Raw genomic sequence first — 57671 nt, 5'->3', positions numbered from 1 at the left:
TTAATAATTGACCGTCTAAATAGACTTCAACTTGCTTAACTTGACCATCGGTATCACTGGCCTCGGCCAAAATGGCAACGCTGTCATTTTCGTTCAGCAAATTGCCATTCGCAGGGCTTAATAAAGTCACCTTAGGCGCTTCGTTAACTGGCAAATCTGTTTGACAACTTCCTAACTTAGTCCACTCTTGCCACTGACCAGAGCGAAGCTTTGGTTCGGCTTTGTTCCACCAGTTAGACTCATAAGCTACTTTGTCTTGCTGAGCTTTCATGCCTGTAGTGTAAGCTTTGCCAGCTTCCCACTGAGGGATATTTGTACAATCAACACTGGCAAAAGCTGGGGTGCTGAGTATCGCTAAAACCAATGCTGAAGGTTTAAAACCTGTTCGCATTAAATTCAAATCCTTCATAACTTGTTCCTGATTAAATTTATTGTATTTTTTTAACTAAATTAACTTATAAGTTACAGATGTACCCGTTAACGGATCGAAATCAGTCTAGAACATAAATTTAAAATTACAAAGTTTTAACATTGCGACATTTTCACGCTCAAGAAATAAACAGCAGTAGAGTTAAAACTGAACAAAAAGCGTTCAAATATGAAGGTTATATGAATATTTCTATATTTTACAAAGGCATATACTAAAGTCGAATAAATAGAAATGCGGATTTACCATAATCAGAGACGCTTTAATTTGAATAAAAAACTTTACAGAATACAGTCATCAGACCAGCTTGATGTTATTTACTAGTCATCACAAAAGCTATATTTTTCATAACCTTAAATTCCATTAAAAAATTTAGAAAAGAAAAAGCGGAGAACTAAGTGCTTTCGCATAAAAAACCAAATGTTAAAAGTAGAACTTTAACACAAAAACCAAACTACCAAACATATGTGAACAGCCTTGAATTAGGAATCCCTCCAAAATTCACAACAATCGACATTTCAAACGATGCTTAAACGTAAGTTGAGCTTAATTACCTAAATTGATAACATTACTTCAGCAGTAAACTCCTTGTTAAGTAAATGTGTTTACTGCCAAAAATCAATTTAGGGATTTATTCACAGTGACGTGCTCTTCTCCAAATACTTCTTTGAATAAAATCCCGTAAAATATTAAATAAGGATTTTTTGTGAAAAAAACAAACCAAGCAACATTACTCTTAGTTGCATTGTTAGGGTTAACCGCGTGTGGCGGTGGTAATTCTAATGAGACTCAAAACGATGTAAAACAAGATCAAAGCAACACGCAACCACAAAAAAAAGAAATAACGATTGTTGGTAGTGTTGAGAAAGGGCCATTTGTAATAGGGTCAACCGTTACAATTAATATTCTTAATGAAAACGGCGAAAACACCGATTCAACCATTGTAACTAAAACCACTGATGATCTTGGTAACTTTGAATTCAAGGTTCCTGCGGGCTCCATAATTGAAATCTCAGCTTCTGGTTATTATAGAAATGAAATAACGGGAGGCTTATCTGAAGGTGAATTAACTTTAAGAAGTATTTACCAAGCCTCAGAAGTAGAAAAACAAAATGCGAATGTAAATTTACTTACCCATTTAACGAGCAACCGAGTTTTAGAATTAATCAAAGCCGGTGAATCGAGCTTTGAAGAAGCAATTCAGCGAGCTGAACAAGAGTTTACAACAAACTTTAAAAACGTAATCAGCAGCTCAAGCAACGCAAATTTTGCAAGCCTATCTATTTATAAAGATGAAAATGCTGAAGCGAGTGCATATTTATTGGCCCTATCTTCGATGTTTTATCAACATGCTATTAATACCGCAAAAAGCAATCAAACATCAGCAGATGCAGAATTAACAGTAGCTTTGAATGAATTAGAAAGCGATTTTGGTACTGATGGAAAGGTAGATAATCAAGATGTGCTTACAGCAATTAAAGAAACTCAAAAACTAATTGACCCTTCACAAGTACAGCAAAACCTCTTTGATTGGGTAACTGGTAAAGAACAATATGCCGTACCAGATATCAATGAGTTTTTAGATACGGACTTAGATGGTATCGCAAATAATAAAGATAACGATGACGACAACGACGGCATAGCTGACGAAGATGATTCATCTCCACATTTAGCTGACTTTATTGTTGAAGATAAAAACATTTCGGTTTTAGAAGACGAAAGTATTACGCTTGATCTTACAACGAATGCTCCTTTGGGCGATGAAGTAAAAATTATCGCAACTCAAGTAAAAGGACCCACCAATGGTGAACTTTCAGGATACTTCCCTGAGATTACTTACACACCATTCAATGACTTCAATGGACAAGATAAATTTACACTCACTCTTTTCCAAGATGGTATTGAAAGTAAACCTTTTACAATTAACGTAGATATTAAAGCCGTTAATGATGCCCCTACCATAGAAGGTCAGCCTGAAGTAGACATTATAGCCAATAATGAATATTCCTTTTCACCTTCTATCTCAGATATTGAAGACAGTCAATTAACTGTTACTGTTGAGAATTTACCTGAATGGCTTACTCTAGACTCTTCAACAGGAATGCTTCAAGGTACTCCGACAAATGCTCAGGTTGCCACTTATAGTAATATTCAAATGTCTGTCAGTGACGGCACTACGACTAGTCAACTGCCTGCTTTTTCAATTGATGTCCATTATTCAACTCTCGCTGCACCAACCAATCTTCAGCAAACAAGCTCAACGAAAGAAAAGCTCCAAGAAATAAAGTTAAAATGGGAGCAAGTAGATTTTGCTAAAAGCTACACCTTAGAAATTTCTCTGTTTGAAGACTTTAGAACAATCTTACAGACTGAGACGATAGAAACTAACAGTATCACCTTAGAGAAAGAGCCAAATCATTATTATTGGAGAGTAAGTACAGTTAATCCAAATGGTGAGACAGGTTTTAGTAGCGAAATCATGTCACTTCAAGCTGGTGTTTTTACCAAGAAGTTTGGTGGTATTGGCCAAGACAGTTCTAAGAAAACTATTCCTACAAAAGATGGCGGTTTTATAACATTAGCGACAACAGCCTCTAATGACCTATTACCAAATGGACAAGGGGAAGACGATTGGATCTTCAAAGTAGACAGCAACGGAGAAGTTGTATGGCAATACTTCTCTGTAGGGCAAGGAAGAGATAGGCTTAGAGATATTATTTTATTAAATGATGACTCTTTGATCGCTGTAGGCCAAGATTGGGCACAAAATAAAGCGATTGCATTAAAGCTTTCTCCAGAGGGAACCTTAGACTGGGAGATTTATTACCGGCCTGAAGAATACAGCAATAGATTTGATTTTGCTTCAGTTTTAGAGTTAGAAAATACAATTTATGTTTTAAGCCAACTGTGGAAATGTGAAGATAACTTTTGTTCGTGGGATAAAGCATTCATACATACTGTTTCATCTGAAACAGGCGAAGTTACAGCACCAAAACCCATTCCTGAGGTTAGTGGTGTTGTACTTTCACCTAAGACTTTAAAAAAGACCAACGACAATAATCTATTAGTCGCTGGTGATTTAGAGTTAACTGAGTCTGGCTACCAAACAAAAGGGGCATATATCCAAGTTTTAGACTTAGATTTGAATGTAGAGCTATTTTGGAGCAACGAAAATCAATTTGTGATTTCAAGTTTTCATGATGTTGTTGAATTAAATGATGGTAGTTTTGTTGTATTAGGTAATGGTTCATTTGAGCTTAGCGCTGCTGCAATCGCCACCATTGACAGTAAAGGTAATACAATATCTCAAAGAGAATTTACCAATATATTTAACAGTAACCGGAATATTCTTCCAGAAGAATCTGGGCACTTTTGGATCCCAAGTATAAACACAAATAACACATTAACTTCATTCAAATTTGACACTAATTTGAAGCAGATTGAAGAGGTCAACCACCAACTCTCATTTGAAAACTCAATTATTCGTTCTTGGCTAAGAAACTCTGATGGCACAAGTACATTTAATATTTTCACTTGGAGAACAGATAAAGAAATCACGCTAATTAAAAAGTAAGTAAAATGGGCTAACAAGTGATTGTTGGCCCTTAAGAGCTTTAACTGATTAAGCAATTTTATAGGCTATTCGCGTAAAATAACCTGAGAAAGATAATGAAAAACATAAATTACAAACTCCTGTTTCTCACCTGTATTTTTAGCTTAACGGCTTGTGGAGGAGGCAACTCTGAGCATAATAGTGAAAATAAACAACCCATTACCGCTAATTACACTCAATCTACTGACACTTCAAAGGAAGATATTAAAATTTATGGCAGCGTTGAGAAAGGACCCTTTGTTATTGGCTCATCAGTTACCGTTAACGTGCTCAACGAGCAAGGAGAGCATACTGATTCAACAATAGTTACAAATACAAAAGATAATTTTGGTAACTTTAATTTCAAAGTGCCAGCAGATTCAAACCTACAAATTACAGCATCAGGCTACTATAGAAATGAAATTACTGGTGAGTTATCAAAGGGCATAATAACATTAAGAAGCATTTATAAAGCAAATGATGCACAAGAACAAAATGCAAATATCAATATCATCACACATTTAACAAGTAATCGTGTTTTAGAACTGATCAAAAATGGGGAATCTGATTTCGAGAAAGCTATAGAACAGGCCGAACAAGAATTTACGGTTAACTTTAATAAAGTCATTGCAAACACAAATAACGTCGACTTTTCAAAGCTTTCTATTCTCAACTCTAATGATCCATTCTCTAGTGCATATTTACTTACGCTATCATCTATTTTTTACCAGCATGCAATTGATGTCTCAAGTGATAGAAACACTTCTCCAGATGCAGAACTCACCGCAATATTAAACAAACTTGAGCAAGACTTTGGAGCTGACGGAAACATTGACGATAATGAAACATTAGTTAGTCTGAAAGAGAGTCAAAAACAGATTAATCCCACTCAAGTTCAAGAAACTCTGTTAAGTTGGATCGAAGGTAACCTAATAAACTCTGTACCAGACATTAACGAACTTTTAGACAGTGACCTAGATGGACTACCAAATATTAAAGATGATGATGATGACAATGACGGAATTGTTGATGAAAACGATTTAAGCCCTTTTATTTCAGATTTTAATCTTACGGACAAAGATATTTCATTAGAAGAAGATTCTGATATTAATATCTCAATTGAAACAAATAACCCTTTAGGTACAAATAGCCCCATAAGTTTAAGTATTATTACTCAATCTAAATTTGGCAAAGTAAGTGGCGAGTTCCCCAATATTACTTATTCACCTAATGCACACTTCTTTGGCCAAGATAGATTCACAATAAAGTTAATGCAGGGAAATATAATAAGTGAAGAAATTGCATATAATTTAACGATTGTACCTGTTAATGATGCCCCCTTAATTGAAGGAACCCCTTCAAACACTATTACTGCAAATGAATACTATGAATTTAAACCTATAGCTTCTGACCTAGACAATGACACTTTATCATTTGAAGTAAAAAACCTGCCGACTTGGTTAAGCTTAGATCCAAAAAATGGACAGCTTATGGGACAACCTGGAAATGAAGATGCAGGGCTTTACTCTGATATTATTATTTCTGTTTCAGATGGGACTGATACAACTGATCTGTCTGGTTTTTCAATCACAGTAAATAATTCTGTTCTTGATGCACCTAGCCAATTAGATCACACATTAGAATTTACAGATAACACTCTGAAACCCATTACTTTAAACTGGCAAGCAGTTGACTTTGCTCATAGCTACCAAGTTCAAGTAAGTATTGATGAGCGTTTTCAAAGTATTGTTGTGGATGATGTTATTTTATCAGAGTCACAGGACTACAAAATAGAACAAGAGCCTGGAAAATACTTTTGGCGAGTACGAACTATAAACCCTCAATCTGTTACTGGGGCATGGAGTGAAACAAAAGAAATTGAAGCTGGTATTTTCAAACGTACCTTCGGTGATAATAATCACGAGATTGCCACTAAAACGATTGCAACTTCAGATAACGGCTACCTTATTCTTGCGGTAAAAAGTACTGAAAACAAACGATGGATAATCAAAGTAAACCAGTTTGGCGAAGTAGATTGGGAGTTGGAATTAAAGGACAATTATAGCTTTTCATCTCTACGCAATATTTATGAATTGTCTGATGGCACCTTCCTCGCATTAGGCATGGCCTCAGATAAAAACAATGCCTACATATTACATCTAGATAAACAAGGTCAAAAGGTGGGTGAGTTTTTACACGATTTGCCTAAAGATAAACAGGCTGGGTGGTTTGACAGTGTCACAGAAACAAATAATGGTGTATTCGCTGTTCATTTTTATTTCAGTAATTTAACTCAGCAAACAATACACAAATTGAATTTTGAAAATTATTCGGTATCTGATGCAATCAATTTGCCTGAAATTGATTCGAATATTTCAGTTATAAAATCTAGATTGTCAACTTCAAAATCAGGCAATTTAATTTTATTTGGAGATACAATGCCTAAGGAAGCCAAATCTGAAGAGTACTGGAGGTATGGTGCATTCATTCAAGTGCTAGATCAAAACCTAGAAGCTTTGATGTCATATCACAACACTGGCGAAGGCAAATCGGCAAGCAATAAATATATACGTGAACTAGAAAATGGTAACTACCTGCTGATAGGAGAACAAGTGCCTGCAACTGCGCTAACGGTTGTTAACCAACAAGGTCAAGAAGTTTCATATCAAAGTGATTACAACACTTTTTCAACAGATGCTATGACTCAAATTATTGACGGACACTTTATAGTTGCTTGTGGCCAATCTAATGGAGTTATATTAAAAACTTATAATGAGAAGCTGGAAGTTATTTCAGAACAACCCTTAACTGACTTTAACGAGTACTCTAATGTAATAGGTATTATCAAGCATCATGATGGTACGTATACAATTACAGTCAATGAGAAACAAAGTGGATTAGATACTTATAATATTATCCTTCAAAAAAGATTCGATTAATTTTTATTAAAAGAGATCTAAGCTACAGAACAAATGCGGGTATTAAATTACCCGCTTTAACACAGAATTTCAGCAATCTATTTTCTACAGTTTGTCACAACCTAAACCCCTTCATCTGCTGTTTTAAATTATCGATAAACAACCTTGTCTTTAAAGGTGTAAAACTTGTCTTTGGGTAATACGCCCACAAACGATTAACTTCGCTTTTCACGCAAGGTAAAACAGGCGCTAACACGCCCATATCTAGCTCTCTCTCGACATAGTTTGGAGAAATGAATATTAGACCCATACCTTGTATGGCGGCTTTCAGAATTGCATCAAGATTTTCTGACACAAAGTTATAGTTCGAGAAAGCAACGAACTCGCCATTTTCAAGTAAAATGCCGCCCTTTTGCTGATAATAGTTATTGAGCAACATCTTGTGCTGAGCTAGATCTTCTACTGTATCAATGGGTGGGTGTTTTTCTAAATAGCTTGGTGCAGCGAACACACTCATTTGATAATCAATTAAGTGCGTGCCTTTATGTGATACAGAGTCGAACTCTTCATGATATCGAGTGATCACTAAATCATGATTTAAATCAGGATCATTACCTGGAATAAGCACGTTTAATTGCACCGACATTTTTGGATATTTTTGTAAGAACCGCTCTATGTTTGGCATTAACAATGAGCTACCAACAGCTTGCGTTGCCGCGACTTTTAGCACACCTTGTGGCTCTTCATGAGCACTTTTTACTGACTCCAGCATGGCATCAAATTGCTCAAGCCAAGGTGAAGCTTTTTGCAGAAAACCTTGTCCTGATTCGGTTAGGCTTACTTGTCGAGTGGTTCTCACAAATAAACTGGTTGCTAATTGCTTCTCTAACCAATCAATTCGTTTACTCATCGCTGAAGCAGAAATACCTTGCTGTTCGGCAGCTGATGTAAAACTGTTTGTTTTGGCGACAAGCTCAAAGCTTTTAACTGCTGATAGCCAATCCATTTATTATTTCCTGTTAGGAATCAGTATTTTTATTATTACCCTATTTTTAAGAAAGTAAAAAGCCAGTATTTTATGCGTCTGTTTACTTTTTTAAGAAAAGTTATGTCTTCGATTGTATTTCTAGCGGTGCTATTGATGTCTTGCTCTCAGTTTGCAAGCCAGCTTTATATGCCTGTTTTACCAGACATAGCAGCAGATCTAGCTTTAAGTTCAAGTGCCAGCCAAGCGGTGATAGTGAGTTTCTTCATCACGCTTGGGCTAACCCAGTTGATAGCAGGGCCTTTAAGAGATAAATACGGTGATAGAAAAATTCTCATCGCTGGACAACTCATTTTAGTAGCAGGCACGTTAATATGTGGTTTTGCGGAGTCAAATTGGCAATTTCTGCTAGGCCGAGTTTTACAAGGGATAGGCTCAGCTTCGCCGGTTTTGATTAGTAGAACATTACTAGCCCAGTATTTAACTGGCGCGAAATTAAAAAGTGCAATGGCAAGTCTTGCTATGGCAGCCTCAGTCACTGCAATACTTTCACCTATGATTGCAGGCACACTCGCGCAACTTATTAATTGGCAGGGGTTGTCTTTTATCATGGTGCTTCATTTCGCATTAGTGTTGTGGCTAGGATTTATGGTTTTACCTAAATCTGAAAAGAACGCAGCGCAATCAATACGCCCTAGCGCACTTGCGAGTCTTTATAAATCCCTGTTACAAGATAAAAATTTAATTTTACTGGCTAATTTTAAGTGGTTACCTACTTATCTATATTTAACTATTCAGCTGTATTTACCTTTTTATTTACAAGCACAGTTTCAGTTTAATACAGATCAAATTGGTTACGCGATGATGTTACCCATGGCGGGCTTGTTAGTCGGTTCATCTTTAGCAAAAATAATGCAAAAGCGTATGAGCTATATGAAAATCGTCAAATTGCTCTGGCCTGCTCTGCCAATAGCTGCGTTTATTTTTGAATTCAGCCACATCAGTGCACTAGTCATGTTGTTTGCCTATACACTCATCATGATGGTGTTTGGCGCATATTTTCCAAGTTATATGCACATCATTGGCTTACTACAACCAGAGAAAGCCGGCTCAGCTAATGCGCTAGTAGGCGCAATAGAGTTATTATTTTTCACGGCCTTAGCTTGGCTGACTAATGTTATTTTATTTAGCAGCCAACATATATTGCCTCTTATCGTACTAACTTGCTCAATTGTGCTATGGCTTTGCTGGAAAAAACTATCATTAAACCTAACCCTATGTCAGAGATAAAGATAAATGGAATTCACTACAAAAAGATTGATTATACGTCGACTTAAAGTCTCTGATTTAGAGGCAGTATTAGCACATAGAAGCGATCCATTTACTTCACGCTTTATTGGCAAGCCAGCAACCCTTGCTGATGCACAAGCGCGGATTGCGCAAGCTCAATTACCTTGGAAAGGCAAAGAAGGCGAGAGGTTAATACTTGCGATTGAGTGTAAAGAAAGCCGCCAGTTACTTGGTGAGCTGATGTTCAAGTTTGTTTCTGTCGAGCATCAATGTGGTGAAATTGGATATAGATTAGCTGGCAAGTATCAAGGTAAAGGCTATGCGTTTGAAGCCGCTAACGCTTTAATCAAAGAAGTCTTTACTCAGTTCAAACTTAACAAACTTAACGCGATTTGCGCTGTAGATAACATAGCCTCGTGGAAACTCATGGAAAAGCTGGGGATGAAAAGAGAAGGAAGGCTCAGAAATAATTTAATGCTTCCTTCTGGCACAACAGACTGCTTTACATATGGTGTGTTAAAACATGAAGTAATTTAGGCCTCTAACTTTTATCAATCATACTCTGTATCCACCTAGCTCTTTATGCCTATCACTTTTAAACCTTAGCCCTTTATCCCTTTAACTCTTTATACCCTTAAACAAGAGCGGATAGCGTCTGATCACTTCACCGATATAGTCATCGGCCAGTATCGATTTTTCAAATTGTTCGATATCTTTGCTGGCATGGAGCACCCATTCAAGACGCTCAATGGCCCTTAAAAACCCGCGTTTCAAATGCATTTGCTGCTTATATTCATCACAATTACGCGCCAATATCTCGATTTTTTCAGGATTAGATTTCAAGGCACTCAGTACTTCCTGAATATAAGCATTGTCTTGTGGTTTCGGGGCACGTCTCACTCTATTTCTCATCACTTAGCCACTGAATAATATTGTCTTTAATCACTTTACCCTCCAAGTACGGCTTTGAGGGCTGTCTTGATCATAACGCATGTCCACAAATGTGTGCGGACAGTTTAACACCCGTCCGAAATCTGTCCGACTGACCGTCCGATATTTATTATTAATATTAACAAACTATAAAAAACAAACAATTTCATAAACTTATATGTTGGCATACTGTTTGTAATACCTAACTATCATTCAGGTATTATTTTTAAGGTGGACAGCTGTGATCAGAGACACCCAAGGACAAGACAAGCAAGTAACACCACGTCGAAATAGCAAAAAGTGGTTATTGTTTGCATCAGGCTTACTAGCTACAACAGCATTAACGGCTTATTCAGTGCCCAAATTTAGTCAGCTTTTAAGTACTGATTTGGTGGTTTCACAATCAGTGATCCAAACTGCCGTTGTTGAACGTGGCGATATGCTCGAAGACATTCGAGTAGAAGGTAAAACACTTGCAGCAATTAACCCTGCAGTGTATGCCATTGCACCGGGTACGGTCACTTTACATGTGAAAGCGGGCGATAACATTACTCAAGGGCAAGACTTGTTGAGTATTAACAGCCCTGAATTAAGAAATCAATTACTTCAGGAACAAGCAACTTTAGCGCGCTTAGAGACAGAGTTTAATCGTCAGAAAATCACCACAGAGCAACGCTTACTCGATACCCAGCAGCGTGCTGAACTAGCACGTGTTGACCTAGAAGCTGCATCGAGTGCCATGGAGCGTGCTAATGCAAGTATTAAAAAACAAATCATTTCAAAATTGGAACTTGAAGAGAAAATCGTTGCGCTAAAACGTGCAGAACTTAATAAAAAGCATGCGATTGAAGCGCTAGATTTAGAGCAAAAAAGCCTTAACTTTGAGCTTAAAATTGCCGAACTAGCGTTAACCCGTCAGCAGCACTTAACACAAGAACTCGAGCGCCAAGTGGCGGCTTTAACCATTCAATCACCGCTAAGTGGCATAGTGGGCACTGTGAACGTGCAACAAAAACAGCATGTGCAACGAGATGCCGAGTTGATGTCACTGGTTGATTTATCAGAACTCGAAGTCGAAGCCTTTATTCCTGAGAACTTAGCCGATGAACTGGCGATTGGCTTAGCCGCAAATATTCAAATCAATCAACAAACATACCCAGCAACTCTAGTGGCGATTTCTCCCGAAGTTGAACAAGGACGTGTCGCTGGTCGCATTCGCTTTGACCAACAACCAGAAAAACTTAGACAAAATCAACGTGTCAGTGCGCAACTCATTTTGTCACAAAAACAAGGTGTCCTAAAAATCAAGCGCGGCGCTTTTGTCGAAACTGGCGCTGGCAAAGTTGCCTACTTAGTAAACGAAGGACAAGCACAACGTCAATCAATCAGCATTGGCGCTAAAAGTATTCATGAAGTTGAGCTAACATCGGGCGTGAAAGCCGGAGATAAGCTCATCATCTCAAGTCTTGCTGCGTTTCAAAACCAACAAAACGTCATGCTTAGTAATTAACCTGAACTCTGGATAATAAATCTATCTCCAGCGGCTACTTTCAACGTTAACTGCGTTGAATTTACTTGCAATAGGCCAGCTATTGACGCGTAAATTCGCCTTGTTATCGCTAAAAGTCTCCGGCTGCAGACTTGAAAAAGCACTTATCATATGAATATCAATACTTTAGTAAATCTCTTAACCAATGCTCAGGTTAATTAATAAAAAGGAAAATATCATGTTATCAATGCAGAACATCAGCAAAATTTATCGTACCGAGCTTATCGAAACCCACGCCTTGGTTGATGTCAACTTTGAGGTAAATGAAGGAGACTTTATCGCTGTCACCGGCCCTTCTGGGTCTGGTAAAACCACTTTCTTAAACTTAACCGGTTTGCTTGAACCTTTTGATAAAGGCCAATACTTTTTAGACGGACAGGATGTTAGTAAATTAAACGACAGCCAGCTGTCTAAAATCAGAAACGAAAAAATTGGCTTTATCTTCCAAGGTTTTAACCTGATCAGCGAGTTAAACCTTTACGACAACATTGAAGTACCTTTAATTTTCAGAGGGCTACCAAGCCATGTGCGTAAGCAACGCATCGAAAATGCCCTTGAAATGGTCGGTCTTGCTAGTCGAGGTAAACACTTTCCTGCACAATTAAGTGGTGGTCAGCAACAGCGTGTTGCGATAGCGCGTGCACTTGCAGGGCAACCTAGATTCTTATTAGCCGATGAGCCAACAGGTAACCTTGATACCCATATGGCGCGCCAAGTAATGGATTTACTGCAAGAGATTAATCAACAAGGTACAACCTTGCTGATGGTAACGCACGACAATGAACTGGCCCAACGCGCGCATCGCAATATTCAAATTCTCGATGGCCAGTTAACCGATATCAACAAAAGCCAACTTACTGACTTAGCTGTTTAGAACGCGGGTGCGACATGAAAGACTTATTTCAGCTCGCCCTACAAGGCGTTAAACAAAAAAGCAAACTCACTATTTTGATGATAGTCAATTTGGTGATCGGTATTACATTACTTCTCACCATGAGTACCACAGTGAAGTTAAGCGGCAACAGTGTGCTAACCGACAAAGCGCCGCAGATGCATCACTTTAGCCTCAACTATATGGATAGCGATTTTGATATCCGTAACCAGTTTCGCTATCCGCCATTGACGTTTCAAGATGCTCAGGCACTTAAAAATGCCGAGTTAGACTACAAACATCTGTCATTTAACTATGACACACGCTTTATTTTAGAGTCAGAACAACTCGATAGCGCTCGACCTATGATAGCCACGGCATCTGCCTCTGATATCGATTATTTTAATGTGTTTAATGTGCCTTTTATCTATGGTGCACCTTGGTTAGAAACACAATCAGACAGTGACGTCATCGTGATCGATAAAAAAGTCAACGACCACTTTTTCTCAGGAGAAAACTCTATAGGCCAATTTATCAAAGTCGATAAGCAGCCTTTAAAGATTGTCGGTGTGATGGATTTATCTCAGCACAAGCGTCGTATTTCAAATATGCGCTTTAGCAACCGTTATAACGATTTAGCGATAGTGCCTATGGCAACGGCTGAGAGAATGAACTTGCCTCGAGCAGGTTACATGCCTTGTCAGACAAAAGAAGAAAACCAACGCAGTGAATATCGCCAACATAATGTGTCAGCACTAAAATCGGCTGAATGCGGTTACCTTCATACTTGGATTGAGTTTGACCTTCAAAACCACCAGCAACAACTCGCTGCTGCAACTTTATGGGCGCGAAATTACACCCAACAACAAGCAAACCTAGGCCGCTTTCCTCACGAAGAGAAGTACAAGTTGAACGATTTACAGTTACTACTGAATGAATTTGCGCAATTCATGCGCTGGGAAAAAGTTTATCTTCAGTTTTCTTATTTACTATTTGCGATTTGCTTAGTGAATACTGTGGGTATTTTGCTTGCGAAATACCAATCTAAAAACAAACTGGTTTCGCTCTATCGTGCACTTGGTGCGAGTCGCTGGTATATCGTAAAAATACACCTTATTGAAATAAGCCTGATCGCCTTTGCAGCCATCATAGCTGGTGTACTATTCGCCCACTTAGGCCTTGAACTAATGTTCCAAGTTAACATGTATCAAATGGACTACTCAGCCGATCCGAGTTTGGTTAAGCACTTCTTCAGTATGGATTACAGCTTTGCATTAACGTCTGGTGCATTCATTTATGCCGCTATTTTAATTGCAGGTTTATATCCGGTTTACCGTATCAGCGGTATTTCACCAGCATCGCAGCTTAGGGGATAGTCATGTCTTTAAAACATATTCTAAAATTAATTCTGAAACAAAAAAGCATCTCGATACTGATTGTTTTCCAAGTTGCCATTACCCTTATGATCGTCAGCAATAGTGCCTTCATTAGCTATGCAACACTTCAAAACTGGTTAATTCCATCAAAACTTGAAGAACAGCAAATCTTAAATGTGGTCACTCACGTCTATGATGAGCAAGTCGATAAAGGGCAACTAATTGAACGCGACTTAACGGCAATTAGAGCACTCCCTGAAGTTGTATCAGCAACGCATAGCGGTGAGGAAAACGTCATTGATACACGTCGCTCGAGCAATGTTGTGTATAACGATAGCCTTGATGAAAATGCCAAAGATCATTCTATTGCCCTATTTGGTGTCGACCAACAAGGCGTTGAGTCTTTAATGCTCAATATTAGCAGTGGTCGTGATTTCTACGCAAACGAGTTTGTCACAGGAGATGCCACAACCACACCAGCAAGTGTTGCGCTTATCAGCGATGATTTAGCTAAAACCCTATTCGAAGAGGCTTCGCCTTTGGGTCAAACCGTCTATTTGAATGGTTCAAAAACGCCTTATCAAGTAGTGGGGACTTTCGAAGATAAAATGCTTGGAGAAAGCGCGACTTACGAGCAAGTTTGGTATCACGGTATGGTTATTCCAGAAGCTATTTACGGCCGAAACAACGAAATAAACTATATTATTCGTGTTGCGCCTAATACCTCAGAGAAAGTCTTAGAAACAATTGAGACATTACTTTATCAAGAGCCGGGACGTATCGTGTCTCGTGTCGAATTCTCTGCTCGTGCTAAAAAGCGTTTGTGGGATGGCAGAAGTAGCTTTGCTTTTGTGATGTTTGCTATCAGTGCGGTCGCCTTACTGATCACCTCATTAGGCATTATTGCGCTCGTTACCTTCTCGGTCAAAATGCGTCATAAAAACTTAGGTATTTTAAGAGCACTGGGCGCGAGTAAAAGCATGGTGTTAAAAAGCCTAATCATCGAAAATTCGCTACTAGCACTGGTTGGCTTAGTAATAGGCTTCTTTTTATCTTTGTGGCTCAATATGGCACTATTACAAACACTTGGGGTACAAGGGACACCCGATATTGTCGTTGGCATACTGGTGACCTTATTTGTTTGGCTATTAACTTGCTTTGCGGCTTATTTACCCGCCAGAAAGGCAACGTTAATTGCGCCTGCGCAAGTGACTAAAGCCAGTTAAACCGATAAATAATAAAACTAAGCTAGAGAGAAATAAAACCTCTCTAGCACAAAAAAGAAAAACAATATGCAGCAAAGTAAAGTTCTGATCATCGACGACAACCCTGACATAGTAAAAGCACTCAGGATTTTATTTTTAATTAATGACATTGAGTGCGATGGCGCAACTTGCCCAGAAGAAGGTATGACGAAACTGCAACAAGGTGGTTTTGATCTCGTCATTCAAGACATGAACTTCACACGAGATACTACTTCAGGTGAAGAAGGCGAAGCACTCTACCATCGAATTCGTCATTTTGACCCAGACCTTCCTATTATTCTACTCACTGCTTGGGCTAATCTTGAAATGGCCGTAGCGCTAATAAAAGATGGCGCAGCCGATTACATTGCCAAACCTTGGGAAGATCAAAAGCTTCTTACAACAGTGCAAAATTTACGAGAAAGCTATCAACTGCAACAGCAGCAACTGAGCAATCACGTCAAGCAAAGATCACGGTTACAAAACCTTAGTGATAACTTCGATCTGGCTGGCATGGTATTCGCCGACAACAGTATGATTAACCTCGTTGAGATGGCAACTCAAGTTGCCCATTCAGATGCGCCCATCTTAATCACTGGACCAAATGGTGCGGGTAAAGAAAAAGTCGCTGAGCTTATCGTCGCCAATAGCCAATATAAAGATGCCCCCTTTATAAAAGTAAACGCGGGCGCATTACCTGCAGATTTAATCGAAGCAGAATTATTTGGTGCAGAAGCTGGTGCATATACTGGTGCAACCAAAGCCAGAGAAGGTCGTTTTGAAGCAGCCAATGGTGGCACTTTATTTTTAGATGAAATTGGTAACTTGCCTCTATCTGGGCAACAAAAGTTACTTAGAGTATTACAAAATGGCGAATTTGAACGCGTAGGCAGTACCAAAACTCGTAAAGTCTCAGTGCGTATTATCAGTGCAACCAATAGCAATTTGCCTCAAGCCATCGCCAACGGTGAGTTTAGAGAAGACTTGTACTATCGACTTAATATGATTGAGCTAAAGCTGCCCCCTCTTGCGCAAAGAAAAGACGATATTCCTCTATTGATACAATCATTTCTTGATTCCGATAAATCGCTCAGTGCCAATGCAGAACACACATTAATGGCGCACTCGTGGCCTGGCAACGTGCGAGAATTACAAAATGTGCTTGGTAGAGCCGAACTACTTTGCCAAAACAACACCATTGAAAGTAAAGATTTAGGGATTACACTTTCAAAAGTGCCGGTCGAAGAGAAAGTCGAATACAGTTTGCAAGACATCCAAAGTGCACTCGATAAACATCAAGGTATTGTTGCTAAAGCAGCCCGTAGTTTAGGTCTTAGCCGTCAGGCATTTTATCGTCGTATGGAAAAGTTCGGATTAAAATAATGCAGCACAATGAGTTAAGTTTATTACACAAAACAAGCTACTCTTTACTGGCCTGCTTTACACTTTTTTGGTTCATTTATGCAGCGGGTGGTCAATTCGGGTATCAGGGGGTTTGGCTAACCGCTGTTGCATTTGCTTCTTCATTTATATGCTTATCTTCCGCCCTACTCTATTTCGTTAGCTTTCAACAAAAACAGCTTGATGCTTTACATGATGGCATTAAAAGTTTCAAAGATGGCGACTTTTCTATTCGCATTCACCCTGATGGCGATAAACACCTAGCCCCCATACTAGACTTATATAACGACCTTGCTCGCAACCTTACTGAGCAAAGACAGACTTTAAGCCAAAAAGAGCACTTGCTAGATAGCATTGTTCAAGCCTCGCCTATGGCAATTGTGCTTTTTAACCCTTTTAAGCAGGTGGTCTATCACAATCAGCAAGCGAACGAGCTATTAAAAGTTGCAGGCTCGCTAAAAGGCAAAGAGCTATATGGCTTACTTGATAACGTCAGTGCACCAATTCGCACCTTTTTGCTTGAGCAAGGCTCTGGCATTATCAGCTTTGAACACAATGATTTAAAACATAGCTACTATATTGCCAACCAAACCGTCACTTATAACCACCAACCCCACCAGCTGGTTTTATGCAAAGACCTATCTTTAGAAATTGGTAAAGAAGAGCTACAACTTTGGAAAAACGCCATTCGTTTAATCAGCCATGAACTCAATAACTCATTGGCCCCAATTTCTTCGCTCACATCGTCTGCAGAAGCCATTTTAGAAAAAAATACCCACCTAGATTTACTCCCTGACATTTTGCAAACCATTAACCAAAGAGCCTCTAATTTGAACGCTTTTATCGCAAAGTATGCCGAGTTTGCCCGTTTGCCAAAACCAAATATCAGCAAACAAAGCCTCACTTCAACACTGCAGAATGTGCAAAAACTCTATACCTTTGAACTATTAGCAGACTTACCATGCGAACATGCCTACTTCGATGTATTACAACTCGAACAAGTGTTAATCAACTTACTTAAAAACGCCCATGAATCTGGTTCAAATCTATCTGATATTGGCATCAAGGTCGTAAAAGATTATGACAGGGTTCGCTTTGCTGTGGTCGACCGAGGTCAAGGGATCACACAAGGAAAAATCAATCAGGTTACATTGCCTTTCTTTTCAACAAAACAAGGAGGAAGCGGACTCGGTTTGAGTATTTGTTCCGAAGTAATTAGTGCACACCAGGGACAATTAAAGCTCAAAAATCGTGCAAATGGTGGCGTAATGGTAGAATTTGACATTCCATTGAAGATTTTTCAACAAAAAATATAAAAAATTATAACTTGTTGAAAAGCATCAAATTATGAATATATTCATATTGCTTTTACCGTGGTTTTGTAATCCCTTGTAATAGATTTAAATACAAAACTTGCATTTAGCAGTGTGAATTTATTGAAAACTAGGATAAATTAGACCCTACAATGCGCTGTAACGATTTAATTTGAAGTTTTTTATAACTTTAAAAACAAACTAAAAAAGCATTTTTAGCGAAAGGAAACGAAGGAAAAATCAAGCAAAACTACCGCCGGATAAGTGTAGTGCTTGTTTTGTTACATTGCGACCTATGAATATATTCATAAGTCATTAAAGGAGCTAACTATGAACTTTGAAACCAGACAAAATATGGCCAATGAAATTTGGCAAACAGATGCTCATTCTGCGTTAGATAAAGTCCATCAACAGATTAAAATTAATACTCTGAACACCATGCCAAATCTGCAAAACCAGCGACATGCTCATGGTGCTGTGCAGTCTTACTGGCATAGCTGTTTTAAGCTAATGGCTCCTTTGCAAGTGCAAATTGACTATGTCAGCACATGTGAAGCAAACGAGTGTATAGAAATCAAAAATACCGGACCGGCAATTATTGACTTGGAGAATTGGTATATTGAGATTTCTGACGGTCAACAAGCGCTTTTCACTTTTCCAAAAAATAGTTATATCAAGCCTAATCAAATCATTAAAATTGAGCAGCAGCAAAGCACTTTCATGTTCAACAGTCCCTCTCCTTTGTTTAGTCAAAAAGGCGCGCAAATAAAACTACTTGATGCCGAAGGCTCTGTAGTGAGTTGTTGGATTTACGGAAGAAAAGCACACAACTCTGTGATCATTTCGCATATCAGTCATGATGATTTAGCGTTTAAAGACAGTCATAGGGATCATATTGAGTTAATTAATTTAAGCACCTATTGGGTCGATTTATCTGGCTGGGTATTAAGTATCAAAGATGGTTTGACTTTTGAATTTCCAAAAATGAGTAAAATGGAACCTTGCTCAGAAATCAAAATCTACGCAAATCACATTGAAACTGGCGCACATTCTTTTAACAGCCAATCTCCTATTTTTAATCATGAATCAAAAACAGTGAGCTTGTTAGATAACAACAAGCAACTGGTTAACGAATATCACTTTGCATAACTCCCTTCGCTTCATAGTGATTTTGGGGGGCATTAGCCCCCTTTTTTTTAAAATGATATGATGCTGGCTTAAAATAACAATAGAGCTTAAGGATATGATTTTATACACACTGTTAATCATTTTACTGGTTTTACTTGGTATGCTCACTTTTATACCTAAGTACCAAGCTGCTATTAATCGTTTTTCAATAGGCATAAATTTTTTTCTTACTTTAATTGCAACATTATTTGGCGTACTACTCGCAATGGCTTTTGCCAACATAGAGGAAGAGCAAAAAGAAAAACAACATGTTATTAAGCTGATGCAAGCCACCATCGCAGCCATTGAAAGTAGTCATGACTATTCAGAAGATCTGTATGACTTTTACCTAGCGCTACCAAAAGAAGACAAAACACGCGCATACTTTTTTGATAAAAACCCTCTGCCATTTCCCGATTACCTAAACACATTTATGCGACAAAGTCTGGTAAATAGAACGCTCTCTGAACAAACGCTAATCGATTTAAATGAGTATAAGTTTAACTTACAGAAGACGAGTGAGGGTAACCAACCACTGATCTATCTTGTGTTACTAAAGTATACTATCGAGGCACTGCGTCTTGAAATCGTCTATCAAAAGGGTGAAAAGTCATTAACTGAATTAGAACAAGCAATAGACAGTAATGATGAAAAATTCAATCTAGCGTTGGATATAGCAAAAGGTTCGAATCAGTAACTTATGTTCAACTTAGCATAAAAAACGAGGGGCTTACCCTCGCCCACTTCTCAGTCTTATTTCTCAAAGGTTTAAGCTATTATTTCGAATTGGATCAGCGTTTGCTCTTGCTTCGAGAGTAGAGATTGAAAGTGTTTAATAATATCTTGCGCGTTATCGTTTAAGAAAAAATCGAATCCAGAGCTATTGCCATCAACAATAATTGATAGCCCTTCGTCAATGACCGTGACTTTTGAAATCCGTTTTATCTCAATACTTTGACTTCTTCCCTTCGCCATAACGGTATGCAAGGATTTGTTCTTTATTTTAAGTACATCTCCATCACGACGGATCTGATTGGTTAAGGCATTATTCTGTTTGTATTTAGGATGAAAACGGTAAAATTGACCTGCAAAAACAATCGCCATACAGATGACGAGATAGTCAGGTAACACTGGTTCTTCAATACTGAAATGTCCTATCAATAATAGGCCTGTCAAACTTAATACTAGCCCCATCAATGCTTTATCTGAAATTACCACAACAAACCTTACATTAACATCACGCTACTTTTACATAAAATAACTAATACACTGTATAAGTGCAATAAGGTTACTTTATAACATAGTAAAAAAGCACCTAAGCCTTTAATCCACACCAAAGTGTTTTAATCAATAGCAAAGATGCTTCGAGTAGGAGTCTGCACGACGCAAAAAGCGCAAAAACCTATGACTCACATGGGCAGTGTCACCAAATTTATAAATGTTTGGTTTTAACTAAAAGAAAACTCCAGCACATCAAAACAAGCACCTAGTGTGTGGTAGTCACATTTAGCACCTGCTTCGCTCTTTTGATTACTGTATTTTTGATTTGCACCAGTCAGTACTCTGAACCAAGCACCGAACTCATGATCTACAAAGTGCTGCCAACAATAGTCCCAAAGCTCGGTATACTGCTCTAGATACTGTGGTTGTTTAGTCTCATCAAACAACATAGCCGCAGCTGCAAAGCTTTCGGCTTGTACCCAGAAGTATTTATCGCTATCACAGGTTTGATAGTCAGTATCAAAGCCATACACTAAACCACCGTGGAAGGTATCCCATGCCTTGCTATACGCAATATCAAAAAGGTACTGTGCTTTTTCAACAAACTCAGGTCGCGCTTGAAAGGTATTAAGTTGCATCAGTAATTTAGCCCATTCTGTTTGGTGACCTGGTTGAAAACCCCAAGGGCGATACAAGTTTTTTGGGTCGCCTTTGTTGTATTCAAGATCTGGCTCTAACTCTGGCGTAAAGTGCTCATACACTAAACCTAAACTTTGCGCTGAAAGCTCAAAACAAAAACGATTGGCTAGATGCTGTGCTTTTTCAAGATAAATAGGAGATTGAGTCGCATCATAGGCTGCGATTAACGCTTCACAAATATGCATATTTGCGTTTTGACCGCGGTAGTCACATAAGCTGCCATCATCGTAAATGGTATCGGCATAGATACCCTCTTCAACTTGCCAAAATCGCGATTCCAGCAAGTCGAATGTTTCACTAATTTTAATATCAGAGTCAATTACATCAGCTTTATAACAATGGGCGTAGCACAGCAATACGAACGCGTAGCCGTAGGCTTGTTGTGTCATGTCTTGCGGTTGGTTGTCTTGCAAAGTCCACGCATAAGCTTTAGATGATTCACGCCAATGTTGTTGCTCCACATAGTCCAATCCATGCTTTGCAATGGCTAAGTATTCGTCGTTGTTTAACAGCTTTGCCGCACGACAAAAGTTCACAACCATACGTGTGCTACTGACAAGCTGACGAAAGCCATTATTAAATGTTGTGCCATCGTCTAAGTAGTTTTGAAAATAGCCACCAAGGTCATTGTCGACACAACGGTCTTTATAAAAGTCGACGATCGATTGACTGTGTGTTGTTAAAAATTCTGAGTTATAAAAATTCACGTGTGTTTTACTCTAAAAAGGCAGCATCGTATGTGCCACTAAATTGTTCGTTAAATAAGTCGCTGACTTGTGTGAAGCTTGGCAATGCAGGGAAAGCGCCTTGTGTTGACACAGCAATGGCGCCTGCGCAACTGGCAAAAGCCACAGTACTTTGAATGTGTGTTTCGCTATGTAATAAGATTTCAAGTTGGATGGTTTCGCTAAGCAAGTATAGAATCGCGCCAATAAAGCCATCGCCACCTGCAGTGGTATCAACCACCTTCGTTTTCGCTGGGCTCACGTGACCACGGAATTGTTTGCTCACATACTCAATCTCATCACCGCCATTAGTGATCAAAATAAGCTGACAATTTGCCGCTAAACAATCAGCTAAGTACTGCTCAGGATTACCTTGTGCTAACAGTTCGAATTCTTCTTTAGCAAACTTGACGATATCGGCTTGTTTCACCACTTGGTTCACCAATACAATATCAATTTTTTGATCTTTCCAAAGATTGGCGCGCAGGTTCACATCAAAACATACCTGTAAGCTAAGCGCTTTTGCTTGTTCAAGCACAGTTTGCGTGGTTGCCGCAGCACCTGATTCAGTCAAAGTATTACTACATAAATGCACAATTCGGTTATTTGCAAACCATGCTTCGCTTACTTGCTCTGGTGTGAGCAAAAGGTCAGCGCTGTCTTTTCGCATAAATGTAAAGCTTCTGTCACCGCTTGCGTCTAAGTGCACAAAAGCCAGAGGCGTGGGTGCAGTCTCGTGTCTTAACGTAAACTGAGTATCAACACCGTAATGGGTAAGGCTGTGAATTAAAAACTCACCAAACTGATCGCTCCCAACCTGTCCGGCAAATTGCGCCCGCCCACCGAGTTTGGCCAAAGCCACCGCAGCATTGGCAGGCGCCCCACCAGGGAATTGTCGATAATCGTTAATGTTTAAACCATCTTGTTCTTGGCTTTGAAACTGCAAAAAATCGATCAGCGCTTCGCCATAACATAACACCCCACTCATGCAGCACTCACCTCTTGCGCTCGACCTCTATACTGGCTCATAGCAAAAAATAGAATGTAGACATAGGCGAATAGCGGCACTAAGAAACTCACTTGTACTGAGAACTTATCAGCAACGACCGCTTGAAGTAGAGGGAAAACAGCACCGCCAACAATTGCTTGACATAGTAAGCCCGAGCCCTTTGCTGTTAGTTGACCTAGACCACGAATTGCTAAACTGAAAATCGTTGGGAACATGATCGAGTTAAAGAAACCAACCGCTAATACACTCCACATTGCTAACTTGCCGGTGCTAAACACAGTGAGCATCAATAGCACCGCGGCCATGACAGCATTCAATGCCAATACCAAGCTTGGCGCATATTTACGCATCAAAATTGAGCCGATAAATCGACCTATCATCGCGCCGCCCCAGTAGTAAGCCACCATGTTGCCCGCTTGTTTTGCCGTCAAACCGCCAATTTCAGGGCGTTCGAAGTAATTCACTAAGAATCCACCAATAGAGACCTCAGCACCAACATATAAGAAAATACCCAGCGCCCCCATAACAAGGTGCTTTTGCTGCCAAATTGAATCGCTAACTTCAACGTCTTTTTGCTGTTCAAAATTCAGCTTAGGCAGTTCGATAAATTTGAACGAACAAGCCACTGTGATGGCTGCCAGTGCGATTAAAAAATAAGGCAGTTGAACTTGCTCTGCACCGGTACTGCTGCTGGTTGCCGAAAGAATGAAAAACGTACCAAACAATGGCCCAGCCGTATGACCCAATGAATTAATCGCCTGTGCCAAATTCAAGCGACTGGCCGCATGCTCTGGCTCGCCTAAGCAATTAACATAAGGGTTTGCAGATACTTGCAACACGGTAATACCGCCTGCAAGTATAAATAGTGCGCCTAAGAATAACGTATACTCTTTTACGCTTGCTGCTGGAATAAACAGCAAGCAGCCCAGAGCTAACGTCAATAAGCCAATAAACACGCCATTACGATAACCAAATTTCGCCACCACGCGACCAGCCAATGGCGACACTAAAAAGTAAGCACCGAAGAAACAGAACTGCACCAACATAGCTTGGGTATAGCTCAGTGAAAATTCTGCTTTCAAGAATGGGATCAGAATGTCGTTTAACGCGGTAATAAAACCCCAAATAAAGAACAAGCTGGTCATGGCATAAAACGCCATTTTTTGATTAATTTGCTTCGCCATGATTACTTCGCCTCAGAAGTTGCAACTAGAGGAGCTGCGACTGAATAAGATGGTGGACGATGCTCAAGTGCACCACCAAACTCGGGGCTCGGTTTTGTATCTAGGGTAAATTCTAGCAGCTGTGGCGCATTAACATGGGTTTCGTCAATCCAGCTATTTAGCGTGTCTTTACCATTGATTTTTAGATTTTTAATATAAATGTGTTCGGCGCTTGCAGCTGGCGCTTGAATGGTAATATTACCAATTTTTGCCTGTTCAAATGCTGGGCTTGATAACACCATGTCTGCTCGACCCGGGTAAAACGGATACATGCCTAATGCCGAGAATACATACCAAGATGACATCTGACCTAAATCGTCCTGACCTGGAATACCAGACACTGAGTTATGCCAAAGTTGCTTCATGGTCTCACGCACCGTCTGCTGCGTTTTATATGCATCGCCTGTGTACAGATACATCCAAGGCGTGGCAATTGATGGCTGATTCGAAACGTCAGCATATTGCGCTGAATCACGATATAACACCCAAGTGCCATCAGGTTTACGCAAATGTGAATCTAAACGCTCAGACATTATCTCATCACCACCTAATAATTGGCTTAGTCCTTGGCCATCAAACGGTAACATCCATAAATACTGAGCCGGGCTGCCTTCGACAAATAAGTGGCCACTGAATGGGTCAAACGCTTCTTTCCAGCTACCATCTTTATTGCGGCCCTGAATATAGCCAAGCTCTGAGGTCGCTTTAGGGTTATAAAGGTTTTTCCAATAACCTGAACGCGTGAGCATTTCAGTGCTGTGTACGTCTTTACCTAAGCGCGCTGCAAATTGTGACATGGCAAAATCAGCAGAGACTTGCTCTAAGGTTTCGCTCGCCCCTTCCCACGAATTAGATTGATCAGATAAGTAATTCAGCGTTAGCCATTCATCTAAAGATGGTTTTTGACCACGACAGAAAACCGGGCAACCCACGTCTGATAAATCGTACTCTGTTGGCACTGTTGAGGCTTTGTACAAAGACTCGTACGCGCCCTCAATGTCAAACTTATCTGCGCCAAATGCCACAAAGTTAGCAATGGCAATCGCTGATGGGTCGCCACTCATCACCCCTGTTGGGCCATTGTTGTGCGTCCATCTGTCCCAAATACCATTAAATTGATTAGCTTGATTGAATAGCGACTGAGCAATATCACTGGCAACTTGCGGGTGCGTTAAACTCACTAACTGTAGTTGTGAACGATATACATCCCAGCCTGAGAAGTTCGCGTACTGCGCCGTTTGCTTGTCAGTGATATTATGAACTTGTTGATCAAAACCTCGGTACTCGCCGTTCACATCACTAAAAATATTTGGATGAAATTGACTGTGGAATAACGCCGTATAGAAAGTCGTCAGTAAGTCTTTATCGTCAGACTTCACTTTCACGCGACTTAGCGCATCGTTCCAACCCGCATAGGCTTTGTCTTTTATTTGCGCAAAGCTTTGCTGAGCTTGTTCTTTGGCTAAGTTCTCACGGGCATTGTCTAGGCTTACGTAAGAAATACCCACACGCATTGTCACAGGTTGTTTTGCTTTAACGTCTAAATCGACCCATAGACCTGAGCCTTTACCCCACTCTGGCACACCGGTTTCACCATAGCCCATACCGCCTTGGCTAGAAGTCACATTGGCTGCTACCTTGTTATCAACATACGCACCGCTGCCTGTGATCGGCGCATCAATTTTCGCCACAAAGTGTAGTGTGTAATAATCGCGACGATTATATTCGCCTAAGTAACCGCAAAAGTTACCACTGGTGACATAACCACTCACCTCTCCTTTTTCTAAATCCACTTGGGTAAACGCATCACCACTGCCCAGCTGCGAATAAGCCGTTCTGAAAATAAGCTTGGCTTGCTCTGGCGAGTCAAAGGTAAATTCGGCAATACCAGTTCGATCGGTTGCTGATAAACGTACATCAATGCCAGAATCTAGACCTACTTGGTAATAACCCGGAATGGCAGTCTCATCATCGTGGCTAAAATTCGCGCCATAATAGGCGTTAATTTTATCGGTCGCAGGAGAGTGTTTAATGGCTTGATTAAACGGTAAAACTGGCACATCGCCTGACGCACCTAAACACCCGGTGCCTGACAAACGGGTAAAAGAAAAGCCCTTTAAACGCGTCGCTTGCCAGTTGTAGCCGCCCGGTGACACAGGAACACGCACATTGTCTTTATTAATGCGCTTGCTGATCCCTTCGCTTTCTTTCAATAACGCTTCAGTGTAAGCGTGCTCAGGGCCAAAGTTGAACATACCAAATGGCTGCACTGCACCCGGCACAACGTTTGCTGCTTGGCGATGGTTAAAAGGACCTTTTGTACCAATAAATGGATTAACAAAACTGGCTGGATCTTGCACATATGCAACGTCTTTACTGTTTGCTTGCTCAGCAGGCTTTGCTTGTGCATCTTCATTGCGGTTATCGCCGCAGCCGCTGAGCGCAAGGCTCAGCGAAACCGCAGGCGTAAAAAGAAGCAATGAACGAGAGAATGATTTTTTCATGCTTCTGTTCCTTATTTAAAGAAGTTGTTGTTCACAGGGTTACTCATTGATGGCGGACGTGACGACAGTGATTGACCAAATGATTTGTTAGGTTTAGCTGACATCGTAAACTCTAATGTTCCACCAGCTATTATGTCATCGTGAGTGATATAGCTTCGCTCAAGCCTTTTTCCATTCAAGCGTGCATACTTTACATATTTGTTTTTCTTAGAAAGACCTTTTGCAACCACAGTAAATTGTTTGTCGTTTGCCAATGCTAAAGAAATTTTCGGTAATTGTGGTGCACCTAGTGCGTAAGTTAAATCACCCGGTGATACTGGGTAGAAGCCCATTGCCGAGAAGATATACCACGCCGACATTTGGCCAACATCGTCGTTACCCGCAAGACCATCAGGCTTGTCTGAAGACAGCGTATCCATGATTTGACGAATACGTGCCTGAGTACGCCAAGGCTCGCCCGCATAATTATAAAGGTAGGCAATATGATGGCTTGGCTCATTACCGTGAGCGTATTGACCAATTAGACCTGCAATGTCTTCGTGCTCTTTGATTTTTTCGTACGACAGCTCAGTTTCGAAAAGCTCATCTAGACGCTCAACAAATTTCTTGTCACCACCTTTTAGCTTAATTAAACCGTGCACATCTTGTGGTACATAGAAGCTGTACTGGTAGCTGTTACCTTCGGTGAAAGCACCCATGTATTTTGCTTCTTGCGGATCAAAGTCTGGATTCCATGAACCATCTTTCATGCGACCACGCATAAAGCGTACTTCTGGATCAAACACGTTTTTGTAGTATGTCGCACGCTCGTAGTATTCAGCCGCTGTTTTCTTATCACCAAGCGCCGTGAAGAATTGACCAATCGTATAGTCATCATATGCATACTCTAAAGTGATAGACGTTGACTCAGCTAGAACGTCTAATGGTACATAACCATATTGTTTGTATTCAGGAATGGCATCGTAATGCGGGTGGTTTGCAGTATCGATCATGGCTTTTTTAGCCAGCTCAACGTCGAAATCACGAATGCCTTTTAGATACGCATCAGCAATGACTGATACCGCGTGATAACCGATCATGGTCCACGTTTCATGGGCTTGGAACGACCAGATAGGTAACATTTTGTCCTGGCTCTGCTGATAATGATCAAGCATTGAAGAGATCATGTCTGATACTTTGTCAGGCTCAATGTAAGTCAATAATGGGTGCAGGGCGCGATAGGTATCCCATAGTGAGAATAGCGTGTAGTGCGTGTGATCTTTCGCTTGGTGAATTTCACCATCAACACCACGATATTGACCGTTCACGTCTTGATATACACTCGGTGCTTGAAGTGCGTGATAAACCGACGTGAAGAACTGACGCTTTTCAGATAGCGAGCCTTCTACTTCAAACTTATCAAGTGACTTGTGCCATGTGTCGTCTGCTTGCTTAACCACTTTGTCGAAATTCCAATGCGGAATTTCAGTCTTTAAGTTTTCAAGTGCATTTGATTTACTAACCGCTGAAATACCCACTTTCACCATCAGTGGCTCGCCTTTCAGACCTTCAAAGTCTGCAACCACTTTAATGGCTTTACCTGCCGCTTCTGGGATTTTGTAGTTAACAATGGTCGATGGCTTTTTGCCATTACCTTCGGTTAAGCAGCCATTACAACGGTAACGTGTGTTATCTAGGTTAATCAGCTCGATATCGCTAAACGGTTTTGAAAACTCAATGGCAAAGTACATTTGACGATTATTCGCCCAGCCATTGGTCGCACGGTACGCTAAAATAGTACGGTCGTCGATAACGCGCACATCACTCCAAATGACTTTGTTTTTGAAGTTATAAATGCTGTGCGTTAAATCCATTAACACACTGCCTTTATCATGTTCTTTAAAAGTGTATTTGTGCATGCCTACGCGGGTAGTCGCTGTGAGCTCAGCATTCACCTTGTAGTCTTGTAACCAAACTTGGTAATAACCCGGCTTTGCCGTTTCATTGTCATGACTAAAGCGAGAACGATACCCCGCATCTGGGTTGTCAGCTTTGCCCGGCTCTAACTTCACTTCGCCCGTAATTGGCATCATTAGTAAATCGCCAAGATCTGAGTGACCCGTGCCGCTAAAGTGGGTATGCGAGAAACCTACAATGGTGGTGTCGTCATAATGATAGCCCGCACAACGCTTGTAGATTTCTGGCTGTGGGTCAATGCCTCGAAATACAGAGTCGGTATCTGGGCTCAATTGCACCATACCAAAAGGTACAACTGCACCTGGGAAAGTATGGCCATCACCGCCAGTACCAATAAATGGATCTACATATTGCGTGTTTGCTGCAACTTGTGTCGCACCTAACATCATCACACCGCCTATGACGAATGAGTAAGTCATGCGTTTAGCACTGTGCCACCCGTGGCTTATCGTTTTCATTGTTTGCCTCTTTGCCAAATAGCCTAAATAAATATAGATACCAATCTTTAACGATTGGTATTGGAATGAGCCGATTATCCTTTAATTTCCTATTAAAGGTAAAATGGAACGTTCCAAGAGTAATTTGAATATACTGATCGATTTGCTAGAATACAACCCATTGCGACAAAATTAATACCAATACTCTTAATTAAGTGTTCAATTTTGAGGCAAAGAAAGCTTTCGATAACAAGGCAAAAATTTTGCTATTTAGTTGTTCTAAATGAGAAATTTTTAACGCAGTTAGCGGTAGCTTTATTCCTTCAAAAGGATTACGTATTATTGAGTATTGGTATAACCACTGGTTGGCGCTGTTATTGAGACAACCACATTTTATAGATAGCCAAAATTTGAAAACAAATAATACTAACAAGCAGTCTGTCACTGTACATGACGTAGCCCGTGTAGCGGGTGTTTCAAAGTCTACGGTGTCACTTGTTTTACGCGGCAGCGATAAAGCCAGCGACCGCGCAAAAGAAAAAGTACTCAAAGCCATCGAAGAAACAGGATACGTATATAATCGTGAAGCCGCAGCGATGCGCAGTAAGTCTTCAGATTTAGTCGCTATTGTGATCAACGACTTAACCAACCCTTATTCTGCAAATTTAGCGGTTGCCCTTGAAAAACACATTCGTGAACTGGGCTTAATGGCAACGCTCGTCAACACCAGCGAAAATGCCCTAACGCAAACGCAAATTGTAGCCAAACTGCAAGAATACCGTGTGAAAGCCTTTATTATCTGTCCAACGCCAAACACCCAAGCAAGCTGGCTCAATCAATTACAAAAACCGCATACGCAAGTGGTCAGCATCATGCGTCAAGTAGATGGCAGCCAAGTACCTTGTGTATTACCAAATAACGAAATGGGCGCTTATAACGCGACGAAAGCGTTAATAGCACGAGATCATAAGCACATCGCCTTTATTGGTGGTGATGCAGCAATATCGGATTACCACCAACGTTTAGCTGGCTTTAACAAAGCTGCCAAAGAGCAAAATGACATACAAACTTGGGTGTTTAATAGCACCACAAACCGTCACGGTGGTCGACTTGCAATGTCAGAATGTTTAGCCCAAGTGCCGCAAGTTGAATCTGTGGTCTGCTTTAACGACATTGTGGCTTATGGCGTGATTGAATATCTAGCCGAGCAAAACTTAAAACCTGGTGCTGATATCGGTGTGATCGGATTCGATGACTTGGACGACTCAAAATTAATGAGTGTGCCACTGAGCACAGTAAAGATTGATGCCAACGATATTGCCAAAGCCGTGTGTCATATCTTGAAAAACGACACGCAAAAAGGATTAACTCAAGTCCCAGTAGCGTTAATCGAACGTAGCTCATAGTTTTTTGCAGTGCTAAAAAGCACTGCTTATCTCCTCTTATTTATTACTTTTCGATATAACCCAATCAAGTTTCATTTATTGCAACAACATAAGTTATAATCACAAATTATTAACACAGATAAACCACTAAAAAACATAAAAATATTAATAAAAAAGCCATCAAAATGTAAATTTTACGTAAAATAAAATTTGACAAATTTCATGCTCGAGCAAACCATTAGAACGTTCCAAAAAAACATCATTCAGATCTGACGATTTTAGATCAGAATAAAATTGGAACGTTACAATTAAAGGAAGCTATTATGAACAACATCAAATTGATAAGAAAAACACCACTTGCTCTATCACTATTGTTGGCAGGTTTAACAAGCCAAGTGTATGCAAGTTCCACCACGAGTAATGACCTTACTCAATTAGATCCAAATGCCATAAGTGCATCAGCAGAAAACAGCCAATATGGCGAAACTGCGGATAAGGCGTTTGATGATAATCAATATTCCAAATGGCTCACTTTTGAGCCTACTGGGTGGATAAGCTATCAGTTCTCAACGCAGCAAGTTGTTACTGGCTATAGCATTACTTCGGCAAACGATGCACAACAGCGCGATCCGCAAGATTGGCAACTTCAAGGCTCTAACGATGGTTTAAATTGGACAGATTTAGACACCCAAACTAATCAGAGCTTTGCTTCACGTTACGAGAAAAAACAATATTCGTTTAATAACCAAGACGCTTACACCTTTATTCGTTTAAATGTAACAGCAAACAATGGGGCGAATATTCTACAATTGGCCGAAATAGAGCTATTTGGTGGTTCAGTAACACCTCCACCAGTTGATAACTTGCCACTGCAAGACAGCCAAAGTTTAAACCAAGGAAGCTGGCAACATTACGGTCCATTTAACGTAACAGGTAAAGTAAAAGCGACGACTTCAGGCTCTGGTGATGCGGACCTATATATTGGTCTCGGTAGTCAACCAGATACAGCAAACTACACCTGTGCCAGTACTTCACCCACTGCAACTGAAAGTTGCGAAGCGCAAGGCAATAATCTCTACGTCTCTGTTTACGGCTGGTCGCAGACAAACTATCAAATCAATATCAATGAAGAAAAAGACTCAGGTGGCGGTGATGATGGACTATGGCAAAAGCCTGTTGTTGACTTTGTTGATATGAACCCAGAGACAGAGGGCTCAAGGCTGGTAAATCGTATACTTGGCAATCCAGCAAATCACATGGCACAACGCTGTATTGATGTTGCCCAAGTACTTTACACAGATCCTAGAGAGTCTTCTCGTTTTAGAAATTTGCGCTTCGAGCTTCGAGCATTGGATCCATGGGGTAATGACTTTGTTGCCTATAAAACTGGTAGAGATGGCTCTGGTGAAATGACTATTGCTGTGAGTACTCGTCACCTAGAAAGGCTGTATAGAGAAAGCGGCAATAACGATAATTCAATAAGAGATGAAATTGATGGCATTCTGTATCATGAAATAACACATGGTTATAATAACTCACCAATAACTCGGGATGGCTATGGTGATGCTGGTCCTTTTTGGGCATTTACCGAAGGACTTGCTGATGCAGTACGTATTGGTGCGGGCTACCACAAAACGCGTCAGCCAGACATTGGCAATTCGAGAAGATGGTTGGGCGGATACACAACAACGGGCTTTTTCTTACACTATATAAAACAAGAAAAAGATCCACTATTCATACGTAAGTTCAATCAATCAGCAGCTGATTATCCAAATTACACTTGGTCGTTTGACCGTGTATTTACCGACTTACTGGGGGTTGGCGTAGAGCAAGCTTGGAATGACTACGTACAGTTTATTCAATCTGGCGGCCAGCTACAGTATTAATTAGCTATTTACTTGTTATACATAATGCCTAGTCAGTATCTTACGACTAGGCATTTTTTTAATTAAGAAACATTCAATTAGTCTTTATATAAAATAATCAAGCAAAAATAAAAAGTTAAATCAAACACTCTTCACAAGATAACAAGCATAATTAAAGTTAATTTTACTCACCAAAAACAAACCAAACCCCTATTAATATCTAATTTATTCAATTTAAGAATATCTATATTCAAATTAATACTTTTTGGAACGATCCAATTTGATGATTTAATAATCAATGAAATAAATATTTCACATATACATTTTTTCCCTGAGAGCAAAGCAAGTGAATTTACTTCCTTGCTTTTTCAGATTAACAATCGAGAAGAATAATGAAAAACACAACATTTCTATACAACATGATTTCTTTGGCGATAGTTTCCTCCTTAGGTTCAAACAAAGCTTTGGCTGACCAGCTAATTGAGCAAGAAAAGGTCGAAAAAATCATCGTTACAGGTTCACGTATTGCTAGAACCAACCTTGTTTCTGCAGGAGCTGTAACCGTCATAGATAAAGACACAATTGAAGCAAGTCCATACAAAAACATTGGCGATATTCTGCAGACAATGACAGTTTCTCAGCCTACCGAGAATGCTTTATCCGCTAATGGTAGTGGTGCCATTCGCTTTAATTTAAGAGGCATAGGGACAAATCGCACATTGGTTTTATTGAACAATAAAAGATTACCTTATGGTGGCAAAGGCGCTGATTCATCAGTTGATCTTGGCGCTATACCGACCAGTATTGTTGAAAGAGTTGAAGTACTCATGGACGGGGCATCTGCGATTTATGGCTCTGATGCAATAGCAGGTGTAGTCAATATTATTACTAAAAAAAATTACGAAGGATTCGAAGTTACAGCTAGTTATGCAAATAACACCGACCTTGATGGCGCAAAAAAGCACATAGAGTTCGTTTCAGGCTTCTCTGCAGACAAAGGCAGTGTGACTTTTTCGGCAAGCTACTCAGAAGATGATGTTATTTATTCTGCAGATATTCCTTTTTCTGAAGTGCCTACAAACTTACAAAATGATGGTTCTCTAACATACCGAGGAAGTCGTTGGATCCCTTGGACCGCGGTGACAGATCCCAATGGCGTTCGTCTAACACAAGGACCCAATTACGGCGCTTTCCACGAGTATACAGATGCTGATGGCTACAATGACTTCGAACAAACCATATTACAACAGCCTACTGAAGTTTATAATATGTCGGCTTTTGCAAATTATGAGCTCGGTAATGCATTTCTTTCAGAAAATGTCGTTTTTGATTTTGAAGCGCTTTATACCCACAGAAATAATGATTCAAACTCGTCAGCTCAACCTCTGATCCCATGGATCGGTGGCTATGATGATATTCCTATTTCTAAAGATAACTATTACAACCAGCAATTTGGCCCAAAAGACGCCAACGGAAATAGTTACGACATATTTAAATGGTCTAAACGTATGAATGAATTTGGTTCACGTCAAAGTCGCTTTGATGCAAGCCAATTCAATATTGCCTTAGGACTAAGTGGTGACTTTGATGATGTTTGGTCTTGGCAAGCTGCATATACTTTTGGCCGCAATGACAACCAAGAAACACGTGAAGGCGTATTTAATTGGGCAAGAGTACGTGAAGCCGTTGGTCCAACGCACTTTGACGAAGCCGGTGTACTTAGGTGTGGCAGTGGTCCTGATGCAATAAAATTTATCCAAAGCACCTGTGTGCCTTTGAATGTTTTTATTAAGCCTGGCGAAACTCAAGCCGATGGTGCAATGGAATATGTATCGGGTGATTGGTCGAATGTCAGTTACGGTTACTCATCAATTAAAACCGCGACTTTTGATCTAACTGGTACAGTAATGACCTTACCCGCAGGTGATTTAGGCATTGCCTCTGGTGTCAGTTACATGGAACTCAAAGGTCTAAAGCAAACAGATAGTAACGCAGTTCATGCGATGACGACAGATGGTAATGGCCGTCCTACTGGTGGCGGCTACAACGTTTCTGAAGCATATATTGAATTGAATATTCCACTGCTAGACAATTCACCTATTGCAAAATCTTTAGAGCTAAACCTAGCTAGTCGCTATTCAAATTACAGTACTGGTGCTGGTAATACCACGAACTCTAAAGCCTCTCTATTTTGGACAATAAATGATGATATTAGTGTTCGCTCTACAATCAGCCAAGCCTTCAGAGCTGCTAATATTCAGGAATTGTTCGCAGGTCAACTCCCTTCATTCCAAGGTGGCACCGATCCTTGCAAAACAGGCCCTGAAGGTCCTTTGAGACCTCTCACACAGGCGAATGACTCGGGTTGTTTAAAAACTGGCGCACCTGCTTCCGGTTTTAGAGATGGCTTGGATTTGATCAGAACCAATACCGGTGGCAATCCTAACTTAGAGCCAGAGACAGCCGTTATACAAACGTTAGGGTTAGTATACACACCTAGTCAACTAGATGGCTTATCATTTACTGTTGATTATTATGACATTCAACTCGAAAACACCATTTCAAGATTTAATGCACAAAGAAAAATAGAGCTTTGTAATGAAACTGGGGCTTTCTGTGATGATATTCATAGGTATCAAAGTGGCCCACTTCACGGTGTCTTACTTGGTGTTGATGTCTACAATGAAAATCTAAACGCATCACACTATAGAGGCATTGATAGTGAGGCATTCTACAAGTTTTCAACCTCTCAATACGGTAATTTCAAAGTAAGTGCAAACTGGCACCATGCACTAAAGCATGAAATTAGCATTTTTGATGGCGCGACGACTGATTACGTAGGCACTGATTCTCGTAATGGCGGCTTTCAGCCTGAGAATCGTATTAATTTCAGTGTAAATTGGCAATATGCTGACTGGTCAGCAAATTGGTTTACCTATTACCTTGGTGAAGCAGAAACCGATGGTCGAAAGGAAAATGGCCAAGACACCAAGTACACAATTAAAGGCTGGTCATACTCAAACTTAAACGTCAATTACATGGCATCTGAGCAATGGCAGTACTCTTTAGGCATCAATAATATCTTTAACGTAGAACCAAGAAGGGTAATGAGAAGAGGCCAAGGTAATACCAATTCAATTGGTGCATACAGCGCTGCTTTCTTAGGCACTACATTCTACGTAAAAGCAACATACACCTTTTGATCTATATGTTATACGGCTTTCCTTTAAGTCGCATAACTTAATTCACAGCAATCATTTTACTATTAAGGAAAAACAATGAAGATTAAATTACGTAAAAAGCATATTAAAGAGCTGCAAACGACTAACAATACTTTACCACAAGGTTTCACGCCTGAAATCGCAGGTGGTTACAACCCCCACACAGCCAAACATTGTGATTACACTGAGCCATCAGCACAAGGTATGACTCATTGCGTGGCCTTCACATGCGGCTTCCAGTTTGAATCTGGGTGCGGTGTTATTATTTAGTAAACGCAAACGCCCAAAATTATTAGCTTTGGGCGTTAATTCTGTCTTGTTTTGCTAACTTTCATCGGGCTCATTTAACTTAAGTAATGATACTTTCAAGACAAATGAAAGCGCTCTAAATTGGCGGTAATACGGCAGAGAGTTTCAGTCTATTCAGACTGGCAGGGGTAAGTCAGTTAACGAGAGAAAACAGTATAAAAGCCAGCATTAAACGTAAGCGGCGTTTGGGTGCGATGGATAGAAATTATTTAGATAAAGAGAACAGGGTAGGCGCTTAAAAAATGTTCACGCTCTTACCTTAGATATAAATTAGAGCAGCAACCATATCTAATGACTGCTGCACTAAAAATTACCGAATATTTATGTTATTAACCATTTCTCTCTTTGAATATTCTATGCATTGCATATATAAAATAACTTAACCCCAATACCAGAAAGCAGCCAATTGACAATATATTAATGATATAACTAGGCTTATATGAGGAATCTATATAATTCTCTGATACTTTTAAAGCTATTGTGGTAATCACTATTGCAATGACTATCAATTCTCCAACTAAAGTTGCATTTAAAGCCATCATTTCTAACTCCTGTTAATTTGAGTAGGTTATGATACAAATATCGTTATCACATACCATCGTAGTGGAGCCTCCACCACCAGAAGAATTTGATATCGGAACACCTGCGCGTTTCGCTGCATCTAAAAAGTTTTGTATTCCACGGTTTCCTTGCTCAGCAAAACGATACTCACCCGACATGAAACCTTGTTTTGTAGTTGGGATATTATTACCATCTAAATCTATAGCTGAAACAAAATCTAACTTCAAGTTGCCATTTTCTTGTATTCCACCTAATACGAACGTTGCAACTGAACCGTCAGAAAATTTTAATTCCACGGTCCATTTTATATCAAGAAGCTTAGTTACCACAGAAACTGCGGCGCTTGTATAATTAGCTACATAGTCTCTAATTGTCTGATTATTGACATAATGTTGAGCTACGTCACTTCTAACATAACTAGCACCAACTAAGTCATACGCGCTTTCAGCAATATTTCTTGGAACACTATTTCTCGATTCCTTTAAATAGTTGTCAATTGCTTTTTTTGCTTTTGCAGCCTTTGAAAACTGTGATTTTTGGTGATTTGAAACTGATAATTGTACAACCCTTGTGAAAGCTGGCAAACCTTCGCTAGACGGCTCTTTAATTACTTGGTATTTTTTATATTTTCAGAAGTAAAGTTAAAAACATATACAATATCATTAACATAGCCACGACCACTTGCACTTGAATGAAGTGCTTTAGATGAGAATGATGAGTTCGAAACACAATAATCACATTCAGTAGCTATGGTTTGAGAGTAGGATTTAAAACTAAGTACTAAAAGTACTGCAGTTAAAATAAGTCTAATCAATTTTTTCTCCTTAAAATAAATTGTGACTAGAAAGTTAATGGTATATAAAATATTAAAGTAACACAAGTGCATTCTTGCACCCCACTCCCATAAACAGGTACATCAATGCACTCAAATCATCAACAGTGATAGTTTTTTAATAACCATAATATAATTGGTTTTCTATCATGCTGTTTTTGTCGCTAATTTAAGTAAAGAGTGCGAACTCATTATAATACTAATTTGCGACTGACTTCTGACGCCACGCCCCTCAGCTAAGCCAAACTCATACCCCGTAACGACATTAAAACAGTCGTCAAATCACTACAAAAGCCACTTAGCTAAACCAAACACATCGACCTAGGGTTTCGGTTCACCGACTCAAGGTTAACCTTTTGAACTGCTGTACTTGGCAATGCTGATAACCAAAACGCGTTGCAACATATATTTAGGAAAATGTCGTAGATATATGCGATTGCAGTGTCGGCTTCAACTATTCGGTTAAGACAGGGCGAACAAACACTGCTTAGCCATAAAAAAAGCCGGTATAAAACCGGCTTTGACTCTCACATCAAGGGGACTAGGGAGCGTCCTACTCTTGTGCCCAAAGGGCTATTTCACCAATTTGGATTAACCGACCATTGTCGCCGCCAATACCCTCTCCCTGGCGTTCATTTTTAAATGAGAACCGGATGTACTGTATTTCTTCAGGCTTGGCAAGCTCGTACGTATAAGTCGTTACTAGCTCTGGCAAGGCTGTAAATGTTTGCTCATCGATTAATGTCCATGTTTCTCCATCATTTGAGCCAAATACTTGCCAACTCGTTGGGAAGCGAATTTCATTATCACCTGCAGTCGCAATTGAGTATTTAGCTACATTAGTTGCCTGTGGTAATACAAAATCTGCATTCACAGTTTCAACTTCGTTAATCGGTAAAATATCAGGAAGATATTCTGGTACCCACCAAGGTGCTTCAACCACAGCATTAAACTTCTTGCGAATGTCGTTATCGGCTAACGCTTCAGGGCCTTCACCCCAAATGCCAATATGGCTTGCATTGGTACTCACCGTCACGCCGTCAAACTGTACCGCATTGCTGTAACCGGCTTCAGGCGTTGGGTAAGGAGGCACTTTGCCAAGTGATTTAAGGTAAGTTTGGTACTCGCCTAAAATCACATCTAAGCCTCGACTTTCACCAAAAATGTGCTTAAACGCGGCATCAAAAGACCACTTAGGCAGTGCTTTAGCTGCAGCATTCAGTTCATTCATAAAATCAATATTACGATTGGTGTTTACCACCCACTCTAAGAAGAATGATGTTTGGTTATATGCGTCTTGGTTTATATTATCTAGCCAATCAATATTTGCTCGCGCATGTTCATAGAATCCGGCTTCAATGCGAATGAAATTCGCCATGGCTTCAAGGTAAGTGTGATGATCTGTTCCTTCAATATAATCACCTGTATTTGGCACATTCTGATAGCCGTGAGTGAGCTCATGCCAAAGTACACCGATGATCTCATCGCGGATAGCTTGATCGCCTTTGCCTTCTAAATTAGCAATGTGGTTAAGATCAAACATCAATTGCATCTGTTTGTCTGTGCCACCTTTTGCCGCAGGAAAGTCATATTCATCGGTGATAAATTCAACCGATTCAAACACGTTTATCTCTGTCACATTGTTGAATAAACGTTTAGCAATCAACTCAGAGATACGATGGATTTCTGCTTCTAAATCAGGCATGACACGCTCAAGTACCGCTTGGCCTGGATGCTCTGGTTTATTTTTAGTGAATGTTACCGTTGGCTGAGGGAAACCGGCCCAAGGACTTGCGGGATCCCAGACGCGAATGAAGTCTGCTTTAACAAGCTCCGATTCACCCTTGTCGTTCTTAGCCACTAAAGTCACGGTTTTCGCGCCTAGTTCGTTAAAACGAACAAGCGGTTTACGCTCAGTGCTGGTTGCTGGCGTGCCCCCTTCAAACGTCCATTGCCAACTTGTTGGGTTTACTAATGAAGTATCTTCAAATATCACTATTTCTTCTACTTTTGGTGTTAAGGTAGATGCAGAAAAAGAAACAATTGGCGCTTCAGCAATCACAAACAGCTCAAGCTCTGCCAGCTGAGTAATGTCCCCGCCATAGCTGTCAGTCCCTCCGTGCTCTAAATCAAATTTGAAGTATTGATATGCTGCTTGCTCACCTTCAAGTTCGTACACCTTTAACTCAGCGCGACTAGTAAATGCTTCATTTGCACGAGAATCAATTTCAACCCATTCTTGCTTGTCGTTTGAGCCATATACCACCCAGTTTTTGGGGTCACGTTTAGGCTCATCGTTTGCAGAAACAAAATGGTATTTTTGCAATGCAACCGCTTTCGCCGCTTTGAAGATCACAGTGGCTTTTTTATCAAAGGCCAAGAATTTACTGCTGTGATTACCGTCAATTAAGTTGCCGACCTGCTCACCATCAGGAGACGTTATTCCTTCGGCTAATACAGCTTCGATTTCTACGCCTTTGTCTTGTGCCATATTGCGCAAGGCACTTGACCCTGCAGCTTGCGTCACTTGCGTGCTTTGCTCAGCGTCAGTTTGCGCTTCGGTTAAACCCGAGCCATCGTTACACCCAATTAGTATTGCCGAAACCGACAATGCCAGTGCTGATAAAGTAAATTTATTCATGTTCGTTCCTTATTATTCTTGTTAGAACTCGTAAGTCATACGCAATACGAACTCTCGACCAATGCTGTCGTAGTTACCAGCCGAGTAAAACGGGTAATTTCGATAAGTAGTATCTCGTGGCGGCATGGCATTAAGTAGGTTTTTCACAGAGAAGATAATGCGTGTTTTGTCACCAATGAATTGGCCGAATGTCAAGTTATAACGATACCAAGCAGGTAATTTTTCACGCTCACCATATGGCGCGTTGTTCCACATTTTGCCTTTATATAAGGCTAATAATGAAATCGATGTATCTTCTTTCTGCCAAGTCAAACTGAAGTTACCTGTGTCGTTGAAGTCATAGTTTCTTTGGCTATCAAGCATATCTAGCAAAGGGTCAGACGCTTCAATCCGCTCTTTTTTCTTAAGCACTTTGTTGTATTCAAACTTGTAACGGAACGTTCCAAAATCCGAATCGTAAGAACCCTTAAACCCTAAATCAATCCCGCCATCTTGAGTTTCAGACGCATTAATGTAACCTTGTCGAATTGAATGTGGTGTGTAAGCATCACCAGAAATAGTGTTACCAAGACGATCAATACCTTTACCATTTTCATCGTAGCGTTTTATACGATCAGCTGTGTTTTTACACAACTGTGAGTTACCATCAAGAATACCTTGATTACACTCCCACATAGTATGAAGAATACTGCCAGCTTCAAGAACCTTAATTTTGTCTTTAATAGTGATATCGTAATAATCAATATTAAATGATAAGTGCTCTGAATACTCGTAGACAAAACCTGCGGTAAATGAGTTACCAGTCTCTTCTCTAAGTGTTGGATCACCTACTGATGCAGTTTCAAAATTTGCTTGCAAGACTGCCATATCCGAATTAGATAAATCAACGTCGCTACAAGTCTCAGTGAGTGCATCGGTTACATAGCCACTGACTGACCCATTTTTTTCTAACTGTGCACAGGCATCCGCTGTGATCCTATCATTGCCTGCACCATAGTTACCTGAAAAACCTTGATAAACTGAAGACATACTTGGTCCACGGAAAGTCGTACTATACGCCGAACGAAGTACTAGAGAATCAGTAGGTCGATAAGTAAAACCAAGCTGATAGGTTGGTGCCCCACCGACTTCAGTAATATCGTCATAATGGTCATAACGAATGGCAGCTTCGACATCAAATTGCTCGGTGACTGGGATCAAGAACTCAAGTGCGGCGGCATAGCGATCACGCTCACCTTCTGTAATAACGCCGGTTTGACCAACAAATTCTTTGTTGATTATGCGCGCATCAGGGGTTGCACGCGTACCTTCATTCATTGCTTCGATATAAGCTGAAAATGCAACCGGCCCAGCTGGTAATTCAAATAAGTCGCCTGTAATGTCAGCAGTAAAGGTGTTGTTAAATGAGTTACCGTCATAGGTTGCCCAATCTGCAAGCTGTGTATATGTATCAGGTGTTAATGGAGAAAACCAAAGTTCATAATTCGGACGATATACTGGTAAACCATTCACTTCACCGTATTGCTCACCTTTGAGTAAACGGTTTGCTTCATTGGTGTGATTTAAATATCGGTCGTTGAAGTCATAGTTTGCTCGGCTATAACCTATTGAATAGTAATAATCACCTATTTCACCTTTGATACCGACATTAAACGATAATGACGTATCGTTATATGTTCGACCTAAGCCATCTGGCGTATATTCTTCATCTGCGACCGTTCGCCACATATAATATACGGGTGCACCTAACCCTCCGTCTTTATTGACAATATCTGGGTCCCAGAATGCACTACCATGAAGTTGTGGATGATTACCCCAGAACAATGCATTTCTTCGTCCTTTTTTTTCTTGATCAATATAAAAACCATTGGCAAATAAACTATGCTGTTCGTTTAATTGATACTCTGAATTAATATAAAGGCTGTATGCTTCTGATTGGTTGCGCAGTAATTTATCACTTGTTTCATCCCAACCACAACTTGAACCATATCCATTAAACTCTATGAAATGCTTTACGGCCCTAGGGTGAGGATTTTGCTCAGTATTACAATATTGATCTGAATACTGATTTTTATATTCTGTATCTTGTGCATACACAGTAATAGAACGGTTTATATCTCGACGAGCGTCAGGATGAGGGTTATCCCAGACACTATCATGTATGGGTCGATCACCTGATAAAAGTGGATCGGTATGTTTGTATTCGAGCGCATAGTCAAATGTAAATGCATCTTTTTGAAAGCCACCAACAAAGGTTAAGCCTTTCTTGTCACCTTTACCATAGGTATCTTGGCCGTAATATGCATCTACATAATGAGAGTCAATGCCTTTTTTCGTGATGATATTGACAACACCCGCCATCGCATCCGAACCATAAATCGCTGATGCACCACCGGTTTGAATATCAATTCGATCAACCATGGCAGTTGGGATCATATCGAGGTTAACAAAGTTGGTTTGCCCGCCGTAAGGCATTGGGTAGTAGGCTAAACGCTTTCCGTTTACTAGGATCAGAGTGTACTCTGGGCCTAAGCCTCGCAACTTTAGCTCTTTGGCACCCGGCGTGTAAGAACCCGTTTCAACTTCACCTAAGATCTGGCCGTTGGCCGCAGTCACACTACTTAACGCTTCATAAACATTAGTGAAACCACTTCTAACCATATCTGCAGATGAAATCGTTTGAATATTGGTAACCCCTTCGAGTTCAGTACGCTTAATACGTGAAGACGTCACTTCAATACGTTCAACTTTTTCTTCGACCTGATTTTGCTCTGCAGCTGTTGCAGAAGCAGATATCGACAAAGACACGGCCAGTGCCAAAGGCGATAGCATTAAAATTTTATTGTTATTCATCTTAGCCTCTAAGATTTATCTTTAATGGAACGTTCCAAGCAGTCTATGTAAAAAATGCTGAAGTGCATATAAAATTGCAAACTCAGCATGGAACGTTCCAATATTTACTTATCATTTATTTAATGTCAACAATTAAGACAAGAAAAATTCATAAGCTTGTAAAATATTTATAATCTCACTTTTTAACTGATATTCAATCACAATAATTAAATTTAACATTGCAAAATTGGCTACACTCTGAGCTTATGAATTACGCCATCGAATCTTCACTAAAAAATTTAATACACCGAAATAACGCATGATTTAAACAAATTTAAGATGAAAATGAAGGTAACCGTTGAAATTGCATTTATTTAAAAACGTGCTAAAACAAAATTAAAAATTTAAATAGGTAGTTCAGATATACATAAACTATTAAAAAGTCTTTATTATAAACGAGCCAATAGGTTTGGTATCATTGTTGATTAATTTTTATGTTTATATTACTTAGATTATATATTGAATAAATAGAAAGTTCGCATACACGAATTTATGAGAACTTTCAAAAAAGCTTAGAGTGAGCTTTCTCTACAATCTAAGCTCCAAGTAACCGCCTTGAGCATCACACTGCTCCATTGCAACTCGGTAATCATAATTAGGCTGAGGTTTATAAATTGACCATATTAATTGTGTTCTATTCGAATCTTCCCAGCAATACACACTCATACCCCAAACACTGGCATTGACTGATACTGACAAAACCGTTGTCGTTATGGCTACCAACCCCATGCCGATGAGACTTTTCTTCATGTTCATCTTTATTTTCCTTATTAACATTTTTATTTTAAAAAAGTGTCTGTTCTTAAAACACTTTGGTCATATCCTAAAGCAAAGAACCCAATAGGAACGTTCCAATAATTGCGTTAAATTTAATCAATGTCAACATTTTAGGTAATAAAAATTCATCTAATTTATAACCATGTATTTGAAATTTCTAACGCGTAATAGGCTATTAATGATGAAGGCATAGTCTGCAAATTTAATGAATGGTCATTATTATTTAAGAGGAAGCGATAATGACCATTTAAAAAAGGAGAGATTTATTATTTAGTAAGTTCAGCTTGGTATTCTTGCCATAGTTTTTCGACCTTTTCACCTGTCACATATTCAATGGCTGCTGCGAATGTCCAATCTGGTAATTCTGTTGCTGTGGCATTAAATTGGTGTTCAAACGCTTCATACCGTTTACTTAACCAAGATAAGAAAAAGCCGGTATTTGTGTAGCCACCCAGCCAAGTATCTGAAGGTTGAGGTTCACGAGTTTTATGAAAGCCCGCATTAATGCGAATTAAATCAGCAATTCCCTCGATAAATGCATGGGTTTCTTCTGGGGTGCCCGTCGCAGATTGTGGGAATAACTGATAGCCATGGGTCAGCTCATGCCAAAGCACACCGAGTAGCTCGTAAGTCACTTGTTCATCCGGCTTATCGGCTAACTTTTCAGTGATATATTTGCTACTAAATGCAATTTCCATATTTGAATAATCACCCGCACGATAAGCAAGAGTATCCATCCACTTTAATTTAAAAGTCACTTGCTCAAATTCAGGCACTTCGGTGAAATTGTTATACAACATTGGCACTAAATCACGAGTCACATCATTAATTGCTTGTTCGATATTTGGCAGCAACTTGATCAACCTCTTTGCACCTGCTGACTCAGTATCCTCAAGTTCAACAACCACTTTAGGAAACTGTAGCCCAGCCCAAGGTCGATGAATATCCATGACTTTGACGACATTTTTTTGAGTAATGCTATCTACACCTGCGGCATTTTTAGTGTTCAACGTTACAGAGTAACTACCGGGTTTTGCAAAGCGTACTTTAACATCATTGCCTTGATGCTTAATTGTGGCACCGGGAATCATCCACTCAACACTGTTAGGGTCATTCTCACTGGTGTTAGTTAGCGTTACTTCTTCATTTAGCTTTACAATGCGTTTATCAAACTCAAATGAAGCCAATGGTAAATCAGTAGCCGCATAAAGGCCGATATCAGCTACCTGCAAGTAGCTATCACCCCATTCAGTTGTGCCTTCTTGTTTTAAAGCAAAACGAATATGTTTTACGGTTTTACTGTGTGAAACCGTGTAGATTTTAGTTTGCGCCCTTGAATCAAAAGCTTGCTGAGTTTGGCTATCTAGTAAGGCCCAGCTTTTTCCATCCATAGAGCCTTGAACTTGCCAATGCTTTGGGTCTCGCTGCGGTGCATCGCCAGCTGACGTTAAAGAGTATTGCTGTATTTGAAACGCTTTTTCAAAGTTAATTTGCACCCAAGCTTCAGACTTATCTGATAAAAATTTACTGTGAATAGAAGCGTCAAACACTTGCTCAACAGATTCTGTATCAACAAAGGCAGGATATTGAGCTTGTGCGGTAAATGGCTCTTTATTTGTTATGTCATACAAGACAATATCTTTGGCAAATGATGTCTGTGCACATAGGGCTGCAAAAAGTATCGCTAGGTTTCTGTTTCTAAACATAAGTACAATCTTCAAGTTTCTAAGTTAGATACACAATATTGGAACGTTCCATAAAAGCAAGTGTTTTGCGTTTAAAAAACATACTTTATATTTTCCAAATAACATACCCCACTTTTATAAGGTCTATACTCATGAAAATTAGATCAATATATCTCTTTAGCTCACATCAAGATTTTTAATAATTAGAAACTGCTTTACCGCATCTGAAGCTTGATGCTAATGTTAATTGAGAGCTTTTATTGCATGGAAACTCAATATGAAAAGTGCCCCACTTGCCGTAAATGAAAATCTGCGCTTAAGAACCTTAGAAAGGTATAAAGTGCTTGATACAGAAGCTGAACAGTGTTTTGACGATATTACTAAATTGGCATCTGTCATTTGTAATACACCGATTTCATTGGTCAGTCTGGTTGATAGTAATCGACAGTGGTTTAAGTCAAAGGTTGGCCTTGATGCAGATGAGACCAGCCGGGAAATAGCATTTTGCTCACATGCAATCTTAGAGGAACACATTTTCGAAATTGAAGATGCACGAAATGACGAGCGTTTTTTTGATAATCCTTTAGTGACCGACGGCCCTAAAATTCGCTTCTATGCTGGCGCTCCTTTATGTGCTCCAAATGGCGAAGCAATAGGCACACTTTGCGCAATCAGTGATGAACCACAAAAATTGACGAACGAGCAGCGTTTAGCACTTCAAACACTGGCTAAGCAAGTCATCGCTCAACTAGAGCTTCGGCTAAAAGTAAAGCAATTGAAAGATTCAAACCGTGCAAAAGACGAGTTCTTATCAACAATAAGCCATGAGCTTCGTACTCCGCTCAATGCCATTACAGGTTTTAGCGAAGTTTTAAAAGAGTCTGCCGATATAAGAGCTCTACCAAAAGAGCAATTTGAATATATACAAAACATCGAGTTTAGTAGTCATCAGTTACTAGAAATAGTCAACTCGGTGCTCAACTTAGAAAAAATTGATGCGGGAAAGATGGAACTAAAACCGCAACCAGTAAGCCTGGATAAATTATTTCAAAGCATTATGAATATGATGGGAAGTAAAGCACAGCAGGGAGAGGTAGAACTTAATTACGATATCGATGGTGCCCTTACTTCGCGCTTTTTTAATATTGACAAAACAAAATTAACGCAAGTAATTGTAAATATTATTGGCAATGCCATTAAATTCACGCCACAAACAAAGCAGATTAATGTTCGCTTCTATTTAAATAAAGATAAATTACACATAGAAGTTGCTGATCAAGGCATAGGTATTAGTAAATCAGACCAAGTTCTACTGTTTAATAAATTCAAACAAGTCGGTATGCAAAGAAAAGAAGGTACAGGTTTGGGTCTATGCATTTCTAAAGGGTTAGTCGAACTAATGAAAGGCAAAATTCAGTTATCGAGTACTTTAGGTATAGGCACCCTAGTTTCAATATCACTGCCTGTTGACGGATGCGAGCAATGTGCAGAACCTGAACCAATCGAAGTACAGAGCTTTGAAAAACTACGTATTTGTGTTGTTGAAGATAACGCGCTTAACCAGATGTTAATTAAGGCGATGTTACAGCAACTTGGTATCCAACATACGATTTTCGAAAGCGCTGAGGCGTTGTTTGAAATGTCGAATTTAGATACTTTTGATCTCTTCTTTCTTGATATCAACTTACCAGGAATGTCTGGGTTACAAGCTTTAGAAAAGCTAAAAATATTACAGTGCAAACAGCCTAAAGTTGCTGTAACTGCTGATATTTTTCAAGAAAAAGAGCTTGGTTCACTTTTTGATTCTGTTATTACAAAACCATACAAAAAAGCTGATTTGATCAGCGTTCTGAATCAAATAGTGACTTCTCTCTCCCCTTTATAAAAAATGGTAGAGTCACCTCAACTTGCATATTTCTAAGAAACTAACTATCTGAGAAACATAGGCTTAATTTATTTTTTCTATCGCAATAATCTCTGAGCGATTCATCGTTAATTTGTTCATAGCTATGCCCTTTATGCATTAAAAAATAATTAACTCGTTTTTAGACAGAAACAATTTAGAGCCGAAGGCGCACAAGCCTGCTGTTTTGCACCCTTTGATTGAAGCGTTTGCTATGTAACTTTATTTGCTGACAACTCGCTTTTATTTGTTAACTGCATTGTAGCCTTTTTATCTGTCCCATTATTTTTACATGGGTTAAAAATATCTAAGCAACAAAAACGATTATTGACAGCGTGGAATGAGTTTGTTCCTATAAATGAAATAATATTTTTATTACAATCTTTCAACTTCTTCCTGAAGTTTTGTTTATATTTTTCTAAAAATATCCTCAAATCTAATAAAAATTAAGGTATTATTTTTAATGTGTTGTACTTCAAAATCAAAATTATTAATCATTTTTTCATTCATTTTTCTGCTTGCTGGTTGTGGAGGCGGTTCTGATGGAGGGGATTCTGATAAAAAAACAATTACCAATGAAACAAAAGAATACACAGTCACCACTCAAAGCGATAACAACGGCAGTATCACACCACCCAGTGTAACCGTTAAACACGGTACAACTACAACCTTTACGCTGGAGGCTAAATCTGGGTTTGAAATAGATAAAGTGAGCGGGTGTAATGGTGAACTATCAGGCAATAGTTACACAACAGCCCCAGTGACCTCCGCTTGCTCTGTTGAAGCTGAATTTAAAGCAAAAACTAAACTAACAAGCATTAACTTTGAAGAAGACAATCTTAAACAATGTGTGCTAGATACAGGCTTTCAATATGTCGGAGAGCTCACAGCTCTAACATGTAGAGAAAAAAATATAAAGTCCGCTGTGGGTATTGAACAACTAACCGCGTTGACTGTTCTTGACCTTTTTGATAATGAACTAACCAGCATTGATGTAACCAAGAATACCGCGTTGACTTCGCTTGAACTTGGAGGAAATCAACTGACCAGCATTGATGGTATTGAACAACTAACCGAGTTGAAAGTCCTTTTACTTAATAAAAATCAACTGACCAGTATTGATGGCATTGAACAACTAACCGAGTTGACTTCACTTGACCTTGGTATCAATCAAATAACCAATATTGATGTATCCAATAACACCGCGTTGAATAATCTTTTCCTTTATGAAAATCAACTGACCAGTATTGATGTGTCAAAGAATACCGCGTTGGATGATCTTTTTCTTTGGGATAATCAACTAACCGGTATTGATGTATCAAATAACACCGCATTGAATAGGCTTGTCCTTAGTTATAATCCACTGACCAGTATTGATGTGTCAAAGAATACCGCGTTGAATATTCTTTGGCTTAGTGGTAATCAACTAACCAGTATTGATGTATCTAATAACACTGCGTTGACTGAGCTTTATCTTGGTTTTAATCAACTGACCGATATTGATGTATCCAATAACACCGCGTTGGTTGAGCTTTATCTTGGTTTTAATCAACTGACCAGTATTGATGTATCCAATAACACCGCGTTGGTTGAGCTTGATCTTATAAAAAATCAACTGACCAGTATTGATGTATCCAATAACACCGCATTGAATAAGCTTGTCCTTAGTCATAATCAACTGACCAGTATTGATGTATTCAATAATACCGCGTTGGTTGAGCTTCGCCTTGTTAATAATCAACTGACCAGTATTGATTTAACTAATAATGAAAATATAGAAAAATTACTCATTGATCTAGATGTTATTTGTTCAGGCAATGTTTGCCCATGAACAATTATTAGATAACTAAATTAACAAGCTTCCGATAAACTTTTAAGTTTAGCAGCGCTTTTAAATTAGCAGGTGGGGCAATTGCCCCACCCAAATGTTAAAACGCATAGATATTCATTTATAAACCGAACCTGTAGGTATAGGGGGATCAAACAGTTTATATACACCCTTAACGCCGTTGCCTAATTAAATTTACACCACCGCAGGTTAGCAAAGATTTGTTGCACAATAATTTAGTAATTCAGAAGCCAGAAACGTTTTAGAATGCGGTTTGCAGCGGAATGACACAGTAAAAAACAACGTAACCAGAAATGATTTTTACACCTACAGCCTATGGTACTGAATTATTTACTGAAGTTATCTTCAACGGATAATTTCACCAATCAAGACAAAGACATTATGAACGCCTGCACCAGTATTTAATTTCACACGCTTAAACTCGTTTATAAACCTGAAATTCTGTCTCTTCACAAATTTTTCACTAAATTTAATATAGTCTTGAAAACAAAAACTTAGGTGAATGTGTTTAGTGAATATTAAAAAGAAGCTTAACTTACGAATTATGATTAAGCGATTGACGTTTTTAATTGGTATACCCTTTGTTTTAATATTTTCATTTTTGTTTTATACCGATCTACACCTTTACATGCGGCCTACTCCAAAGAGCTTTGATGAAATGCTCTCACAGTATATGGAGGCTGCAAAATTACCAGGGGCGTCTGTTTTGGTTTTTAAAGAGGGGGAGATTGTTTTTTCGAAACAATATGGCCGTGCAAATTTAGAGTCGCAAACAGCGCCAACTCAAACTACTTTATATCAGGTGGCTTCAGTCTCAAAGTTAGTCACCGGCACCGCGGTACTAAAACTGTATGAACAAGGCAAATTAAAGCTCGACGATGATATTAATCAGTACTTGCCTTTTGCTGTTCGCAACCCTCATTTTCCTGACACGCCAATCACCATTCGCATGCTGCTCTCTCATGTCTCTAGTATTTCTGATGGCTCTTTCTTTTTAGGAAGCCCATATTGGGACCTTTACCAAGATATAGGGAAGAAAACATTTAAACCCGAAGCATTAGCGCAATTCATTGAAGGCTATTTCACCTCCAGGAGCGAATATTATGATCAAGGCAATAACTTTAATACTTCTAAACCCGGTACCCAACCTGAATATAGCAATGTAGCTTATGGACTTTTAGGTTATTTAGTAGAACACGTTTCAGGCATGCCATTTTATGAGTTTTGCAAACAAGAAATTTTTACACCTTTAGAGATGCAACACACGCGCTGGCTAAGCGAAAACCTTGAAACCAGTGACGTTGCAGTACCCTATTCTTATCGTTTATTGAACCGCAATTATCAGAGTATAGGCACCTATGAAATGCCGACTTATGCTGATGGTGGGCTTAAAACCAGTGCTATAGAGTTTATGCGCTTTCTTCATATTTTTGTGAATGATGGCAAAACAATACAAGGAGCGCCATTTTTACAGCCCGAAACAGTAGATGAAATGCTTACTGTTCAATACCCCAAGATCAATAAAATTTCAGGTTTAACATGGTGGGTTGATGACAACAAATACATACATGGCGGCTCTGATCCGGGAGTCAAAGCGCTTGTAGCCATATCTAAGCATGAGCAATGGGGGTTTATTTTTTTCGCCAATGGTGGAGGGTTTCGCACTGAACTTGGGTTCGAATTATTCAGAGATGACCTATACGACTACTTGAACCGCTATGGCCCGCCATTAAATAATTAAATATAGTTACGAGTCAACAGGCAGTCCCTATCTAAAAGTGGTATGTAAGGACTCTTCCTCGTTCACAATACATAGATTCAACTATTTAAATAAAAGTGCCATTTGGAGATAATTCAAACATTAATCAATACGTTCAATGGCGATAATTTCTGAGCGATTCATAATGATTTTATATCGCTCCAGCTGATTGCTTTCCTTGTTTTGATCTGTCGTGTATTTCAAAACTAGATTGATTTGATAACGACGCTCAACTCCTTGTCCTGACACTTTATTGCCATCATGACTATAAAGTTTACCGGCTCCCTTTTTTAAATAACGCGCAAAAGAACTTAAATCGAAAGTGATCTGTTGTTGGATTTCTTCATATCCAGGCATAAACTCCTGCTGCCTCACTTCGTTTTTACTTGAGAAATGTAATAATGTTGCGGGTTGCTTATTTTGTTGACGGCGCTTTTGTAATAACGCGTCAACGTCTTCAGGCAGCTCTCTGCTTCTAATCAATTCAAAATTTATCGTTTGGCGCGAAACCTCTTCATCATCAGCTGAGTTTATAAAAAAAATGCGCCACCTAGGTCGACCATGTTGAATTTTACGCATTGTCCACTGGGTTAATTCATCTTTGAAGGTCTCACGAAGACCATAAATAACACCAAGTAATGCAATTAAGGCCACAGTAATTTCTTGAAAGCTTGTGCGTGCATTTAAAACTAAATACATTACTAAAGCCATTATTATACCTGTTACTAGACCTCTAACTAGGCGCCTAATATTTAAAGTTAAATCATATATTTTTTTATCAAATACAACACCATGCTCTATTAAACGCTGCAATAACCGCATTTTATTAGTAATACGATTCGGATCGTCTAAAGTCACCTCAGAATTATAATTATGTAACTCTCGGTGAATCTTCTCTTCTTTACAAAAATCCAAAATCAAACATCTTTCACGACTAAATTCACTAGATTTAGGACCTTTTGCAAGCAGTTTTAAAAAACCTTGCTCACTATGCCAACTTAAATAGTTATCTGCATTTTGGAAGTAATGCTTCAAAGTTTGCTCTGAAGGTTCATAACGCCTCAGCTTTTTAAGTAGCTTCTTAATTTGCCCTACTAATTCGCAAGCCATGGGATAAAACTCATGAGCAGATTTTAGCTTCAATGCTGCTTTAATATCCGCATCTAGAGCAATACGTATTTGATAAGAAAATAAATTCAAATTAACTCGATAATCACTTTTCTCCCCTTTTTTTTTACTGATATAGCGGCTTCTGACTAAAGGGAGGTGAAGTTGTTCTGAGTAATATGCACATTGTATTTTTATGTGCGAATTAAAGAAATCTGTCTCATTAAAAGTATCGCTATGAATTCGCATTTCATTTGGAATTGAAAAGTATAAGTCGTGTTGACTATCTTCATTAGGTAAAAGTTGTGTAACAAGTTTTATAGATAAGCTTTCATCAGGGCTAATTTTTGTTTTCTTCATAAAACGAAGTTCCCTTTTACTACTTCACCTTATAATTTTAGAACAACTTATTGCTTTTTATAAAGAAACTATACGGATTTATTTGCTTTAACCGCATCTAGGTATCTCCCTTCAATAAACTTTTTCTCTTTGTTGAGATGTTTTATTTTAGTTTTCGCTTGTTCCAAATCTTTTTGTAACTCAGCAATCTCAGCAGGATCGAATTCTTCACTTGTTTGTAATGAAAGCTGCTCTATCAACTGGTTTTGCTCATGAAGCTGGCGCTTATAATCATTGATTATTTTGTTGAGTTCGGCCTTATCTTGAGAAACGGGGGTAGCAGGTTCGTTAAACCACTCTTCACGCTGCAACTTTAACGAAGTAACCTCATCATGCAATTTCTTATTGTTAGTTTGTAGCTCTATAAATGAAGAAGTGCGAATATCAAGCTCCGTTTTTACATCACTCAATTGTTTTGAAGTCTTATCTAAATCGCCTTTTAACTTTCGGATCAGTTTATGAGAACGACTTAGCTTCTTATTAAGATCGTTAATTGAGTCTTGCTCTTCCTTAGTAATGTGATCTGCCGTAGAGGAGCGTATTTGAGTAAGCTGTTGCTCTAAAGCAAGTTGTACCTGAGCTAATTCGGAAATGGTTCTACCATTTTGCTCAGAAAATTGACTAGCACGTTGTACCGACTCTTTACAAAGAGCAATTACTGACTCATGCTCTTCACTCAACTGGCCCTTTCCTGTCATTGAAACAGCGAATCTCCTAAATTCACGCAGGATTAGTAACAATATGTAAAACCATGCTGCCAAAATAACTAGGCCAAAATTAAGCGCTATATATTGATAGGCTTCATAAGGAAAAAGAGTATCCACACACTTAACCTGTCTGATATTAGTGATATAAGTTTAGTTTTAATGAAAAATTTTGCCTATACTAATTGTGGTTAATTGTTTTAAGGAACAGTGTGAAAGTATTAATTGTCGATGATAGCGTAGCAACAAGAGAAATTATAAAGCGCGCACTGATGTCGTATCAGTATCGTAAGCTTTTTATACGAAGTGTTGAAAGCGTGAAGAAAGCAAGGGCTGAGTTAATAGAATGGCAGCCTCATATAGTTTTGACTGATTGGTATATGCCAGAACACACTGGCCTAGTGCTATTAGAAGAAATACGTTTAATAAGGCCTGAACTACCTGTTGGGGTTATTTCTACAATTGATGAAAAAGAAAAAATAGTTCAAGCAAGAACTGCTGGTTGTAACTTTTTCTTATCCAAACCATTCACTGACGAACAACTACATATTCAACTACAGCAAATTATTGAAAAACTTGAACAAAATGAGCTTAAAATCGAACAAACAGTGCCTTTGAAAGAAGGTTTACCACTGCCTAAAACCGAGCAATTAGAAAAACTAATGCAAAAAAATATTAGTGAAAGCCTGTCTTTAAACCCAATTCGAGCCCAAAACTTTGATGAATCGAAAATACCCAGCGTCATGGTAATTTACGCTGAACAAAAGAGTCAAAAACTTAGGGTTATTGCAGTATTAGATGTTTATGCTGTTTGTGTTCTTGCTAGCAGTTGCATGGATGTTGAAGAGTCATATGCACAAAAAGCCATACATAAAAATGAAATTCATTCTGATATATTAGACGCCTGTAAAGAAGCCTTAGAAAAAACCTCTTACGCATTTTTAGACAGCCACAGTAGCGAAAGTCTTTACGTAAAGAGTTGTAAAATTATTACACAAGCTCACCCGCGCCTGGATCAGATATTTAGTTATCCTTTAGATAGTCGTATTGATTTAAGTTGTGAACGAGAGGGTATGGCACAGGGAAAAATGCTGATTGTGGGCGTTTAATACAACAGTTATCAAAATCAGCACGATAAAAATTAAATATTGTTAATATCTTCTAAGTAAGTTTCTGCTTGATTAAGTACCGCAGCTCTTTGCTCATCGGTTTTCTTAAGCCAATTTTTAAATACCATGGCTGTACGTGGGTTATTGCCCAGTTTTTCTTGATTTCGATGCATGAAGTGCCAATAGAGAGAGTTTAATGGACATGCGTTATTACCCACCGTTTCTGTCACTTTGTAAACGCAACTAGTGCAATAATCACTCATCTTTTTCACATAGTTTCCACTTGCCGCATAAGCTTTAGAGCCAACAATGCCACCATCGGCAAATTGGCTCATGCCACGAGTATTTGGCATTTCGACCCATTCGATAGCATCGATATACACACCCAAATACCAGGCATCAACTTCGTCAGGGTGAATACCTGCAATTAAACAAAAATTACCTGTGATCATTAATCGTTGAATATGATGAGCGTATGCATAATCAAGTGATTGACTAATTGCATGATGTTGACAACTCATTTTGGTATTCGCATCCCAAAACCAACTAGGCAGCGCACGCGTTGTATCTAAATGGTTCAGTGTTGCGTAGTTAGGCATATTCGCCCAGTAAACTCCTCTGACGAACTCTCGCCAACCAAGTATTTGCCTGACAAAGCCTTCAATTTGTGCCAAATTAATTTTGCCATTTGATTGTCGATAGTAATGGATCGCAGTATCAACTACCTGCTTAGGCGACAATACCTTACTGTTTAGAGCGAATGAAATACGACTGTGATACAGGCTCCAGCCCATGTCTTCATCTAAGCCTTCTCCCAAGCCTTTTACCTTTAGTTGCCCCGTCATGGCATCTTGAAAACGGCCAAAATTAGGTAAACAGACTTCACAAAAAAAGTTAAGAAGCTCAACAGATTGCTTGCGATTTATGGGCCAGAGTAAGGTGTTATCACCTTTACCCATAGTCTTTATATTGTGCCGTGCAATACGCTCATTTATCTCAGTAACATCATTGGCAAATAACAGAGGTTGCGGCACATTGCTTAAATCTTGTTTTTTAAGCTTTTCACGATTGTCTTTGTCGTAATTCCATTGCCCACCTTCAGGCTCGCCATTTTGCATTAAAATATCGAAACGTGCGCGCATCGTTCGGTAAAAGTGCTCTAACCTGTGTTTTTTGTTGGCTTTAAAGTATTGCCCTAGTTCTTGGTCACTGACATAAAAGTGCTCGGCTTCAAAGCCCATGTTTTGGATTTCTAGGCTTTGACAAAACTCGCTGATTTGAGTACGAAGTCTCGCTTCATCAGCTAGCTGGTATTCAAATTGCTGAATACTGAACTTTTGAATTAAGTGAGATAACAGCTCAGGCAAGCTTTTAAATTTTGCAGTGTCGTCCAAGGTTAGGTGTAAAACATGAAACCCTGCTTGCTTTAAGCCTGCTGCAAACCCTTGCATAGCAGCGAAAAACGCCTGTACTTTTTGAACGTGATGCACTGTGTAAGTTGCTTCTTGATGTAACTCGGCGATGACATACAACACAGATTCATTTTTATCTTGATACCAGCTGTGACTGGCATTGAGTTGATCACCTAAAACTAATCTGAGTGTTTGATACTGATTATTCATACCAACTCCTTATCTTGTTTGCCTTTATTGCCCGCACAGCGTTTAGAGCAATACTTCACATTTTCCCAATCTCGCTGCCACTTTTTACGCCATGTAAAAGGTCTCTCACACACTGGGCATAGTTTGGTCGGTAATTGGCTTTTCTTCATGTTACTCTTCATTTTTTCTAATCGGGTCTTACATGGCGAGCGAGTAAGTGACTGACTTGAGCACGAACTTCGGGGCGCTTGCGCCACTTCCACAATAAATCTTGGGCTGCTTTGTAGCTTTTTGCCACATCAACAATGGGGTATGGGTAATCTTTGCCAAGTTCAACGTCATACATAAGTTGCTCCATTGGCGAAAGCTGCCAAGGCTCATGTACAAGAGGCGCGGGAATATTGGCAAGCTCAGGCAACCAACGTTTTACAAACTCACCGTCGGGGTCTTTTTCAAGACCTTGTTTCACTGGGCTATAAATGCGTATGGTATTAAAGCCTGTTACCCCAGCCTGCATCTGCATTTGGCTGTAATGAATACCCGGTTCAAAATCTAAGAAAAGACTGGCCAAATAAGGAGCGCCTTCGCGCCAATCCACTTCGAGGTGATGGCATAGGAAACTTACCAGCATCGCCCGCATTCTAAAGTTGATATACCCGGTTGCAATTAAACAACGCATGCACGCATCAACCATGGGCACACCTGTTTTACCTTGTTGCCACGCAGTAAGTCGCTCGGCTGCGAGAGCTCTATCTGCGCGCGGTAAATGTGTATAGCCCAAGTTAACTGGTTCAAATTCCATCGAACTTTGGCTTTCGAATTTTTGGATAAAATGGCAATGCCAATGCAGTCGAGATGTAAAAGCAACTAGGCTTCTGCGCCAGCCTTTTTTTTGCCAGTTTTGTAACACCGCCTGATACGCTTGCCTTAAACTGATATTTCCCCACGCTAAATAGGGGGAGAGCCTAGAGCAATGCGTTTGACTCAATATCGGACTCGAAACACTGTAAGCATATGCTTGGCCGCGGATATCAAAGAAGGAATCTAAAACCTCTTTGGCAGCGTTTTCACCACCTTGTTGGTATTCTCCTGCTTCTAAAAACCATTCAGGATGTTCATCAATTGACGCCTTTTTTAAGCTTTCTGCAAATTCGTTTTCAACACACCATTTAACTGCATCTAGGTCTACATCGGCAGTTGGAGTACGCATGACTTTTTGCCAATACTCGTCCCAGGTTTTGCGATGAGTTAGCCCTCTAATTACGGCGCCATATGGGGTTTCGTGCCAAGTAATGCCAGCATTTTCGCAGCAAGATGCAATCAGCTTATCCCGCTCGAAGGTGTTGTTTAAGCCAACCTCTTGATGAGAATAGAGTCCGGCAATGCTGTACTTATCATGCAGCTCAGCAAAAGTGTTTTGCACATCTTTAAAACTTATATAGAGCGCACCTTGGGGTACGCGTGCGGCGATGTCTTTTAGAGACGACAAAACAAACTGCCAGTGCCTAGGTTTATAATGTGGATCATTGAGCAGCATGGGCTCAAAGCAATACACTAACAAAACAGCATGACCTGACTGCACGGCTTTAAGTAAAGGTTCATGATCAGTGAGCCGTAAATCTCGTTTTAACCAAACGACTGAAATCGCCATAAACTATTGTGCACGCGTGTCAACAGGCCAATCAGCGGCATCAACCGAGTCCAGCGGTTGAAAATCTTGCTTACCAAGCCAATGATTAATAAAGATATCGTTGGGATCGTATTGCGCTTGCTGTTTTTCGATATTGAAATGGCGACCACCACGGGGATCAGCCCCTACACCTGCAATGTACTGCCAGTTTCCCCAGTTAGATGCCACATCATAATCGAGTAGCTGTTGCTGAAAATAAGCCGCACCGTAGCGCCAATCAAGACACAGCTCGTTTACTAAACAGCTAGCCACAATCTGTCTACCTCGGTTAGACATAAAGCCAGTGTGATTAAGTTGCTTCATGCAAGCATTAACCAGTGGGTATGGGGTTTCACCTTCACACCATTTTTTAAACCGTTCTGGGAAAAAGCTCGTTAATGGCTTACTAGTCGCTTGCCCCTTAAACGAGAACAGGCTTTCACCTTGATAAAGCGCTAACCATTGAAAATACTCGCGCCATAGCAACTCAAACTTAATCCAATAAGTTGATTCATTTTCTATGATATTAGATTCATATTGCTCAACCGCATGCCACACTTGTCGTG

40 protein-coding genes (2 of these 40 cut by a window edge) are annotated in these 57671 nt (G+C 39.5%); 20 read left to right on the top strand and 20 right to left on the bottom strand.

The window, feature by feature from the left end; all coding sequences use genetic code 11:
• Positions 1–409, bottom strand: partial view of a glycosyl hydrolase family 18 protein gene (locus CWB72_RS09425; RefSeq protein WP_138630880.1) — the 5' portion only. The gene continues 2750 nt to the left of window position 1, outside the view; 409 of the gene's 3159 nt are visible here — the first part of the coding sequence; it begins with the start codon at positions 407–409; its stop codon lies off the left edge, out of view.
• A 724-nt stretch (positions 410–1133) separates the two neighbouring features.
• Here CWB72_RS09425 and CWB72_RS09420 point away from each other — a divergent pair.
• Positions 1134–4001 (top strand): putative Ig domain-containing protein, encoded by a 2868-nt coding sequence (locus tag CWB72_RS09420; protein WP_138630878.1) that lies wholly within the window; start codon positions 1134–1136, stop codon positions 3999–4001.
• Positions 4002–4096: 95 nt separating this feature from the next.
• On the top strand, positions 4097–6958 hold the full coding sequence (locus CWB72_RS09415; RefSeq protein ID WP_138630876.1) for a putative Ig domain-containing protein: 2862 nt from the start codon (positions 4097–4099) through the stop codon (positions 6956–6958).
• 94 nt (positions 6959–7052) lie between these two features.
• Here CWB72_RS09415 and CWB72_RS09410 read toward each other — a convergent pair whose 3' ends face one another.
• The gene (locus tag CWB72_RS09410; protein WP_138630874.1) at positions 7053–7943 is read right to left on the bottom strand and encodes a LysR family transcriptional regulator; all 891 of its coding nucleotides are present in this window, start codon (positions 7941–7943) and stop codon (positions 7053–7055) included.
• A gap of 102 nt (positions 7944–8045) precedes the next feature.
• On the opposite strand from CWB72_RS09410, the gene CWB72_RS09405 reads away from it, so the two are divergent.
• Both CWB72_RS09405 and CWB72_RS09400 read left to right on the top strand, forming a co-directional pair.
• Positions 8046–9212 carry an MFS transporter gene (locus tag CWB72_RS09405; protein ID WP_138630872.1) on the top strand — a complete coding sequence of 389 codons (1167 nt, stop codon included), beginning with the start codon at positions 8046–8048 and terminating at the stop codon, positions 9210–9212.
• A 6-nt stretch (positions 9213–9218) separates the two neighbouring features.
• The gene (locus CWB72_RS09400) at positions 9219–9749 is read left to right on the top strand and encodes a GNAT family N-acetyltransferase (RefSeq protein ID WP_138630870.1); all 531 of its coding nucleotides are present in this window, start codon (positions 9219–9221) and stop codon (positions 9747–9749) included.
• 81 nt (positions 9750–9830) lie between these two features.
• Here CWB72_RS09400 and CWB72_RS09395 read toward each other — a convergent pair whose 3' ends face one another.
• Positions 9831–10124, bottom strand: a complete 294-nt coding sequence (locus CWB72_RS09395; protein WP_138630868.1) for a hypothetical protein — start codon at positions 10122–10124, stop codon at positions 9831–9833.
• 259 nt (positions 10125–10383) lie between these two features.
• Here CWB72_RS09395 and CWB72_RS09390 point away from each other — a divergent pair, with 259 nt between their 5' ends.
• The 8 genes from CWB72_RS09390 to CWB72_RS09355 all read left to right on the top strand — a co-directional run bounded on the left by CWB72_RS09390 (position 10384) and on the right by CWB72_RS09355 (position 19760).
• Entirely contained in the window at positions 10384–11652 is a 1269-nt protein-coding gene (locus tag CWB72_RS09390; protein ID WP_138630866.1) for an efflux RND transporter periplasmic adaptor subunit, read from the top strand.
• A 217-nt stretch (positions 11653–11869) separates the two neighbouring features.
• Entirely contained in the window at positions 11870–12565 is a 696-nt protein-coding gene (locus CWB72_RS09385) for an ABC transporter ATP-binding protein (protein WP_138630864.1), read from the top strand.
• 14 nt (positions 12566–12579) lie between these two features.
• Positions 12580–13938 carry an ABC transporter permease gene (locus CWB72_RS09380; RefSeq protein WP_138630862.1) on the top strand — a complete coding sequence of 453 codons (1359 nt, stop codon included), beginning with the start codon at positions 12580–12582 and terminating at the stop codon, positions 13936–13938.
• A 2-nt stretch (positions 13939–13940) separates the two neighbouring features.
• Positions 13941–15164: an ABC transporter permease gene (locus CWB72_RS09375; RefSeq protein ID WP_138630860.1), complete on the top strand. Its 1224-nt coding sequence runs from the start codon at positions 13941–13943 to the stop codon at positions 15162–15164.
• A gap of 66 nt (positions 15165–15230) precedes the next feature.
• Positions 15231–16565 (top strand): sigma-54-dependent transcriptional regulator, encoded by a 1335-nt coding sequence (locus CWB72_RS09370; RefSeq protein WP_130254245.1) that lies wholly within the window; start codon positions 15231–15233, stop codon positions 16563–16565.
• Positions 16565–17899, top strand: a complete 1335-nt coding sequence (locus CWB72_RS09365; protein ID WP_138630858.1) for a sensor histidine kinase — start codon at positions 16565–16567, stop codon at positions 17897–17899. The genes CWB72_RS09370 and CWB72_RS09365 overlap by 1 nt, the downstream gene beginning before the upstream one ends.
• A gap of 327 nt (positions 17900–18226) precedes the next feature.
• Positions 18227–19045 (top strand): lamin tail domain-containing protein, encoded by an 819-nt coding sequence (locus CWB72_RS09360; RefSeq protein WP_138630856.1) that lies wholly within the window; start codon positions 18227–18229, stop codon positions 19043–19045.
• Between the two features lie 94 nt (positions 19046–19139).
• Positions 19140–19760: a hypothetical protein gene (locus tag CWB72_RS09355; protein WP_138630855.1), complete on the top strand. Its 621-nt coding sequence runs from the start codon at positions 19140–19142 to the stop codon at positions 19758–19760.
• Between the two features lie 71 nt (positions 19761–19831).
• Here the strand turns inward: CWB72_RS09355 and CWB72_RS09350 are convergent, their stop codons facing one another.
• The 6 genes from CWB72_RS09350 to CWB72_RS09325 form a co-directional block, all read right to left on the bottom strand.
• Positions 19832–20281, bottom strand: coding sequence for a hypothetical protein (locus CWB72_RS09350; protein WP_138630853.1), 450 nt, complete (start codon positions 20279–20281; stop codon positions 19832–19834).
• A 230-nt stretch (positions 20282–20511) separates the two neighbouring features.
• Positions 20512–21690, bottom strand: a complete 1179-nt coding sequence (locus CWB72_RS09345; protein WP_138630851.1) for an AGE family epimerase/isomerase — start codon at positions 21688–21690, stop codon at positions 20512–20514.
• A gap of 7 nt (positions 21691–21697) precedes the next feature.
• On the bottom strand, positions 21698–22696 hold the full coding sequence (locus tag CWB72_RS09340) for a carbohydrate kinase family protein (RefSeq protein WP_138630849.1): 999 nt from the start codon (positions 22694–22696) through the stop codon (positions 21698–21700).
• Positions 22693–23901: a sugar MFS transporter gene (locus CWB72_RS09335; protein WP_138630847.1), complete on the bottom strand. Its 1209-nt coding sequence runs from the start codon at positions 23899–23901 to the stop codon at positions 22693–22695. Before CWB72_RS09335 ends, CWB72_RS09340 begins: the two co-directional genes overlap by 4 nt.
• 2 nt (positions 23902–23903) lie before the next feature.
• A complete protein-coding gene (locus CWB72_RS09330) occupies positions 23904–26444 on the bottom strand; it encodes a GH92 family glycosyl hydrolase (RefSeq protein WP_138630845.1) in 2541 nt (846 codons plus the stop codon).
• 11 nt (positions 26445–26455) lie between these two features.
• Positions 26456–28858 (bottom strand): GH92 family glycosyl hydrolase, encoded by a 2403-nt coding sequence (locus CWB72_RS09325; protein ID WP_436409852.1) that lies wholly within the window; start codon positions 28856–28858, stop codon positions 26456–26458.
• 356 nt (positions 28859–29214) lie between these two features.
• On the opposite strand from CWB72_RS09325, the gene CWB72_RS09315 reads away from it, so the two are divergent.
• From CWB72_RS09315 to CWB72_RS09300, 4 genes are all read left to right on the top strand, one after another.
• Complete coding sequence (locus CWB72_RS09315) at positions 29215–30243, top strand: LacI family DNA-binding transcriptional regulator (RefSeq protein ID WP_252371521.1); 1029 nt, start codon at positions 29215–29217, stop codon at positions 30241–30243.
• Between the two features lie 302 nt (positions 30244–30545).
• The gene (locus CWB72_RS09310; RefSeq protein ID WP_138630843.1) at positions 30546–32108 is read left to right on the top strand and encodes a basic secretory protein-like protein; all 1563 of its coding nucleotides are present in this window, start codon (positions 30546–30548) and stop codon (positions 32106–32108) included.
• Between the two features lie 371 nt (positions 32109–32479).
• Positions 32480–35290, top strand: a complete 2811-nt coding sequence (locus CWB72_RS09305) for a TonB-dependent receptor plug domain-containing protein (protein ID WP_138630841.1) — start codon at positions 32480–32482, stop codon at positions 35288–35290.
• Between the two features lie 75 nt (positions 35291–35365).
• On the top strand, positions 35366–35578 hold the full coding sequence (locus tag CWB72_RS09300; RefSeq protein WP_138630839.1) for a hypothetical protein: 213 nt from the start codon (positions 35366–35368) through the stop codon (positions 35576–35578).
• 593 nt (positions 35579–36171) lie between these two features.
• Here CWB72_RS09300 and CWB72_RS09295 read toward each other — a convergent pair.
• From CWB72_RS09295 to CWB72_RS09275, 5 genes are all read right to left on the bottom strand, one after another.
• Positions 36172–36762, bottom strand: coding sequence for a hypothetical protein (locus tag CWB72_RS09295; protein WP_138630837.1), 591 nt, complete (start codon positions 36760–36762; stop codon positions 36172–36174).
• Positions 36763–37563: 801 nt separating this feature from the next.
• Positions 37564–39651, bottom strand: coding sequence for a basic secretory protein-like protein (locus tag CWB72_RS09290; RefSeq protein ID WP_138630835.1), 2088 nt, complete (start codon positions 39649–39651; stop codon positions 37564–37566).
• A gap of 21 nt (positions 39652–39672) precedes the next feature.
• Complete coding sequence (locus tag CWB72_RS09285) at positions 39673–42504, bottom strand: TonB-dependent receptor plug domain-containing protein (RefSeq protein ID WP_138630833.1); 2832 nt, start codon at positions 42502–42504, stop codon at positions 39673–39675.
• A 567-nt stretch (positions 42505–43071) separates the two neighbouring features.
• Complete coding sequence (locus tag CWB72_RS09280) at positions 43072–43299, bottom strand: hypothetical protein (RefSeq protein WP_138568971.1); 228 nt, start codon at positions 43297–43299, stop codon at positions 43072–43074.
• Positions 43300–43586: 287 nt separating this feature from the next.
• Positions 43587–45026, bottom strand: a complete 1440-nt coding sequence (locus CWB72_RS09275) for a basic secretory protein-like protein (protein ID WP_138630831.1) — start codon at positions 45024–45026, stop codon at positions 43587–43589.
• Positions 45027–45282: 256 nt separating this feature from the next.
• Here CWB72_RS09275 and CWB72_RS09270 point away from each other — a divergent pair, with 256 nt between their 5' ends.
• The 3 genes from CWB72_RS09270 to CWB72_RS09260 all read left to right on the top strand — a co-directional run bounded on the left by CWB72_RS09270 (position 45283) and on the right by CWB72_RS09260 (position 50498).
• Entirely contained in the window at positions 45283–46890 is a 1608-nt protein-coding gene (locus CWB72_RS09270) for a GAF domain-containing hybrid sensor histidine kinase/response regulator (RefSeq protein ID WP_138630830.1), read from the top strand.
• Between the two features lie 481 nt (positions 46891–47371).
• Positions 47372–48739 carry a leucine-rich repeat domain-containing protein gene (locus CWB72_RS09265; protein ID WP_138630828.1) on the top strand — a complete coding sequence of 456 codons (1368 nt, stop codon included), beginning with the start codon at positions 47372–47374 and terminating at the stop codon, positions 48737–48739.
• 676 nt (positions 48740–49415) lie between these two features.
• Positions 49416–50498, top strand: coding sequence for a serine hydrolase domain-containing protein (locus CWB72_RS09260; RefSeq protein WP_171037258.1), 1083 nt, complete (start codon positions 49416–49418; stop codon positions 50496–50498).
• A 120-nt stretch (positions 50499–50618) separates the two neighbouring features.
• On the opposite strand, the gene CWB72_RS09255 is transcribed toward CWB72_RS09260, so the two are convergent.
• Positions 50619–51983: a hypothetical protein gene (locus tag CWB72_RS09255; protein ID WP_138630824.1), complete on the bottom strand. Its 1365-nt coding sequence runs from the start codon at positions 51981–51983 to the stop codon at positions 50619–50621.
• Positions 51984–52051: 68 nt separating this feature from the next.
• Complete coding sequence (locus CWB72_RS09250; RefSeq protein WP_240701005.1) at positions 52052–52720, bottom strand: chromosome partitioning protein ParA; 669 nt, start codon at positions 52718–52720, stop codon at positions 52052–52054.
• Between the two features lie 218 nt (positions 52721–52938).
• On the opposite strand from CWB72_RS09250, the gene CWB72_RS09245 reads away from it, so the two are divergent.
• Positions 52939–53835 carry a response regulator gene (locus CWB72_RS09245; RefSeq protein ID WP_138630822.1) on the top strand — a complete coding sequence of 299 codons (897 nt, stop codon included), beginning with the start codon at positions 52939–52941 and terminating at the stop codon, positions 53833–53835.
• A 32-nt stretch (positions 53836–53867) separates the two neighbouring features.
• Here the strand turns inward: CWB72_RS09245 and CWB72_RS09240 are convergent, their stop codons facing one another.
• The 4 genes in view from CWB72_RS09240 to CWB72_RS09225 are tightly spaced (at most 17 nt apart) and all read right to left on the bottom strand, a layout consistent with a single transcriptional unit that may run on beyond the window.
• Positions 53868–55457: a cryptochrome/photolyase family protein gene (locus CWB72_RS09240; protein WP_138630820.1), complete on the bottom strand. Its 1590-nt coding sequence runs from the start codon at positions 55455–55457 to the stop codon at positions 53868–53870.
• The gene (locus CWB72_RS09235) at positions 55454–55606 is read right to left on the bottom strand and encodes a DUF2256 domain-containing protein (protein ID WP_130256784.1); all 153 of its coding nucleotides are present in this window, start codon (positions 55604–55606) and stop codon (positions 55454–55456) included. The genes CWB72_RS09240 and CWB72_RS09235 overlap by 4 nt, the downstream gene beginning before the upstream one ends.
• A 17-nt stretch (positions 55607–55623) precedes the next feature.
• Positions 55624–57087: a cryptochrome/deoxyribodipyrimidine photo-lyase family protein gene (locus CWB72_RS09230; RefSeq protein ID WP_138630818.1), complete on the bottom strand. Its 1464-nt coding sequence runs from the start codon at positions 57085–57087 to the stop codon at positions 55624–55626.
• 3 nt (positions 57088–57090) lie between these two features.
• Positions 57091–57671, bottom strand: the final stretch of a protein-coding gene (locus CWB72_RS09225) for a DASH family cryptochrome (protein WP_252371520.1). It continues 784 nt past the right edge of the window; only the last 581 of its 1365 coding nucleotides appear in the window; its start codon lies beyond the right edge, outside the window; the stop codon is at positions 57091–57093.

It is taken from the genome of Pseudoalteromonas phenolica, from assembly GCF_005886345.1.
Taxonomy (GTDB): Bacteria; Pseudomonadota; Gammaproteobacteria; order Enterobacterales; family Alteromonadaceae; genus Pseudoalteromonas; species Pseudoalteromonas phenolica_A.
Note: the sequence above shows the minus strand (reverse complement) of the source record. Positions and strands in the feature narration are given on the sequence as shown.

What these genes read in the sequence shown, in the direction of transcription:
- CWB72_RS09355 (WP_138630855.1), top strand. Translation starts at nt 19,140, where the DNA reads ATGATTTTATACACACTGTTAATCATTTTACTGGTTTTACTTGGTATG.
- CWB72_RS09385 (WP_138630864.1), top strand. Translation starts at nt 11,870, where the DNA reads ATGTTATCAATGCAGAACATCAGCAAAATTTATCGTACCGAGCTTATC.
- CWB72_RS09395 (WP_138630868.1), bottom strand. Translation starts at nt 10,124, where the DNA reads ATGAGAAATAGAGTGAGACGTGCCCCGAAACCACAAGACAATGCTTAT.
- CWB72_RS09410 (WP_138630874.1), bottom strand. Translation starts at nt 7,943, where the DNA reads ATGGATTGGCTATCAGCAGTTAAAAGCTTTGAGCTTGTCGCCAAAACA.
- CWB72_RS09360 (WP_138630856.1), top strand. Translation starts at nt 18,227, where the DNA reads ATGAACTTTGAAACCAGACAAAATATGGCCAATGAAATTTGGCAAACA.
- CWB72_RS09370 (WP_130254245.1), top strand. Translation starts at nt 15,231, where the DNA reads ATGCAGCAAAGTAAAGTTCTGATCATCGACGACAACCCTGACATAGTA.
- CWB72_RS09290 (WP_138630835.1), bottom strand. Translation starts at nt 39,651, where the DNA reads ATGAATAAATTTACTTTATCAGCACTGGCATTGTCGGTTTCGGCAATA.
- CWB72_RS09265 (WP_138630828.1), top strand. Translation starts at nt 47,372, where the DNA reads ATGTGTTGTACTTCAAAATCAAAATTATTAATCATTTTTTCATTCATT.
- CWB72_RS09280 (WP_138568971.1), bottom strand. Translation starts at nt 43,299, where the DNA reads ATGAACATGAAGAAAAGTCTCATCGGCATGGGGTTGGTAGCCATAACG.
- CWB72_RS09230 (WP_138630818.1), bottom strand. Translation starts at nt 57,087, where the DNA reads ATGGCGATTTCAGTCGTTTGGTTAAAACGAGATTTACGGCTCACTGAT.
- CWB72_RS09250 (WP_240701005.1), bottom strand. Translation starts at nt 52,720, where the DNA reads ATGACAGGAAAGGGCCAGTTGAGTGAAGAGCATGAGTCAGTAATTGCT.
- CWB72_RS09325 (WP_436409852.1), bottom strand. Translation starts at nt 28,858, where the DNA reads ATGAAAACGATAAGCCACGGGTGGCACAGTGCTAAACGCATGACTTAC.
- CWB72_RS09400 (WP_138630870.1), top strand. Translation starts at nt 9,219, where the DNA reads ATGGAATTCACTACAAAAAGATTGATTATACGTCGACTTAAAGTCTCT.
- CWB72_RS09380 (WP_138630862.1), top strand. Translation starts at nt 12,580, where the DNA reads ATGAAAGACTTATTTCAGCTCGCCCTACAAGGCGTTAAACAAAAAAGC.
- CWB72_RS09300 (WP_138630839.1), top strand. Translation starts at nt 35,366, where the DNA reads ATGAAGATTAAATTACGTAAAAAGCATATTAAAGAGCTGCAAACGACT.
- CWB72_RS09235 (WP_130256784.1), bottom strand. Translation starts at nt 55,606, where the DNA reads ATGAAGAAAAGCCAATTACCGACCAAACTATGCCCAGTGTGTGAGAGA.
- CWB72_RS09310 (WP_138630843.1), top strand. Translation starts at nt 30,546, where the DNA reads ATGAACAACATCAAATTGATAAGAAAAACACCACTTGCTCTATCACTA.
- CWB72_RS09330 (WP_138630845.1), bottom strand. Translation starts at nt 26,444, where the DNA reads ATGAAAAAATCATTCTCTCGTTCATTGCTTCTTTTTACGCCTGCGGTT.
- CWB72_RS09405 (WP_138630872.1), top strand. Translation starts at nt 8,046, where the DNA reads ATGTCTTCGATTGTATTTCTAGCGGTGCTATTGATGTCTTGCTCTCAG.
- CWB72_RS09285 (WP_138630833.1), bottom strand. Translation starts at nt 42,504, where the DNA reads ATGAATAACAATAAAATTTTAATGCTATCGCCTTTGGCACTGGCCGTG.
- CWB72_RS09240 (WP_138630820.1), bottom strand. Translation starts at nt 55,457, where the DNA reads ATGAATAATCAGTATCAAACACTCAGATTAGTTTTAGGTGATCAACTC.
- CWB72_RS09270 (WP_138630830.1), top strand. Translation starts at nt 45,283, where the DNA reads ATGAAAAGTGCCCCACTTGCCGTAAATGAAAATCTGCGCTTAAGAACC.
- CWB72_RS09415 (WP_138630876.1), top strand. Translation starts at nt 4,097, where the DNA reads ATGAAAAACATAAATTACAAACTCCTGTTTCTCACCTGTATTTTTAGC.
- CWB72_RS09260 (WP_171037258.1), top strand. Translation starts at nt 49,416, where the DNA reads ATGCTCTCACAGTATATGGAGGCTGCAAAATTACCAGGGGCGTCTGTT.
- CWB72_RS09335 (WP_138630847.1), bottom strand. Translation starts at nt 23,901, where the DNA reads ATGGCGAAGCAAATTAATCAAAAAATGGCGTTTTATGCCATGACCAGC.
- CWB72_RS09305 (WP_138630841.1), top strand. Translation starts at nt 32,480, where the DNA reads ATGAAAAACACAACATTTCTATACAACATGATTTCTTTGGCGATAGTT.
- CWB72_RS09275 (WP_138630831.1), bottom strand. Translation starts at nt 45,026, where the DNA reads ATGTTTAGAAACAGAAACCTAGCGATACTTTTTGCAGCCCTATGTGCA.
- CWB72_RS09375 (WP_138630860.1), top strand. Translation starts at nt 13,941, where the DNA reads ATGTCTTTAAAACATATTCTAAAATTAATTCTGAAACAAAAAAGCATC.
- CWB72_RS09365 (WP_138630858.1), top strand. Translation starts at nt 16,565, where the DNA reads ATGCAGCACAATGAGTTAAGTTTATTACACAAAACAAGCTACTCTTTA.
- CWB72_RS09255 (WP_138630824.1), bottom strand. Translation starts at nt 51,983, where the DNA reads ATGAAGAAAACAAAAATTAGCCCTGATGAAAGCTTATCTATAAAACTT.
- CWB72_RS09340 (WP_138630849.1), bottom strand. Translation starts at nt 22,696, where the DNA reads ATGAGTGGGGTGTTATGTTATGGCGAAGCGCTGATCGATTTTTTGCAG.